Origin of the sequence: Pantoea sp. S62, from assembly GCF_016658625.1 — a bacterium.
Lineage (GTDB): Bacteria > Pseudomonadota > Gammaproteobacteria > Enterobacterales > Enterobacteriaceae > Pantoea > Pantoea vagans.
In genome coordinates this window covers 1-51,451 of sequence record NZ_JACVVI010000024.1, presented here as the reverse complement: position 1 = coordinate 51,451, position 51,451 = coordinate 1, and the positions used below count along the sequence as shown (strand labels likewise).

48 protein-coding genes, 1 pseudogene and 1 riboswitch are annotated in these 51,451 nt (G+C 56.6%); of the genes and pseudogenes, 37 read left to right on the top strand and 12 right to left on the bottom strand.

What is annotated here, in order from left to right:
- From traN to IBT54_RS23185, 26 genes and pseudogenes are all read left to right on the top strand, one after another.
- The coding region (traN, locus tag IBT54_RS23310; protein ID WP_201253196.1) for a type-F conjugative transfer system mating-pair stabilization protein TraN at positions 1-1,654 on the top strand (1,654 nt) is incomplete at its 5' end.
- Positions 1,654-2,451 carry a type-F conjugative transfer system pilin assembly protein TraF gene (gene traF / locus IBT54_RS23305; protein WP_201253195.1) on the top strand — a complete coding sequence of 266 codons (798 nt, stop codon included), beginning with the start codon at positions 1,654-1,656 and terminating at the stop codon, positions 2,449-2,451. The genes traN and traF, both read left to right, overlap by 1 nt.
- A gap of 10 nt (positions 2,452-2,461) precedes the next feature.
- Complete coding sequence (locus IBT54_RS23300; RefSeq protein WP_201253194.1) at positions 2,462-2,932, top strand: hypothetical protein; 471 nt, start codon at positions 2,462-2,464, stop codon at positions 2,930-2,932.
- Entirely contained in the window at positions 2,929-3,141 is a 213-nt protein-coding gene (locus IBT54_RS23295; RefSeq protein WP_201253193.1) for a hypothetical protein, read from the top strand. Before IBT54_RS23300 ends, IBT54_RS23295 begins: the two co-directional genes overlap by 4 nt.
- Positions 3,131-3,754 carry an F-type conjugal transfer protein TrbB gene (trbB, locus tag IBT54_RS23290; protein WP_201253192.1) on the top strand — a complete coding sequence of 208 codons (624 nt, stop codon included), beginning with the start codon at positions 3,131-3,133 and terminating at the stop codon, positions 3,752-3,754. Before IBT54_RS23295 ends, trbB begins: the two co-directional genes overlap by 11 nt.
- A 31-nt stretch (positions 3,755-3,785) precedes the next feature.
- Positions 3,786-4,064 (top strand): hypothetical protein, encoded by a 279-nt coding sequence (locus IBT54_RS23285; protein ID WP_201253191.1) that lies wholly within the window; start codon positions 3,786-3,788, stop codon positions 4,062-4,064.
- Positions 4,065-4,098: 34 nt separating this feature from the next.
- The gene (traH, locus tag IBT54_RS23280) at positions 4,099-5,466 is read left to right on the top strand and encodes a conjugal transfer pilus assembly protein TraH (RefSeq protein WP_201253190.1); all 1,368 of its coding nucleotides are present in this window, start codon (positions 4,099-4,101) and stop codon (positions 5,464-5,466) included.
- Positions 5,459-8,518, top strand: a complete 3,060-nt coding sequence (traG, locus tag IBT54_RS23275) for a conjugal transfer mating-pair stabilization protein TraG (RefSeq protein ID WP_201253189.1) — start codon at positions 5,459-5,461, stop codon at positions 8,516-8,518. Before traH ends, traG begins: the two co-directional genes overlap by 8 nt.
- A gap of 21 nt (positions 8,519-8,539) precedes the next feature.
- Positions 8,540-9,115, top strand: coding sequence for a hypothetical protein (locus IBT54_RS23270; protein ID WP_201253188.1), 576 nt, complete (start codon positions 8,540-8,542; stop codon positions 9,113-9,115).
- 129 nt (positions 9,116-9,244) lie between these two features.
- A complete protein-coding gene (traT, locus tag IBT54_RS23265) occupies positions 9,245-9,976 on the top strand; it encodes a complement resistance protein TraT (RefSeq protein ID WP_167432462.1) in 732 nt (243 codons plus the stop codon).
- Between the two features lie 28 nt (positions 9,977-10,004).
- Positions 10,005-10,304: a hypothetical protein gene (locus IBT54_RS23260; protein WP_201253187.1), complete on the top strand. Its 300-nt coding sequence runs from the start codon at positions 10,005-10,007 to the stop codon at positions 10,302-10,304.
- A 343-nt stretch (positions 10,305-10,647) separates the two neighbouring features.
- Positions 10,648-11,007, top strand: a complete 360-nt coding sequence (locus IBT54_RS23255; RefSeq protein ID WP_201253186.1) for a hypothetical protein — start codon at positions 10,648-10,650, stop codon at positions 11,005-11,007.
- A 101-nt stretch (positions 11,008-11,108) separates the two neighbouring features.
- Positions 11,109-13,730 carry a type IV conjugative transfer system coupling protein TraD gene (traD, locus tag IBT54_RS23250; protein ID WP_201253185.1) on the top strand — a complete coding sequence of 874 codons (2,622 nt, stop codon included), beginning with the start codon at positions 11,109-11,111 and terminating at the stop codon, positions 13,728-13,730.
- On the top strand, positions 13,727-19,495 hold the full coding sequence (gene mobF, locus IBT54_RS23245; protein WP_201253184.1) for a MobF family relaxase: 5,769 nt from the start codon (positions 13,727-13,729) through the stop codon (positions 19,493-19,495). The genes traD and mobF overlap by 4 nt, the downstream gene beginning before the upstream one ends.
- A 71-nt stretch (positions 19,496-19,566) precedes the next feature.
- The gene (locus tag IBT54_RS23240; protein WP_201253183.1) at positions 19,567-20,364 is read left to right on the top strand and encodes a DsbA family protein; all 798 of its coding nucleotides are present in this window, start codon (positions 19,567-19,569) and stop codon (positions 20,362-20,364) included.
- An 874-nt stretch (positions 20,365-21,238) separates the two neighbouring features.
- A complete protein-coding gene (repA, locus tag IBT54_RS23235; RefSeq protein ID WP_201253182.1) occupies positions 21,239-22,177 on the top strand; it encodes a plasmid replication initiator RepA in 939 nt (312 codons plus the stop codon).
- Positions 22,178-22,999: 822 nt separating this feature from the next.
- Positions 23,000-23,236 carry a DUF2767 family protein gene (locus tag IBT54_RS23230; RefSeq protein WP_201253181.1) on the top strand — a complete coding sequence of 79 codons (237 nt, stop codon included), beginning with the start codon at positions 23,000-23,002 and terminating at the stop codon, positions 23,234-23,236.
- A 173-nt stretch (positions 23,237-23,409) separates the two neighbouring features.
- Positions 23,410-24,243 carry an RNase A-like domain-containing protein gene (locus IBT54_RS23225; protein WP_201253180.1) on the top strand — a complete coding sequence of 278 codons (834 nt, stop codon included), beginning with the start codon at positions 23,410-23,412 and terminating at the stop codon, positions 24,241-24,243.
- Positions 24,243-24,557 carry a contact-dependent growth inhibition system immunity protein gene (locus IBT54_RS23220; protein ID WP_129063545.1) on the top strand — a complete coding sequence of 105 codons (315 nt, stop codon included), beginning with the start codon at positions 24,243-24,245 and terminating at the stop codon, positions 24,555-24,557. The genes IBT54_RS23225 and IBT54_RS23220 overlap by 1 nt, the downstream gene beginning before the upstream one ends.
- Before the next feature lie 245 nt (positions 24,558-24,802).
- The gene (locus IBT54_RS23215) at positions 24,803-25,036 is read left to right on the top strand and encodes a KTSC domain-containing protein (protein ID WP_033783562.1); all 234 of its coding nucleotides are present in this window, start codon (positions 24,803-24,805) and stop codon (positions 25,034-25,036) included.
- Between the two features lie 456 nt (positions 25,037-25,492).
- A complete protein-coding gene (locus IBT54_RS23210; RefSeq protein ID WP_201253179.1) occupies positions 25,493-26,023 on the top strand; it encodes a phospholipase D family protein in 531 nt (176 codons plus the stop codon).
- Between the two features lie 186 nt (positions 26,024-26,209).
- Complete coding sequence (locus tag IBT54_RS23205; RefSeq protein ID WP_201253178.1) at positions 26,210-26,587, top strand: S24 family peptidase; 378 nt, start codon at positions 26,210-26,212, stop codon at positions 26,585-26,587.
- A 2-nt stretch (positions 26,588-26,589) separates the two neighbouring features.
- Positions 26,590-26,817 (top strand): annotated as a pseudogene (locus tag IBT54_RS23200) (DNA polymerase V subunit UmuC); the annotation flags it as partial.
- A gap of 73 nt (positions 26,818-26,890) precedes the next feature.
- Positions 26,891-27,877 (top strand): tyrosine-type recombinase/integrase, encoded by a 987-nt coding sequence (locus IBT54_RS23195; RefSeq protein WP_201253177.1) that lies wholly within the window; start codon positions 26,891-26,893, stop codon positions 27,875-27,877.
- Positions 27,878-28,860: 983 nt separating this feature from the next.
- Positions 28,861-29,994 carry a tyrosine-type recombinase/integrase gene (locus IBT54_RS25295; RefSeq protein WP_236263653.1) on the top strand — a complete coding sequence of 378 codons (1,134 nt, stop codon included), beginning with the start codon at positions 28,861-28,863 and terminating at the stop codon, positions 29,992-29,994.
- A gap of 125 nt (positions 29,995-30,119) precedes the next feature.
- Complete coding sequence (locus tag IBT54_RS23185; RefSeq protein ID WP_201253175.1) at positions 30,120-30,521, top strand: VOC family protein; 402 nt, start codon at positions 30,120-30,122, stop codon at positions 30,519-30,521.
- A gap of 166 nt (positions 30,522-30,687) precedes the next feature.
- On the opposite strand, the gene crcB is transcribed toward IBT54_RS23185, so the two are convergent.
- The 8 genes from crcB to IBT54_RS23145 form a co-directional block, all read right to left on the bottom strand.
- The gene (gene crcB, locus IBT54_RS23180; RefSeq protein ID WP_010260804.1) at positions 30,688-31,062 is read right to left on the bottom strand and encodes a fluoride efflux transporter CrcB; all 375 of its coding nucleotides are present in this window, start codon (positions 31,060-31,062) and stop codon (positions 30,688-30,690) included.
- Between the two features lie 11 nt (positions 31,063-31,073).
- Positions 31,074-31,775: a 2,3-bisphosphoglycerate-dependent phosphoglycerate mutase gene (locus tag IBT54_RS23175; RefSeq protein WP_201253199.1), complete on the bottom strand. Its 702-nt coding sequence runs from the start codon at positions 31,773-31,775 to the stop codon at positions 31,074-31,076.
- A gap of 43 nt (positions 31,776-31,818) precedes the next feature.
- Positions 31,819-33,108: a phosphopyruvate hydratase gene (eno, locus tag IBT54_RS23170; RefSeq protein WP_201253174.1), complete on the bottom strand. Its 1,290-nt coding sequence runs from the start codon at positions 33,106-33,108 to the stop codon at positions 31,819-31,821.
- Positions 33,109-33,123: 15 nt separating this feature from the next.
- Entirely contained in the window at positions 33,124-33,549 is a 426-nt protein-coding gene (locus tag IBT54_RS23165; RefSeq protein WP_201253173.1) for a universal stress protein, read from the bottom strand.
- The gene (locus IBT54_RS23160) at positions 33,546-34,454 is read right to left on the bottom strand and encodes a DHHA2 domain-containing protein (RefSeq protein WP_201253172.1); all 909 of its coding nucleotides are present in this window, start codon (positions 34,452-34,454) and stop codon (positions 33,546-33,548) included. Before IBT54_RS23160 ends, IBT54_RS23165 begins: the two co-directional genes overlap by 4 nt.
- A 78-nt stretch (positions 34,455-34,532) precedes the next feature.
- Positions 34,533-34,602, bottom strand: a riboswitch (Fluoride riboswitch).
- Positions 34,603-34,651: 49 nt separating this feature from the next.
- Positions 34,652-35,251, bottom strand: a complete 600-nt coding sequence (locus tag IBT54_RS23155; RefSeq protein ID WP_201253171.1) for a uracil-DNA glycosylase family protein — start codon at positions 35,249-35,251, stop codon at positions 34,652-34,654.
- The gene (locus tag IBT54_RS23150) at positions 35,248-36,408 is read right to left on the bottom strand and encodes a TDT family transporter (protein WP_201253170.1); all 1,161 of its coding nucleotides are present in this window, start codon (positions 36,406-36,408) and stop codon (positions 35,248-35,250) included. The genes IBT54_RS23155 and IBT54_RS23150 overlap by 4 nt, the downstream gene beginning before the upstream one ends.
- 152 nt (positions 36,409-36,560) lie before the next feature.
- A complete protein-coding gene (locus IBT54_RS23145) occupies positions 36,561-37,559 on the bottom strand; it encodes a YncE family protein (RefSeq protein ID WP_201253198.1) in 999 nt (332 codons plus the stop codon).
- A gap of 226 nt (positions 37,560-37,785) precedes the next feature.
- Here IBT54_RS23145 and umuC (IBT54_RS23140) point away from each other — a divergent pair, with 226 nt between their 5' ends.
- Positions 37,786-38,835 (top strand): translesion error-prone DNA polymerase V subunit UmuC, encoded by a 1,050-nt coding sequence (gene umuC, locus IBT54_RS23140; RefSeq protein ID WP_370585219.1) that lies wholly within the window; start codon positions 37,786-37,788, stop codon positions 38,833-38,835.
- Between the two features lie 809 nt (positions 38,836-39,644).
- On the opposite strand, the gene IBT54_RS23135 is transcribed toward umuC (IBT54_RS23140), so the two are convergent.
- On the bottom strand, positions 39,645-40,034 hold the full coding sequence (locus IBT54_RS23135; RefSeq protein WP_201253169.1) for a hypothetical protein: 390 nt from the start codon (positions 40,032-40,034) through the stop codon (positions 39,645-39,647).
- Positions 40,035-40,423: 389 nt separating this feature from the next.
- Here IBT54_RS23135 and IBT54_RS23130 point away from each other — a divergent pair, with 389 nt between their 5' ends.
- The 6 genes from IBT54_RS23130 to IBT54_RS23105 all read left to right on the top strand — a co-directional run bounded on the left by IBT54_RS23130 (position 40,424) and on the right by IBT54_RS23105 (position 44,936).
- Positions 40,424-40,894 carry a hypothetical protein gene (locus IBT54_RS23130; protein WP_201253168.1) on the top strand — a complete coding sequence of 157 codons (471 nt, stop codon included), beginning with the start codon at positions 40,424-40,426 and terminating at the stop codon, positions 40,892-40,894.
- Between the two features lie 77 nt (positions 40,895-40,971).
- Positions 40,972-41,511 (top strand): hypothetical protein, encoded by a 540-nt coding sequence (locus tag IBT54_RS23125; RefSeq protein WP_201253167.1) that lies wholly within the window; start codon positions 40,972-40,974, stop codon positions 41,509-41,511.
- Between the two features lie 161 nt (positions 41,512-41,672).
- Complete coding sequence (locus tag IBT54_RS23120; RefSeq protein ID WP_201253166.1) at positions 41,673-42,599, top strand: hypothetical protein; 927 nt, start codon at positions 41,673-41,675, stop codon at positions 42,597-42,599.
- A gap of 194 nt (positions 42,600-42,793) precedes the next feature.
- Complete coding sequence (locus tag IBT54_RS23115) at positions 42,794-43,579, top strand: hypothetical protein (RefSeq protein WP_201253165.1); 786 nt, start codon at positions 42,794-42,796, stop codon at positions 43,577-43,579.
- A 209-nt stretch (positions 43,580-43,788) separates the two neighbouring features.
- Positions 43,789-44,376, top strand: a complete 588-nt coding sequence (locus IBT54_RS23110) for a ComF family protein (protein WP_201253164.1) — start codon at positions 43,789-43,791, stop codon at positions 44,374-44,376.
- A 2-nt stretch (positions 44,377-44,378) separates the two neighbouring features.
- Positions 44,379-44,936, top strand: a complete 558-nt coding sequence (locus IBT54_RS23105; protein ID WP_201253163.1) for a hypothetical protein — start codon at positions 44,379-44,381, stop codon at positions 44,934-44,936.
- 143 nt (positions 44,937-45,079) lie between these two features.
- Here IBT54_RS23105 and IBT54_RS23100 read toward each other — a convergent pair whose 3' ends face one another.
- Complete coding sequence (locus IBT54_RS23100; RefSeq protein WP_201253162.1) at positions 45,080-45,517, bottom strand: GNAT family N-acetyltransferase; 438 nt, start codon at positions 45,515-45,517, stop codon at positions 45,080-45,082.
- 944 nt (positions 45,518-46,461) lie between these two features.
- Here IBT54_RS23100 and IBT54_RS23095 point away from each other — a divergent pair.
- The gene (locus IBT54_RS23095) at positions 46,462-47,190 is read left to right on the top strand and encodes a tyrosine-type recombinase/integrase (protein ID WP_236263645.1); all 729 of its coding nucleotides are present in this window, start codon (positions 46,462-46,464) and stop codon (positions 47,188-47,190) included.
- A gap of 111 nt (positions 47,191-47,301) precedes the next feature.
- Here IBT54_RS23095 and IBT54_RS23090 read toward each other — a convergent pair whose 3' ends face one another.
- The gene (locus IBT54_RS23090) at positions 47,302-48,594 is read right to left on the bottom strand and encodes a DUF1173 family protein (protein WP_201253161.1); all 1,293 of its coding nucleotides are present in this window, start codon (positions 48,592-48,594) and stop codon (positions 47,302-47,304) included.
- Between the two features lie 129 nt (positions 48,595-48,723).
- On the opposite strand from IBT54_RS23090, the gene IBT54_RS23085 reads away from it, so the two are divergent.
- From IBT54_RS23085 to IBT54_RS23075, 3 genes are read left to right on the top strand one after another with little or no spacing between them, the layout of a single operon-like run.
- A complete protein-coding gene (locus IBT54_RS23085; protein ID WP_187501747.1) occupies positions 48,724-49,347 on the top strand; it encodes a ParA family protein in 624 nt (207 codons plus the stop codon).
- Positions 49,348-49,383: 36 nt separating this feature from the next.
- Entirely contained in the window at positions 49,384-49,614 is a 231-nt protein-coding gene (locus IBT54_RS23080; RefSeq protein WP_095708341.1) for a hypothetical protein, read from the top strand.
- 42 nt (positions 49,615-49,656) lie between these two features.
- A complete protein-coding gene (locus tag IBT54_RS23075; RefSeq protein WP_201253160.1) occupies positions 49,657-49,902 on the top strand; it encodes a hypothetical protein in 246 nt (81 codons plus the stop codon).
- A 309-nt stretch (positions 49,903-50,211) separates the two neighbouring features.
- On the opposite strand, the gene umuC (IBT54_RS23070) is transcribed toward IBT54_RS23075, so the two are convergent.
- Positions 50,212-51,451: translesion error-prone DNA polymerase V subunit UmuC (gene umuC / locus IBT54_RS23070; protein WP_201253159.1), on the bottom strand; the 1,240-nt coding region annotated here is incomplete at its 5' end.

Below are 51,451 nucleotides of genomic sequence, written 5' to 3'. Positions count from 1 at the left end.
TTACGGCGGCGTGCAGGGCGGGGACGGCGGGATAAAGGATAAGGGACAGACTCAGATTGGAAGTAACGAAGCGGGGCAGGCGGTCACGGACTCTTCAACCAAGAATCCGGCCGTGACCATTGATCCTAACGCCGACTTTATCCAGAACGGCAAGAATGCGGAGGCGAACAGCGGCTCCATCGTGGACGGTACCAACAGCCAGTGCACCGCGAAAGTCGTGTCGAAGTCAGTATTTGAAAACTTCACCTGCGACAGGGACGTGGCGCAGGTCCAGACCTGTGCCCGCACCGGCAGCGTAATTGTTACGGGCTCAAGCCACACGGAAACCCGGACGATGAATATGCTGCTCAAAAACGCACGGCGCTCGGGCAATCAGATACTGGTAGATTTCACGTTTCCTGAAACGGCTACGCTCGTCAGCGGCACCACGCAGCTGGTTTATACCCCGGCCCCGTCTTATAACTCCGGGGCAGATTATGTCACCTCGATACTGAACAACAATGTAACCCTCCGGTACGGCAAGGGGGCTGACAGCCTGGGTGTCGCAGGACAGCAGGTTAATGCGGGTCAGATTTACTCTGCCGTGATTACCCCTAAAGGGGCCCGACTCGATGCCATCATTAACACGCTCATTAAATACATTAATAACGGCACCACGCTGTTCCACCTCGACGTGACGTTTAACGTGACCGTGTCCGACAAAAAGGCCGACACGACCTGGTCCGAAAGCTGCAGCTTTGACAAATCCCAGGCCACCGCCAGTACCGGCAGCGTCTGCACCGACCCGGGAGGCTCCCGATCTGTTACCTCCGACGGCCAGACCTATACCCAGACGCAGGGCTGCTGGCAGTACCAGGACAGCTACATCGTGCCGGTGAACTCCACCGGTAACTGCGCTCAGCTGATGTCTGACCGGAACTGCACCATTGCCGGCCGCGGCTGTACCGAGGCGGAAGGCGGAACGTGCATGCATGAGCAGGATACCTACCAGTGCCAGACCACCTACAGCTCGCAGGGCCTGCTGTGCGGCGGACAGTATCTCTGTCAGAGCGGCGACTGTGACGGCACTGACGGTGCCGGCGACAGTGGCTTTGATACCGCCGTGGCCAAGCTTGCCGGTCTGGCCTCCGCCGGTGATGACGTCAAAAACGGCGATCAGATAGATATCAAGGCCTTTACCGGACAGGCGCTCTACTGCCGCAAGGCGATGGCCGGCTTCTCAAACTGCTGCGTTGATACCGGCTGGGGGAACAGTTCGGGGCTGGCCAACTGCAACAGTGACGAAATGGCCATCGGTAAAGCGAAGGCTAAAAAGGTTACCGTTCTGGTCGGCGAAGCCTGCAATAAGGCCGTGCTGGGGGTGTGCGTGCAGAAGAAGCAGGCCTACTGCGTGTTCGGCGGCAAGCTTGCCCGCATCATCCAGGAGCAGGGGCGCCGCGATCAGCTGCACGTCAGCTTTGGCAGCGGTGACTCACCGAACTGTCGCGGCATTACGGTTCCTGAACTGCAGGCCATTAACTTTGATCTGATTAACTTCCAGGACTTCTACAGCGACCTCATGGCCAATCAGAAAATCCCTGACTCAGCGACGATGATCAAACAGGCAAAGGACCGCATAGCTGCACAGGTTAACGCGCAGACAGGAGGTAAATAATGAAGCGACTGCTGATTAGCCTTGTGATGGTTATGTTTGCCGGACAGGCGGTGGCGGACGATGCGCCGGCTGCTGACGCGGTGGTGACGCCGGCCGACCCGTTTACCGGCTGGCACTGGTACAACGAGCCGAAGAAAAAGCCGGACCCGCCGGCACCTAAAGCGCAGCCCGCGCCGCAGGTGCCGGACTTCAGCAGGCTGTCACCGTCAGAGCAGGCGGACGTACTTAAGGAGTACACAAAGGAGGCACTGAACAACGCCATCCTCCACCCGTCTGCAGAGCATACCGCCACGTTCCTGCGCTGGCAGAAGTTCTGGACCGACCGGGCCTCGATGTTCAGCCAGTCCTTTGCCGTGGCGCAGCTTGACCATCCGGATCTCGACTACAACCTTGACCATCCGCACTACAACAGCACCGCGCCGCTGCAGCAGGCACGGGACCAGCAGGAGCAGACGCAGGCCATCAGCCAGCTTGCCGGCCAGTACGGGCTGTTCTACTTCTACCGCGGCGGTGACCCGATTGATGCACAGATGGCCGGCGTGGTGGCGGACTTTGCCCGCCTGCGGCACATATCACTGATACCGGTCAGCGTGGACGGCACGGTGTCGCCGCAGGTGCCCGACAGCCGGCCGGACGCCGGCCAGAGCGCGCGCATGGGAATTACGCACTATCCGGCGCTGTTTCTGGTTGACCCCAGGTCAAAAAGCTTCCGTCCGCTCGCCTACGGCTTTATGACGCAGGACGACCTTGCGAAGCGCTTTCTCAATGTGGTCACCGGTTTCAAACCTAACTTCTGAGGACATGATCATGCTGACTCTTTCTCCGGTCTGGCACGGGCGGCTGCGTGCTACGAATCGGGCAGGTAACTTTCTGCTGCAGACGCTGGTTATCCATCCGGCGCTGCTGTTTTTTCTGCTGTTCCTGCTCAGAGCACACAGTTCGGGAGGCGCCGGACAGTGGCTGCTGGATGAGGCCGACGCGCTGGTGCGCGACGCCCCGGCGGGACAGGTGTGGGGCTGCGTATCGCAGGCCATGCCCGTGGAGACCTGGCCGCCGGTTCCTGACACATCACGGGATAAAGCCGTATCGGTCAGCAGTGATATCAGGCCTGCTCCCCCGCCTGTCAAGTGTGTGAAGGCGGCAGAGAGCCGTGATGCATGGGCAACAGAGACTGACATTACGCTGCGCAGCCTCTACCTCACCGGCGTACTGTTTTCCATTATTGCCGGCGTGGCAGTGCGAACCCTGCGCCGCCACGCTCAGGGAGTCCATAAATGAAACGCTTACCTCTTATCATCTTACTGTTTATGTCAGGCATCATTTTTAACTGCCTGCGCCAGCTGCTGGCGTGGTCAGTCAGCTTCACGTACGACGTGCTTGCCGGCGTCTCGGTAGCCTGTCTGGTTCTGGTCGCGCTGGGCCTCATCGCGGAGCTGATTGCCTGGCGAAGGTCGCGCGGCGGCAGGGGAGGCCATCATGAGGCTTAACGTGCTGCTGATGGTACTGCTGACGCTGCCGGTATTCGCACAGGCGTCGGTGGCCTCGGACATTGCTGCGCTTGAGCAGGCGAAGGGGCAGCGCGGTGCGCAGCTGCCGGATTTCGGATTGCCCGGGACCCGCCCGGTGCGTTCGGCACCCGTAAAGCCCCCCAGAATAATGTCCCTCACCGACGGGCGGCAGGTAAACCTGAACGATTATGCGGTGGTGGTCTTTATGCAGCGCGGCTGTCAGTACAGCGCGAAGTTTGACCCGCTGCTGAAGTCCTGGGCTGATTCGGAAGGGATAAAGGTGTACCCCTATACGCTTGATGGCTACGGCGATGCAGCTTTTCCCATTGCGCTTATCCCGCGTAAGGCGGGACCGAATGAGCCGATTGCCGGTGAGATCCTGACATTCTTCGGCAACGGGCTGCCCATCGCAACGCCGACCACCTTTATGGTCAACGTGAACACCAACGTGGCCTACCCGCTGTTTCAGGGTGAGACGGACATGGGAACCATGAGCCAGCGACTGGCGCAGATGATCGAAGCCGATATCGATAACCTTCCACCGGACACGCTGGGTCCGGTTCCGAGCAGTGCCTCACTGACCCCGCAGTAATACGGGCGGCTGTGCCGCCGACGGAATACCCATGACTGAAAAAACGTTAACGCTCTCCCGACTGGAGACTGCGCTGCTGCTTGTCTGCGCCTCACTGCTGGCCGCCGCCGCCCTGTATGCCTGGCTCGCCTGTGAAATTGCCGGCCGTATGGATGGCATGACTTACGGTTCTGACGCGCTGGTGCTCAGCGGTCTGCAGCTTTATCCGCTGCTGTTCCTGTTCTCCCTTGCCGGTGGCTTCGGCTGCGGCGTGCTGACCAGCATCACCCTGCGCCGGCACGGATTTATGAATGAACGGAGTTTTCAATGAAAGAACGTACACACTTGCAGGCGGGGAAAACATCATGAATCTGCGTCAGTTCCTAACAGGCGCTCTGGCTGCGCTTACCCTGAGTGCGCCGGCCTTTGCCGACGTGCAGGGTGACCTGAACGGCTACTTTGGCAGCCTCGGCTTTGACGGCAACGTCTCAAAGGCGCAGGCATGGCAGGGTCAGGCCGCAGGCTACGTTACCGGCGGCTCCATCTATCTGCGTAACCCGGTCAAACAGGTGCAGCTCATCTCAATGCAGGTACCGTCACTCAACGCCGGCTGCGGTGGCATTGACTCCTATCTGGGCGCCTTTTCCTACATCAACGGGGCCGAACTGCAGCGATTCGTTAAGCAGATCATGAGTAATGCGGCTGGCTACGCCTTTGACCTGGCACTGCAGACGATGGTGCCGGAGCTCAAGCAGGCCAAAGACTTTCTGCAGAAACTCGCCTCGGACGTGAACTCCGCCAACATGAGCTCCTGTCAGGCCGCGCAGGGCATCATCGGCGGCCTGTGGCCGGTGTCTCAGGTATCGAACCAGAAAATCTGTCAGGACATTGCAGGTGAGAGCAACATTTTCTCCGACTGGGCGGCGTCGCGTCAGGGCTGCACCGTGGGCGGTCAGGGTGACAGCGTCACCGGCCGGGCGTCCGCCAACATGAAGGATCAGGTGCTGAAAAACAAAAATCTCATCTGGGACGCGCTGGGCCGCAATCACCTGTTCGACGGTAACCGCCAGCTGAAGGAACTGGTGATGAGCGTAGTGGGCTCCATCATCTTCAATAAAGCCGGACAGGTCACCGTCCTGACGCCGCTGGTTGATAACCGCGACATCATTACCGTGCTGATGCGCGGCGGCACCGCGAAGATGTACGGCTGTGATGAGCAGGACCTGTGCCTCGGGCCGACGGTGGCCAGCGTCACGGTCAGCAGCGATGTGGCGCTGGTGACGCAGGTAAGAAACCTGATGATTTCTATCGACAGCAAGCTCACGGCCGATACCGGCCTGTCGGACAGAGAGAAAGGCTTCATCAACACCACCTCGGTGCCGGTGCTGAAATACCTGACCAACTCCCGCAGCATGGGCATGAGCCCGACCTACCTGATACAGGTCGCCGACTTTATCGCGCAGGACATGATGATCCAGTACCTGCAGGAGCTGGTAAAACAGGCGAGCCAGTCACTGGCCGGTAAAAACTTCCCCGAGCAGGCAGCCGGCGAGCTGCGTAACAACGTGCTGGCTGCAACCTCGCTGCTGGCACAGATGAAGCTGCAGAGTACCGCCGACCAGAACGCGCTGGACGGTATCGATCGCAACATGCAGTACCTGCAGCAGCAGGTATCCACCATTATCTCGACGTCCTATCAGGGCAACTATCAGTGGGGAACGGGCAATGACTGAGGTCTGGACCATTTACGGCGGTGACATGTGGCGTCAGGTGTTTAACGGCGTCGTCACCGTTATCGGCAGCGACACCTATGACACGTTAAAACGTATCGCCGGGCTTTTTGGCGTGCTGGGCGTGATCGTCAGCTTCATCAAATCGCGCAACCCGATGGTCTTTGCCAGCTGGCTGGCCATCTTTTTTGTCATCACGTCGGTGCTGCTCGTTCCGAAGCGCAGCGTGCAGATACTTGATGTCACCGATCCGGCGGCAGTTTATCAGGTCGATAACGTGCCGGCCGGCCTGGCCTTCATCGCCGGGCTGACCACGTCAGTGCAGTTCGGCGTGGCGCGGCTTTATGAGTACAGCTTCTCGCGCCCGGACTCGCTGACCTATACGAAGTCCGGCATGCTGTTCGGTTCGCAGATTGTGGCACAGACCACGGACTTCCGGTCACAGAATCCGCAGCTGGCCGGCATGCTTACCGACTATGTGGAAAACTGCGTGGTGGGGGATATCCTGCTGAATAACAAGTACACCGTGTCACAGCTGCTGAACAGCACCGATCCGCTGACGCTGATTACGAATAACCCGAGCCCGCTGCGCGGTCTTTATCAGGATACGGGCAGTGGGCGGCAGTTTATCACCTGCCAGCAGGCGGCTGCGGTCGTCAAAAATCTGATCGGGGCGGACGTGCGCATCGGCGGCACGACCTGGCATGTACTGGCCACGCGCGTGTTCGGCAGCCGCGTCAGCGGGGACACGCTGCTCGGCAACGCGATGGATGAGAGCTACAACTTCTTCTATGCAGGCGGCCTGAGCGCAGCGCAGATTATGCGTAATAATATTACCAATGCGGCCATCCGTGACGGCTGGAAAGGTTTTGCGGCGCGCTCTTCCGACACGGCCAACCTGCTGAATCTGGCCACCGAGTCCAGTATGACCAAGCAGCGCATCAGCTGGGGCGCGGGCGGCGTGATAGCGTCGCGTACGCTGCCGATGTTCCAGTCGCTGATGATACTGGTACTGATTGCGCTGTTCCCGCTGGTCATCGCGCTTGCGCTGGTAAATCACGACATCTTCGGGCTTAAAACGCTGAAGCTGTACGCCGGCGGTTTTGTTTACTTCACGATGTGGCCGGTGATGTTCGCCATCCTTAACTCGCTGGCCAACTTTTATCTGCAGACGAAGACCGGAGCCACGCCGCTGGTGCTGGCCAGTCAGGATCAGGTCGCGCTGCAGCACTCAGACGCGGCCAACATCGCGGGCTACCTGAGCATGTCGATACCGGTGCTCGCCTTTTTCCTGACCAAAGGCGCGGCGTCTGTGGCCTCACAGGCCGTTGGGGGAGTGATGAGCTCGGCGGCGTTTGCGACCGGCGGACAGGCTTCCACGACGGCGGACGGCAACTGGTCGTTTAACAACATGTCGATGGATAACGTCAGCGCCAACAAGTTTGACACCAATATGCTGCGCCGCTCGGGGTCTCAGGGCTTCCAGACCGGTAATAACGCGATGATGACGCAGACGGCGGACGGACACACCGTAGTGGATACCAGCCAGGCGATATCAAACCTGCCTGTCAGCATGCGCTTAAGTTCACTCGCCAGTAGCGGATTCTCCGAGCAGGCACGGCAGGCACAGCAGCAGGCGCAGAGTTCGCTTGATGGCTATAACCACAGCGTGACCAGCGGCTTCCAGCAGATGAACCAGCTGACGCAGCAGAGCGGTAACAGCGACAGCATGACGCAGGGCAGCGACAACAGTGTGGCAACGAATGTCTCTAAAGGCGCGAGCAAAATGCAGTCTGCCGTTGAGAACTATGCGAAGTCGCACAATGTTTCTGAACAGCAGGCCTACAACCAGCTGATGGACATCACCAACCAGGGCAGTGCAGGTGCAGGTGCCAGAGGCTATGTTAAATTTGACTCCGGTGACCAGCTGGCGGGCAAACTCGGCAAGTGGGCAACCGGCCTCAGCGCCGGCGGAGAAGCGAACGTCAATACAGACTGGCGACACACGTCCGGCAGCTCGCACGGTACGCAGGACAGCCACGCTGAGGGCCGTGACAACCGTCAGGACCAGAGCAGTCAGGAGGCGCGTGATTTCCGCGAGGGCGTGGACATGGTGACATCGACCCGTCTGAGCGATTCAGGGAGTCATACTGATAATCAGTCCAGCTCTAACGCTCAGCAGTTCGCAGCGACGCTTAATGATGCGAAGAGTCAGTACCATCAGTACACCGAGAGCAGCACGCGCAGTCAGGAATTCAGCCGCATGGCCACGCTGTCGCAGACGCAGAGCGCCAGCCTGGACGCCAACTACAATCAGGAATTTGTGGACTGGACAACTGCTAAATATGGCAGTGACGCCCAGAACATCCTGACAAACGTCAGAAGCGCGCAGGGCGCGGCTACTGAATTTATGCATGAGCGGCTTGAACCTGAAATCATGCGTAACTATGGCGCACGGACTGACCAGGTTAACAGTGAGCCGCTCCAGCCGGCACGTTCGCTGGATGCAGCAGGGACATCTGCGGACCGTGGAACTACGCTGCCCGCCGGCGCACAGGCTTCCGGACAGGCTCTGTCGGGTACCTCACCGGCTGACAGCTATGGACCCGCTGAAAGTTCGTCGCAGAATGCTGTCGTCAGGAAAGGACAGACAGCTGAAGTCAGCACGCGGCAGGGAGAGCGGAATCTCAGCGGTCCGGCGGGTGTCCCTTCTCAGGAAATGCGAGAAGATTTCCGCAGCGGGTCAAAACGTGTGAGCGAGCAGGCCGCAGGCGCCGGCATTCAGAACAATGTCGCTAATCAGGTCGCAGCACAAAGATCTGGCCTTATGGAAACTGTCAGGGAAAATGATGGCAAAATCGCCGAAAATAAAACCACTGTTCAGACGTCCAGTGATATACTCAGAAATGAGCATCAGGGCGCGGTCAGAAGTCAGCAGATTGGCCGTACTGAAGAGGATTTAAGGCAAACAAAACCTTTGGTTGATGGCAGCGAAACGGATAATTTTACAGAAAAACTTGAACGGCTTAGAGAGCAGCAGAAAAAGGCTTCATAAGCGTATATTGGGAGAGGGAATATGAGTCAATTCACTAAAGCTGAAATTGATGCAGATATGGCAATGCTAACTGAGAAACTTGCTTCTGGGCATACGGTCATAGCCTGTGCATCAGATTTACTCAAAAAGAGTTTTTTCATACCAGCCCTATCGATCTTACTAAGCTTGGTTAATACATGGACGTTTTATTATATTAACTCTCTAAAGTACAAATATGCTTACTCAGAAGGCTATATTGATTTCCTGACTACAGATGGCCTGCTAGTAGTCATTCCTACAGTTATAGTCGGAGTGATTTTTTCAATTATGGCTTACAATAACTTATTGTTATATCTGGCTATTCCTGATGATGTGCGTAAGAAGTCATTATTGTTTAGTCACTTAAGGAAAATCGTTTTTCGTACAATCGCTTTTTTCTTGGCGTTTATGTTTCTTTCAGTGATTTTATCAAGTTTTATCTCATGGTTTGCTTTCGGCGTACCTGTATTAGAGTTTGCTCTTTTATTTGTAGTTAACTTGGTTGTTGGAATGGAAATCAACAGACTCGGTGCAGGTCTTGCCCTCGAAAAAATCAGCAGCCTCATTAAAAAGATTTAAGTTCCCCCCGGCTTCTGCCGATACCCCTTCCGGCACTCTGACGAAGGGGGTTATTTTCAAACTCCCATTTAAAACAGCGTGCCCCGGGGCGCGCCTGTCCCGTTTTTTCCGTTTAACAAGGATACGTCAATGAAAAACCGCAACGCCTTCGTGGCAGCAATCGCTGCTGCCTCTCTGATGCTTTCCGGATGCAGTGCCATGAGCACCGCCATCAAAAAACGCAATCTCGATGTCAAAACGCAGATGAGTCAGACCGTCTGGCTGGAGCCATCCAGTCAGAAAACGGTTTACCTGCAGGTGCGTAATACCTCCGATAAAGACATGAGCGATCTGGAGCCGATGCTGGCGCAGGACCTGCGCGCAAAAGGCTATACCGTGACCTCCAGTCCTGATGCCGCCTACTACTGGATTCAGGCTAACGTGCTGAAGGCAGAAAAGATGGACTTGCGTCAGACGCAGGGATTCCTGTCAACCGGATATGAAGGTGCCGCTACCGGTGCCGCGCTGGGCGCAGGTATTACCGCCTACAACAGCACGTCCGGCGGTGCCATTCTGGGCGTAGGCCTTGCGGCAGGCCTGGCGGGTATGGCAGCGGACGCAATGGTGGAAGACGTTAATTACACAATGGTGACCGATCTGCAGATTTCCGAACGCAGCAAGGCCGCCGTGACCACGGATAACGTGGCGGCGCTGCGCCAGGGTTCATCGGGCATCAAGCTGCAGACCAGCAGCGAAGAAGGCAACCGCATGAAATATCAGACCCGCGTCGTTTCAAATGCTAATAAGGTGAACCTGAAGTTTGAAGAGGCTAAGCCTGTGCTTGAAGCGCAGCTGGCCAAATCTGTCGCAGGTATTATGTAAAGCCAGACGCCTGTTCCGGGAGGCCTGAGTGCGTAATTCTGGCGAGACATCAGCGACGTCATTGACTGTCATCATTACCGTCTCGTTCCTGGCGCTTTTGTGCTCGCTGACGCTTATCGCGCTGACAGACGACTGGCTGCTGGACAATCTGAGTGCGGCATTACGGGTTTATGATGCTGTCCGCGGGGCACCCGGGGCCGGGTCGCTTCGTCACTTTATGATCGGAGCCATGTTTCTGTACGTGCTGACCGTAAGTGTTTGTGGCATAGCTTTCGCTGCGGCGCTCCGGATAACCGTTATAAAGATATGGCGGCTTGCAGGGCGCTGAAATTCCTGGTATTACTTAACGACCGGTTGTAAAGCCGGCGGCATGCGCCTTAAGGGGAAATAAGAAAATCTCTCCTGACAACGGGGCGCCTGCCGACCCCCGTCTGCGCCCCCCGGGCAGCGGACACCGGGGCAGCATCAACACCACGGGTGCTGCCCTCCTCCCTTACGGGACCTCATATTTCCACGTTTCTCCCTGATATACGGGGTAGCGGAAGCGTGGCTCAGATTTAACCGACCTATATCCCTCATGCTCAGCGGGGTGCCTTCCCCGCAGCGTGCCGGAGTCTGCGTTGTAACGGCTGTACTTCATCCCCGACCTTAACTTTTTGAAGGAAATACCTATGCTCACTCTCAACGGTGCGGCACGCACATTTGTTATCTGGTTAACCCTGTGTTTCGCCTGGAGCGCCATCGTGCTGTGGCAGTCCGGGCCGGATATCGTAAAAACCATCATGTCACACAGCCATCTGTATGCCTGGGACCTTGCCACCCGAATGGCACAGGGCGACATGATGCCGCCGGGGGTTATCACGCTGCTGCTGGTTCTGCTGGTCATGACTGCCGGCTGCGTGCTTTCCGCGCTCACGCTGGCCTGCTGGAATCTGTTTATCTTCGCCTGTGCTATCCCCGTCATGGCCGGCATCTGGCTGCTGCGCCGGGCGGGGCTTATCAGCACCCCTGCGTCCGTCACGCTGGAATAATCTCCGGGGCCTGAGCGGCCCTCTCTGCCACTTTTCTTTGTGCCGTCAGCCTGCCCGGTTTTTCCGGGCGGGCTGCGCCTGCGTGCTATCCGGAGTTCCCCATGAGTTTTACACCCAAATACCTGACGCAGGGCGGCCAGATGACGGCCTACCGGCTGCGCATGTTTGTGCAGGTCAGCAACTGGATTTTTCACTGGATGCTGCTGCTGTTCGTAGTGGCCACTGGCGTGCTGTTCTGGCTTACGACGCCGGATGACGTGCTCCGTAATGGCTTCTGGTACTGGGCAGCGTGGCCCAGCCACTCTCTGCTGGGCCTGTCACCGCGTGCGGCTGAAGCCACGTGGGACATCTTCTGGCACTGCGATGAAAGTGCGCAGCTGTGCACGATAAAGCTGACGCCGGCGCAGCTGCTGGCCAATCCGTGGATGCAGGACATGGGCCGCCAGTTTCTGACGAACCTGCGCTTTATCGCCAGCGCCTGCGGTATCACCGCCAGCCTGCTCTGGTGCCTCATCGCCTGGTATGTGGGGCGCATCGGTAAGCGGGAGAGTGAGGACGAGTTTATCTCGGGCATGACCCTTACTGACCAGCCTAAAGAGGTCAACCGGCTGCTGAAAAAAGCCGGTCAGAAGTCCGATCTGCAGATTGGCGGCCTGAACATGGTGAAGAACGCCGAGATTATGAACTTTCTCATTCACGGCACAGTTAATGTAGGCAAGTCCACGCTCATCCGCTGGCTGCTGGACTATATCCGCCGGCGCGGCGACCGCGCGATTGTTTACGATTCCGGCGGCACCTTCATCGAGACCCACTACGACGAGCGCCTGGATAAAATTCTCTGCGCTCACGACAGGCGCTGTGAGAACTGGGTGCTGTGGCGCGAAGCGCAGGACGTGGTGGACTACGAGAACATGACGGCCGCGCTGATGCCGGTTGAGGGCGACTCCGACCCGTTCTGGGTGTCCTCATCGCGCACCATCTTCAGCGACACGGCCATGCAGTTCGCGTCCCGTCCTGACCGCAGCATTGAGGCGTTCCTGAAAACCTGTCTCTCCATCGACCTGAAAAGCCTGCGCGAGTTTCTGAAGAACACCCCGTCGGCCAACCTGGTTGAGGAAAAAATCGAGAAAACCGCCATTTCCATCCGCTCGGTGCTGACCAACTACGCCAAGTCGCTGCGCTATCTGCAGGGGCTGGACAAGGAGGGTAAGCCGGAGTTCAGCATCCGCGAGTGGATGACCGATGCGCAGTACGACAGTAGCTGGCTGTTTATCTCCACCACGGCACGCCACCGCAAGGCGGTACGCCCGCTGATAACCATGTGGCTGTCGATGGCCACACTGCTGCTGCAGAGCATGGGTGAGGACAGCGACAGGCGCGTGTGGATCATCGGCGATGAAATTGCCGGCCTGCAGAAGATACCCGAGTTAAACGAGACGCTGGCCGAGGGGCGCAAGTTCGGTGCCTGCTTCGTGATTGGCATTCAGAACATGCCACAGCTGATCCACATCTACGGCCGCGAGATGGCCAAAGCCATTTTTGACCTGCTGAACACCCGCGCCTACGGCCGCTCACCCAGCGCTGAGGTGGCCAAAATCGTGGAGGAGGAACTGGGACATCAGCGCCGGCGCGAGGCGCGCGAGCAGAACAGCTACGGTCTTGATCAGGTGCGCGATGGTATCTCCATCAGTAAGGACAAGGTCAACGAGCCCATCGTGGACTACGACCAGATCATGAGGATGCCAAACCTGCAGTTCTATGTGCGCCTGCCGGGCGAATACCCGGTGGTGAAGCTGAACCTGAAGTATCGCAAACAGAAAAAATATCACCCCGCGCTGATTGAGCGTGACTTTCATGACCGGCTGAGTCCGGAGCTCGAACAAATCATCAAGAGCAACGAACGCAGCTCCCGCGCGGCGAACATTTCGTTTCCGACCGGCGAAGAAATACTGGAAAACGGTGACCGCACCACCGCCACATCCGGGCCGGAGACCGTGCCTGCTTCACCGGCTGCCGCACCGTTAAAAGCTGAGCCGCCCGTGAGCCGTCCGATTTCACCTGCTGAGCGGGAGGTTGTGACGCCAGTACCTGCTGCGACGCCGGCTCAGGCACGACCCGCATCAGAAGCTGTGAGTGATACGCCGCCGCCCTCAAACGTGCGCCCGTTCCCGCTACGTACTGTACCCGCGCCGGTCATCGCGGCTGAGGCTGAGCCGATACCGGCAAAGCAGGCTGCGGCAGAGGCACCGCCTGAAACGAAAATGACGCCGCCGGCACCTGTCCGGCCGGTCACGCCGTCAGACACCGGGGGAGAAGCGTCGCCATCGGAAACGCCGCAGCCCGCAGTACGACCCGTTATCAGACCAAAACCGTCCGGACCCAGCGCACTCGATATGCTGGCGCGCCGTAAAAGCCGGGCTACAGCAGCAGAAAGCAGTGAAAGCAACGCTGAGGAGGCGGTGCCGCAGGACGGCGCGGCGCAGGGTGAAGCGCCTGAGCTCAGCATGCAGATGGAAAAAGACGACGGCGGCCGCCTCATCGTCCGGCACATCAGCCCGCGAAAAACCGACCAGGAAAAGCGCGAAGAGGCTGATGCCCGGCAGTACAGCGACGCCAACGCACGCATGGCCGATGACGAAAAAAACATCCTGCGACATCGCGACGACTACGACGCGTATCAGGAGATGAGTGACATCCTGGACCCGGGAGGGTATGAACGATGATGACCGTTGCTCCGGTGGCTTCGGCCGCCGACGCTGCCGGCTACTACAGCAGCAAGGATAACTATTACTTTCTGGATGACATGCCCACGCAGTGGATGGGTGAGGGTGCGCGTGAACTCGGGCTTGAGGGGCCGGTTGATTTGGATACGTTCACGGACATTCTGCACGGCAATCTGCCCAACGGCGTGATGCTGGGTAAGGAGGTGCAGGGTGCCCACGTGCATCGTCCGGGGCACGACTTTACCTTTTCAGCACCCAAAAGCGTCTCGATGCTTATCCTTGCCGGCGGCGATAAACGCCTGCTGGAGGCACACCATGACGCAGTAAAAGAGACGCTGGCCATCATGGAGCAGACGGTAAGCGCCCGGGACACGAAGGAGGGCGTCACGCGCATCGTGACCAGCGGAAAAATGGTCGCCGCCCTGTTCACGCACGACACCTCCCGCAACCTCGATCCGCAGATCCACACGCACGCGGTGATGGCCAACGTCACGGAGCTGGACGGCAAATGGAAGGCGCTGGCCACCGACACCATTCACGGTGCCGGCTTTATCGAAACGGCATACCGCAACCAGATAACGTACGGCAAAATTTACCGTAATGTCCTTAAAGGTAAGGCTGAGGCTATCGGCTATGAAACCGTGCCGACCGGCGGCCGTCATGATTTGTGGGAGATAAAGGGCTTTACGGAAGCGGTGCTGGATGAGTTTTCCTCGCGCCACCGGGAAATCCACGCACGCGCCGGCGAGGATGCCTCGCTGAAGAGCCGCGACGTGGCCGCACTCGATACGCGCCAGCGTAAGCAGGACATCAGCCGCTATGGTGAGGACGAGGCGGCACCGGGGCGCACCCGGCCTAAATCTTCCTCCATACCCGTGCAGGCTGAGCCTGCGCCGGAGCGGGCTGCGGCAGTAACAGATAAAACCCCTGCAACAGCGGATAAAGAAACGTCAGCACCGTCAGCAGAGGATAAAGACTTGCCGGCAGAACGCGGACCGGAGAGCACGTTGTCAGCTGCAGAAGAAGTCTCTGAAACAGCAGGTAAAGAATTTTTAACGCCGTCAGTACAGAATAAAGACGGGCCTGCAGAGCCTGCGCCGGAAAGTACGCTGTCAGCCGCTGAAACAGCGGATAAGGACATATCATCGCCGTCAGCACAGGTTAAAGATGACCCGATCGCTAAACCCGAAACTGCTGACGGTCGTGCCCGGCTGCAGGCGCGCTGGCAGCGTCAGATGGAAGATACCGGCTTTGACATTCAGGGCGTCATGAATGAAGCGCGTGAACGTGAAATGTCCCGTCCTGAAGCGGGTGAGGTGCAGGACGCCCCTGTGCCGGCGATGGACGCGGTCCGCACCGCCATTTCCGTGCTGAGCGACAGCCGGACCCGCTTTACCTATGGTGATCTGTTGCTGACCGCCCACGATGCGGGTGAAACGCAGCAGAAGCTGCCAGACCTGCGCAGGGCCATCGATCAGGCAATCAGTGAAGACCTGCTGACACCGCTCGACGGCGAAAAGGGCGTGTTCACCTCACAGATCCACCTGCTTGATGAGCTCTCCGTACAGTCGCTGACGGCCGAAATCCTTAGAGAGAATAAAGTGGCGAATATGCGCATCTTTTCAAAAGCGCCGCCGGCACATCTTGAAAAAGCGGCGCGAGCACCGGTGGCCATTCTGAATGCGCCAGCTTCCGTGCAGCGCCTGCGCGAAACTACCGAGGAGCTGGTGACAATGTCACGGGAGCAGGGGCGGGACGTGAAAGTGCTGTCCAGCTCCGCAGAGCGTGCGCTGAGCTTTGGGAAATCCCCGCTGCTGAAGAACGATTTGCTGTCGCGCAGCCGCGTGCTGGACAGCACGTTCAGCCTCGGCGTGCAGAGCACGCTGATTATTGAGGGCGCGGAAAAACTCGGGCTGAAGGAAGTGCTGGTTCTGACCGCCGAGGCGCGGGAAAAGAACGCGCAGCTGCTGTTCCTTGACAGCGCCGGCCGTCAGTCTAATGCCAGTGCGCTTTCCGTACTGGCTTCAGCCGGGGCGGAGCGCCTCACGCTGAGCACCCCGGCACCTGAAATGGACGTCCGGGTGCTGAGTATTCAGGACAAGCGCGAGCGGTATCAGGTTCTGGCCGATCGCTATGCCGAACTCAGCGGCGGAGACGCGCCTGTAACCGCTGTCGTGACGGGTGCCCGTGAACAGCAGCAGCTCACCAGCGTCATCCGCGACGCGCTGCAGAACGCCGGCAAACTCGGGCGTGATACAGCAGAAGTCGAGGCTCGCAGCCCTGTTTTTGCCTCTGCCAAAGAACGCCGGCTTCCGTCTACCTACCGGGCAGGTATGGTACTTGAAGATCGCACGGAAAAAGAGGAAACGCGTCACTATGTCATCGATCGTGTGCATGAGGATACGCGCATGCTGACCCTGATTGACGGTGACGGCGTGCTGAGCCGGGTGAAGATGACAGCCCTGACCGGCGACTGGCGCCTGTTCACGCGCGTCACCCTCAGCGTGGCGCCAGGTGAGCAACTTTTTGCGCTCGCGGCCGATAAAGAAGCCGGCGTCAGGGCCCGCGATCGGCTCAGGGTAACGTCGGTGGAAAATGGCATGCTGACGGTTCAGCGGGACGGGCAGAAGCGTCAGCTTCGCCTCAGTACGGATGGCCCTCTATACGTTACCCACGGTTACGTCAGCGCGCCAGGTAGCCGGGACAGCGAGACGGGTACGGTGCTTGCATCACTTGGCGCCCGCGACCTGTCCGCCAACATGATGAATTCGCTGGCGCAGTCCGGAAACAAGGCTGAAATTTTTACCGGCGAAGCGCTGGGTCGTGCGGAAGAAAAACTCGGGCGCCTGCGGGATAACCGTACACCGCTGGAGCTGGTCCGCCAGCTGAGCGGCCGCGAGGAGGCCGGTGAAGCGATGGACGCGTTGAAAGCCGGCATTCAGACCGATGCGCAGAAAGCGGTCTCCCGGGCAGTATCTAATATGCGAGATGTCGCTTTTCCGTTTGCGCAGCTGATAGAAAAAGCGGCCGAATTTCTTGGCAGCACAGGCGGGGTCGGCGGAGAGATAGTCCGATTAGAGCAGGCCGGGGAGCTCATTAAGGTGCCGTATGACGGCGAAATCCGCTATGTAGCCCGCGCCACATGGGAGATGGAGAAAGCGATCGTCAGGGAAATTGAGGCCGGAAAGAACGCCCTGACACCGCTGATGACCAGTGCCGCAGCCGTGCTGCCCGCCAGCCTGACAGCCGGACAGCGCGACGCGTCCGCACTTATCCTTGAGAGTGCTGACCGCTTTACGGCGGTACAGGGTTACGCAGGCGTAGGTAAAACCACGCAGTTTGACGCTGTCAAAACGGCCATTGATACACTGCCCGAAACCGTGCGGCCAGTCGTTATCGGCCTCGGGCCGACGCACCGTGCTGTGAAAGAAATGCGCAGCATCGGTATTGAAGGTCAGACCATGAAGTCATTTCTGCTTGACTGGCAGCAGCGCACCGCCGCCGGCGAAAAGGTCAGTTATGACAATACACTCTTTCTCATCGACGAGGCCTCCATGCTGGGTAATCAGGACACGGCTGAGGCCCTGCGCGCCATCGCGGCGGGCAATGGCCGAGCGGTCATGGTGGGCGACGTCGCTCAGCTCGAATCACCGGAGAGCGGTGCCCCCTTCCGCCTCCTGCAGGAGCGCAGCCCGATTGATGTTGCGGTGATGAAGGAAATCAAGCGCCAGCTCAGCGACGATCTGCGCGGCGCGGTTTACAGCGTCATTGAGAACAAGGCCGCGGCGGCGCTGGAGAAAATTGACCGCGTATCCCCTGCCGTGGTGTCGCGTCAGGCGGGCGGCCAGGCGCCGCAACGTTCCGTTATTGAAGTTCCGCCGCCGCCAAAGGATGAAAATGGCAATGAACTGCCCGGCCCCGACGGAAAAAGGGCGCCCCTTGTCCATGACGTAATCGTGGCCGACTACATGAGCCGCACGCCGTCTGCACGTGAAGATACGCTTATCGTGACCTCACTGAATGACGACAGGCGCGCACTGAACGCGGGTATTCACAGGGCGATGACGGAGGCAAATGAGCTGGGCGGAAAGGCGGTCCTGGTGCCGGTGCTTGAGCGGGTTACCAGCGGACGCCATGACTTTAACAGGTTTGATGCCTGGAAGGTCGGCCATATTGTACTGAGCGGCGATCGTTACCTGAAGGTCACAGGCCTGGACCGCGGCACGAAGAACGTGCTGCTGCGGGACGAGGATGGCCGGATGCGCTATTACTCGCCTGCCGAGCTTAACGCGACTGAAATCGAGGTTTTCTGGCAACAGACCCTTGAACTGCGTACTGGTGACAGCGTCCGTATGACCAAAACTCAGCGGCAGGCAGGCCATGCGGCGCATGAACAGTACCGGGTGACGGCGCTGCATGACAATGGAAATGTCGTACTGAAAGGTGCGTCAGGTGAGAAGGTGATTTCTCCGGGCAATACTCTGGCTGACCAGCATATCGACTATGCGTGGGCGGTGACCGGTCATGGTGCTCAGGGCGCAAGCAGTCGCTTTGTTATCGCGCTGGAGAGCGCCACCGGCCGCCGTGGCATGATGAGCGGAATGCGGGCATTTTATATCAGCCTGTCGAGGGCTAAAGAGCACGTGCAGGTTTACTCCGATAACGTGGAGCTCTGGAAAAAAGCATTAATCCGGGAAGAAAAGGGCTTTAAAACCGCCCACGATGCGCTGTCGCCGGAAACTGAGCGTAAGCTGGCCCGCGCCATCTGGACGATGGGCCAGCCGCTGACGAAAACCGCCATCGGGCGGGCGTTTCTGAACGGTAACGGACTCGGCGGCGCACCGGTTACGGCCCGCATTATTCCACCCACACGCAAGTATCCTGAGCCGCATCTAGCCTTGCCGGCTTATGACGGTAACGGCAAAGCAGCCGGCCTGACGCTGGTTCCGCTGCGCCATGAAAAGGGCGTCATTAATCCCGGCCAGCCCCGCCAGCTGGCAACGGAGGGGGCACAGGCCGCCATGCTGCAGAAAAGCCGCAGCGGCGAGGTCCTGCTCGTCAGCGATCTCACACAGGGATTTGCCGCAGTGCGCGAAAAGCCGGAGGCGGGAGTCCTGATCGTGCATGACCGGCAGCTGCCGTCTGCACAGCTGCTGAAGGTGGCGGGTGGCAACATGGAAGAGCTGCGCCGTCCGGACGCCACGCTTCTGAGCCTGGTGAAAGCAGAACTGGGAAATATGCTGGGTGACCTGCCAGTAAAAATGAGAGATGCAATTCAGGTGGCCGGCCAGACTGATGTGAAATTTGAGCTTCCGTCGCATATTGCCCTGCAACTGGCCGAAAATATCCGGGAAAAACTGCCGCCACTCCCGGGCGAAAGTGCTCAGGATTATGAGGCTTTGATCAGGCGTGCCTCTCAGGACCTCATAAACAGTGGCGCAGGGGTAAATGATGCATCTGTAAACCTTGTACTGCGTGCGTTATCTGTCCGGGAGCTGCCCGCTGGTTTAATGGTGCCTGCCAATGCAGTCAGAGATGTGAGTATCCCCGATTCCGTTATGCGCGACATCAGGGAAGAAATGGCAAGGTCACAGCCCGGGGACAAAGACGCCCGGTATGGTATTCCGGTCCGGGAGGTGGCAAACGCCGCCCGCGAGCTCGACCGGCAGGCGCAGGTCAGCCTGCCACCTGAAGCGCGGGGGCGGGAGCCAGAGAGGGAGTTACCTGCACCGGAAATCACCCGTCACATACAGAAAGAACGTTAATATCCTTTATGGCCGTCCTCAGTGCGGCCTCGTCACCTTCGGCCTGCCTCCGCAGGCATATGAGATAAATCATGAAAAAGACCCTTAAGATGGCCAGCATTGCTCTGGCCATGAGCACAGCTTTGTTTACAGTCCAGGCCGGTGCCGCCGGTGCTGACGCGTTTACCCCGGAGCAGCAGGCCCGCATCGGTGAGATTGCTGCGGACTATCTGGTCGCGCACCCGGACGTGCTCATTGAGGTGAGCAAAAAGCTGCAGGCACGACAGCAGGCCATGCAGCAGCAGGCTTACGTGCAGTCAGCGCTGAAAACACACCGGCTGCTGATGCAGCTGGATGGCGTGCCCGTTAAAGGGCCGGCGGACTCAAAAGTCATTGTGACCGAGTTTTTCGACTACGAATGCAGTGCCTGCAGCATGATGGCGCCGGTGATGGAAAAGGTGATGGCTGCAAACGCCGGCGTGCGCTTTGCGTTCCGGGACTGGACAATCTTTGCCGCCCGCTATCCGGAGTCATCGCAGGCATCGCACCGCGGACTGGGCGTTTACCGGAAGCAGGGGGCAGATGCGTACATGGCATTTCACAACAGTATTTACCGCACCGGGCATAACGAAGGAAAACTGACGGCAGAAGACATTGAGAAGGTCGCCGCCGCGGCCGGTGCAGGTGCGGCTTCAGACGAGGATAAAGCTGTGTCTGACCACGTTACGGAGAACAATGCAGTCCTGGCTGAGATGATGGGGCTGAGGGGAACGCCGGGCATTATCGTGATGCCGGCCGAAAACGCCACGCCGGACAACATCACGGTTATCCCGGGTGTGGTCAGCGAACAGGTCATGCAGCAGGCCATAGCGCGTGCAGAAAAGGGATAAAAAAACCCGGCCTGCGTGGCAGAGGGCCGGGCACACTATCCCAAAACGGAATAACACCACCAAACAAAGGAAATCCCGTCGGGAGCATGAGCCAGCATACGACATGCTGTCAAACCATTTACCGCATGTGGCCATAAAAAATCCCGGCCCGGGGCCGGGAAGGTGAAACCTGTCAGTCTGCCCTTTAGCGCCAACCAATAGGCATTGTCCGGGGTATCGGCTATTCCGCCAGAACCTTTACCCCATGACGGGCACGCCGCTCAGGCTGTTCGTTCCTCGCGGTGCTGCGGTACGCCTCAGCCTGACCGCCCTGCCCGTCGTAAGTTAAAAGCGATTGTCCGCGACCCGCCACAGCCGGCTGCCTGAATATCAGTGAATACCTCTCCCGGACATCGCCCGGGTATCACCGTCCCGCCAGACGCGTGATTTGGATTAAGTCTGCCCGCAGATGTGAACCCGGTCACGGTAAAGTTTATCGGTGAACTTTTTTTATCCATACGATTCGTGCTATGTGCAAACTGTGCTGGATTTAAACGGGTGAGATGGGTATTCTTTTCAGAATTCGCCGGGCGGCGATCCTTTTCAGATCCCTGTCGATTACTGTGGTGGTTAACGACGGGGTGTGCAGTAAACCTGTGGCCGGACATGCGCGGCGCGGGAAAGAACTAACCGGATGGGACGTATCCGCAAAAACGTCCAGGGTATGGAGCCCACGTTTCACCGGGCTCTGAATGCAAAAACCCCCCGAAATCTGTCATCAACTTGGCGGAAGAAGCAGAAATCAGGGGGTCCAAAAGCAGGCGGTGCGCCTGTGAAGGATTATAACGCATGCTATTCATAAGACAACCCCTGTCCGCCATAAGTACGGGACAGGGTGAATGACCAGATTTTAATCGGGTTAAACCGCCCGAACCTCAAGAATGACGGACGCCACCGCGGCGATCACTCCGTCGCCTGCAAGTGCTCAGACCCTGAATGGTTTGCACCCGGTAACTTCCGGCGCCTGCCGGGACAGATGGGGCACGCTATGAGCCGGCTCGTTATGAAAGACAGACGCACCGGCAAAATGATGCTGCGCCAGCGCATGTCCCGTCACCCGTATTTTGTGCAGCTGCGCGAAGCCGCTGGCCGCAAACGCGATTTCCGGCCGGAAAAGCAGGCGCTGTACGATTCGACCTGGCCGCTGGTTATTCAGCGTGCCGATCTGGCCACCTCTGTTGTCACCTTCAACGGCAGTAAGCTGGCCGACGAGCTCAGCCCGAAAGACGAAAACGGCAACGTTATACCGGAAACGCGCGTTGAGCCATCCCGGCTTTCGCGCCTGTTTGAGGAATGGGAGCGTTTTGGCCTGATTGAGCGTCCGGACCTGGAAACGGACCCGGCCACCGGCTACTGTATGCCACGCCACATCGTCCTGACGGACCGCTTCTGGCAGCTGTGCGGCATCGACATGGATAAGTTCCTGGCTGAACGTAACGCCCGCCTGGCGGCAGAAGCCGACGGCATTATTGAGCCCGGGACGCACGCCTCCGTGCGCGCCGCGCGCCGGCGCTGGTATGAAAACATGCGCATGGCCACGCTGGTGAGCCGCCGTGAAAAGGCGTCCCGGAACAAGCGCCGGAACAGGCTGGGTAAACTTTCTCTCGATGACAGGCGCAATGCGATGGCCAAACTGCTGCGCATGCGACCGGCGCACGAGTGGATGAAACTCTCCCCGGATGAGTTTGACCGCCTGGTCTGGAAGAGTCTCCGCCAGCTCGATCTCGGGGTGGACTACGAGCCCGCCCTCCCGGTACCTGACCGGGTACACTAGCGCCTCTTCCTCTGTTTACCGCCTTGACTGGCGGTAAGGCCGTTTGTGCCGGGGACAGAACGCCGGTTCTGAGCGTGCGTCCCGCCGTTAATTCCGCCTCAAAAAAGCAGATATTCCGCCCGACGGCTACGGCCGTTATTTTTATCCACAGTTACCCGCAATTAATATGCGCGGTTTACCTGCAACTACTGTCGCTGTTACCTGCAAGATATATCAATTAAAAAATCTTCATAAAGATAAGGTGTTTTTCATGCAGGCATTCTGCGGGGATAAGTAAATGCCTTCGCTCACAGCGGCCGCAGGCGTCCGCGCCGCTCAGAGTCTGAAAGAGCTCCCGCTGACGCGGGCCCCGGACCGTGTAGTTAGTTACAACAGTCAAAGATGCACTGTAGTCAGGCACCGCGCAGGCCTGAGACCACAGCGCCCCTCTCGGGCCGGACCCGCGCCGGACCTGAAGCCCGGTTGCCCCCACTGACCAGCCGCCGCCGCCCGGCCCAAAGGGCCGGAACTGCAGTGGCTGATTAATGGGTGTTGTAACTAGTATGTTCTGAACTGCGGTGGGAGGAGCCGCGGTTTCTTTCTTTCGTCTTCGACCGTCAGGCTGATAAGCTGCTGACAGGCCGCTGCGTAAACGGCGTCTGGCAGGAAGGGGTTGGGGTTTTGCCACCATCAGCCCTGTAACCGGCTCTGCCGGGCTTACGGCGCCCGATGGCATCTGAGCCGTCCTTAACAGTTTCTGGCGCCTCCATGCCGCTGACGCGGCATTCAAGGGACAGGCTGCGCACTGCTCACCTGTCCGGCTACGTCTGAGAGGTACACGCTATGCAGGTAACTGAAGAAGAACGACGGTATTCTGAAGAGGCACACCGTCTGCTGGGTGAAGCCGTCCTCATGCTGGCCGATGCGGGACTTGAAACCACCCGGATACGGCTTGCGGGGATATTCCGCGCGGAGCTCGATATACCCGGAAAATGGACACCGGGTATGGCGGACGTCCTGCAGATCGTTATTGATAAGCTGGAAATTCTTCCGGATGTGAACAACGCGGAGCCGCTCTGAAAGCCTGGCCCGATATCACTCCGGTTATCACTGGTATTGAAACCGATGGCCGTACCTCTGTTATTCACTGTGCCCTCTGAAGATAAGCGGAGAAACGCCACCGGTTTGCAACCTGATGCCGTGCCGGTTATAAATTGAGTAAATGACGTGCCGGTTACGAAAAGGAGGATGCTGTGGAAGAAGAACAGGGACTAAGGATAGCGCTTTCGCCGGTGCAGCTGGCAGCCGTACTCTCTGATCGCAGCGTCAGTGAAGGTGAATCAGCCAGTAACCGTATATCCGGCGGGCTGGGGCTGGCGGGTGGCGTGGTGGAAATGTTCGGTGCAGGCGCCCTGTGCGTGGTGCCGGAGCCCACCATGCTGACCAAAGCCGGATGCGTCTTTGTCGGAACGCACGGACTTGATACCCTTCAGGCCAGTCTCCGGCAGGTCTGGACCGGCAGGCAGGTCAGTACCGATACCTTTAATTCCGCTGTGGGGCTCGCGGAATCCCTCGGTGCTGACCGCCAGACCGCCATGAAGGTCGCCCTGACGGTCGATGTCGCCATACCGATGGCGTTTGCACTGGCGGCCGGGGCAGAGCGGGTCATTGCCGTACGCCGCGGGCGGTTCAGAATCGCTGAACACGAGTCGCTTTCGGGACGTGCGCCCGGTGGCCACACCATCGGGCGACACATCGGTAAGTCGCCGGATGAGCTGCGCGAAAGGCTTGTCAGGGAGCCCAGGCTTGAAGAATCCAGCAGCTTTAAATCACTCCGTGAGGCAGAGGTAATCATCAGCCGGGTGCTGGCGGACAATAAAAATCAGATAGCGATGTGGGTGAAGAACGTTCCACCTGGCATGCGGGCCCGCATGCGCCTGAGCCGGCGGTTTGCGCACCCCACGGGGATTATGGTACGCAAAGGAAATCAGGAGACCGTTACCTGTTATGCCGTCCGCGTGGTGATTGATTTCAGGTCGTTTAACGGTAAACCCTGTTTTATTCTGACTGCGTTTCCGGAGGTATAGTGGACCGTATCAGCATCAGCGAACTGGATAATTTTATCGGCGTCTATTTCGGTCAGGATTACGTTATGGCCGAACCCGGGCATGAGATAGAGCCCAAAATTCAGGCCTACATTCACGACATGCCCGACGCGAATCTTCACGCCCTGCTGGCAGACATTGAACTGTTTCTGGACGGGTGCGACGATACCGAGCTGGATTTCCGGGCGCATTATAAGGGGGAGTTTGTGCCGGCGAACTGGGACACCACGGCGCAGGCGTTTCTGGCGCGGGTACAGGCCAGGGTGTCTGCCGCGCTTAAAAACCGTGAACGCTGATATCCCGCCGTCGATCCCCGCGAAGCAGTCAGCATTGCCGGGCCCCTGTTCCTCCGGGTTTCCTTTTTACAGGCTACAGTGAACGCCCCGGGCGGCTCAGAATAACGGACATGCAGCGGACGGGCCGCCAGTGAACAGCCGGATACAAACCACTGTATTTTACCCTGCACGGGCATTCTATACGTGCGACCCGCACTTTTACGATCAACGATTTCATTCATCCGGGACCTGCCAGGAATAACGCCATGAACAGACATGAAGTGACGTCTGCGCTTTTCAGCAGCGCGGGATACGATGCGACCACCGGCGTGCTGGAGTTGGAGTACCGGAACGGCGCGTGCCGGCGCTGGCTGGCCGTGCCGGCAAAGGTGTATCAGGCCTTCTGTGCGGCCGCAGACAGCGACACTTTCTTCAGGACCAGCATTGATGGACGCTATCTCTCCGTGCGGGGCAGCCTCAGCCTGCGGCGCGACGTCTGAGGCCATCATCTGCGCGTACGCATCATAGTTCTCCCGCGCCTGCTGGCGGCAGTATCGGACGGGTGCCCTGCGCTCAGCCCGTACCCGGTAGCCACAGCGGCGCTGCCGGGCTGAATCCGTCAGCGTGGCCTGCACCCATGACCAGAACGCGCGTCCAGCCTGCGGCGTCACACTGTAGCCGGCCTTTTTCATGATTTTACGGGCAATGCTCTCACTCCATTTGCAGATGAGTGAAAGTGCCCCGTTAATATCACCGCGTGATGTGAGCATGTTTATTTCGTGAAATTCGTTCATGGTTCCCCCGCTCCCTGTGTGAATTATATTATCGGCAGGGATTAATAATGACTTAACCCGCATTTGTTATATTTTGTTGCGACAGTAACAGGGCGTTATTTAATTAAATAAATGCGCTACGTGATAGAATGGTGACTTATTTCTCCTGCAGGGCGACTATCGATGATTAAATATAAACCCGGAGTAATAGCGCTATGCGCGATTGCATTTGTGCCCTGTTCGTTCTCTGCGGTGACGGCAGGGTTCTCTCCCGGCGGCACGGCGCTGAACCTGATACTGCAGTTCGCCGGCAGCGCGCGCCAGAGCGTGGACGTGGCGGCCTATGACTTCACCAGCCAGCCCGTGGCGCAGGCGCTGGCTGCTTCCGTGGCGCGGGGCGTGACGGTACGGCTGGTTGCCGATGAAAAGAAAAGCCGGGACCGGTGGTCACTCGTCAGCGCGCTGGCCTGCGCGGGTGTTCAGGTGCGCGTCAACGGCATGTACAGCATTATGCACAATAAATTTATTGTCACTGACGGAAGCGCGGTGGAAACCGGATCGTTTAATTACACGTCATCGGCTGAAAAAAGAAATGCTGAAAACGCGCTGGTTATTAGGGATGAGCCGGAAACCGCTCAACAGTATCAGACGGAATTTAACCGTCTGTGGAATGAATCTTCGCCTGTAATGTGCTCTAAAACAGAAAATAATTAAGTTTGTATCGTAATCTTATTTTTTTCTGCCGGACATTAGCATGAATTCTGAGTACGCGCGGATGTAATTGACATGGCGTAAGGATGGCATCGACGTATACTGACATTATGAGTAGTGAATTCACCCTGCTTACGGTAACACAGGTTTATTTCCAAAAGCTGAAACTGGTCAGAAAGGAATATTTGAATGGCTTTCCAGAGTCCGGCCCAGAACTACACAGAAGCACGCCTGAGTCTGGGCGACCTCGTTCATCTTTCACCTTATTCAACCTATCTGATGCGCAGCGACAGCAGCTTTCCCGATGCCGGCATCGTGAAAGGGTCTGTGCTGGCCATTGATCGTGCACTGGTACCGGCGCATGGCCAGCTCATCGTGGCCGAGTTCGACGGGGAGCTGACGCTGCGGCGCCTGCTGCTCGATCCGGTTCCCGCCCTGCAGGCGCCGGATGCGGATGAAACCATTACCCTGCTGGACGTGAGTCAGGGACTTCCCGTGTGGGGTGTGGTGGCCTATGCCCTCACCGACGTAGCCGGGCTGGGATTCAGCGGACCCGCCGGAGAGTGACCATGTTTGCGCTGGCCGATGCCAATAATTTCTATGCCTCCTGTGAAACCGTTTTCAGGCCGGATTTGCGCGGCAAACCCATTGTTGTCGTGTCGAACAATGATGGCTGTGTAATCGCACGATCGGCGGAGGCTAAACGCTTAGGGATTAAAATGGCGGCTCCGCTGTTTCAGAACGAGCGTTTTTTCAGTCAAAACGGCGTTCAGGTGTTCAGCTCTAATTACGAGCTTTAGTAAGTTAAGTGGAATGCAACATTGAGTGAGTAAACTTTGAACAGCGATATTGCGGTCAGAGGAGAACACGATGCTGATCCCACCGAATGAACAAAGCCTATTGCTGGCAGAGCGCTGGCTGAAACTGTTATCCGATCTCGGGCGGGCTCAGGGCACACTCACCGCCTACCGTAGCGCCCTTCATCATTACTTTTCGTTCTGCAGCGAGAATGGAATTGAACCTGAAAAGGCCCGGTTTGAAGACCTCGCCACCTACATCCGCCCTCAGCTGCCTGGCATGCCTTACCCTGCGGCCAGTGCCACGCTCCAGCTGCGCCTGTCTGCTATCCGTCTCTGGTATGACTTTCTGGTTTATCAGGATATATGCAGTCTCAATCCGCTACCCCGCGCGGGTTTACCGGGTGCCATTTATACCGGGCGGGGGCTTGTCCCGCGTATCACCCGCTTACCTGTAATACCTGACAATGAACAATGGCTGAGATTTCTTAAACATGTTTCAGCTGCTTCCCTGCGGGACCGGCTGATGCTCGCACTGGCCTATTTTGGTGCACTCCGCCGTGCAGAGGTGACAGCCCTGACGCTTGAGGATATCGACCCTGCTCATCGCCTGATCCGTATCCGCCCGGAAACAACGAAAAGCCGGCGTGAAAGGGTTGTGTGCTATGGTCCGGACATTACGCCGGTACTGGCAAACCTTTTCCGGCAGCTGAAGCAGGCTGGCCGGACACAGGGGGCGTTGTTCCGTTCATTTTCTGATCGTAATTACGGCACTCCTCTTTCTGTGTGGAGCTGGAGTAAAACCGTGCGCAGATGGGCTCTGGATACGGGGCTTCCACAGATTACAACCCACACCTTTCGCCATCTTCGCCTGACCCATCTGGCTCGGGCCGGCTGGAAGCTGCATGAGCTGGCGACTTATGCTGGACACAGAGATCCGCGCACCACACAGATTTATATCCATCTGTCAGGGTCCGATCTGTCTGGCCGGATAACCGCAGCCGTAGCTGAAACCGACAGGAAAGTCGCTGGCCTTATTTTTCAGGCGGGGGCTTACTGATGAGTGGAAAAAAACACACAGTCACTTATATACCTTTCAAACGCACAGATTATCAGCTGAGCGATGCGCTGAGTCCTGAGGAAAAAGACGCGATACGTACAGGCTACCGGCGGTCTGCTGCGCTCGATCGGCCAGATTCCCTGCCATATTTGCTGCTGCCTCTGCAGGACATTGCCTCACGAAGCAGTATCAGTGTCAGACTTGCCAGAATTACCCTCCTTGCCGTTCTTGCAGAAACGCACCGGTCGGGTCAGCCCTGCTGGCAGTGGACGCAGGAAAGATGGTTAACGCTCTGTGAGCAACACTGTTCCGGCAGGCCCCTGCTTGCTGCTTTTGCCTTTCATCTCGGTCCGTTTTCTTCTCCGCTCAGCCTGCCAGTGCATGGCGCACCGTCGTTGTACGCCAGTGCTATATATGGCCGGAGTATTGTCAGTCATGAAATTAACCGGCTGACAGACGTTCTGATCTCAATGGGATATGCCGGGCAGAATCAGAAGCACAATATGTCCGGTATGCTGGGTGTACTGATGCTGATGAACAACGACCCGCGTCTTGAAACTTTTACGACAGACCTCCTGTGGCGGGGGCAGAACTGCCACGACCGGGGAATCGCAAGAGCTACGGGGAAAATATCCTGTGCGCTTGCTGCTATGGGAATTATAGAGAGCCCCCTGAGAATGCGTAACTATCAGGAATGGCATGAAAAGCCAACACAAGGTATCGCACCTGACTGGGCGCGGTGGTGCCGGATGTGGCGGGAAACGTCGGTACTCCGCCCCCGCTCCAGAGAAACTCAGTACAGTTTTATTCTCCGCTGTGGCCTGTGGCTTGCCCGGGAAAAGCCGGAAATATGCGAGCCCTCTGACTGGACAATGGAAACCTGCGCCAGCTTTATTGCAATGGTCGGCAGACTGAAAGTAGACGAGCTGTCACTGGATACAAAGAAAGGGGGCAGACAATCAAAACGCTCAGGAGAACCCCTGATGCCGCATTCCCGCAGCCGGTTTGTTTATGCCATTCGCCGTTTTATGCTTGATTATGAAAGCTGGGGATGGGGGCGATTAAAATTCAGTCCGGCCCGCCATCTGTCCACGCCTGATACACCGCTGTTTCGTCAGGGCGTGAGCCCCCGCGTTATTGATGATCCGGTCTGGCTCAGACTGGTCTGGGCGAGTCTGAACCTGCGTCAGGAAGATTTGCTGAGCGAAATTCATTATCCCCTGTCTATGCTTCAGGCTATGGCGGTTATCTGGACGCATGCCGGGCTGCGACAGAACGAGCTGTTGCGCCTGACAATGAACTGCGTTACCCCACAGGTGGATGACATTCTGCAGGAAAACAGCAGCCCTGTCCCGGCCGGTACTCTGTGCTATCTCAGCGTGCCAGCCGGCAAAACGTCTAAAGCTTTTGTTAAGCCAGTCTCGTCTGTTGTGAAAAAATATGTCGATATCTGGCTCAGTGAGCGTCCTCAGGAGCAGGCAGCATTTACGGATGAACGCACCGGTGAAAAAGTTCGTTATCTGTTTCAGAACCGGGGTAAACCGGTGGGAAGAAACATAATAAATCTCACTGTCATTCCGCTTCTCTGCGCCAGAGCGGGTATGTCTGTGGAAGATTCACGCGGTCCCATTACCAGCCACCGCGGCCGTGCTTCTGCCGTTACAGCACTGGCCAGTGTTGCCGGGGGGATGTCTTTACATGAGCTGATGCAGTGGTCCGGCCATTCATCCCCACAGTCAACCCTGCATTATATTCGTATACGTCCGACTCAGCTGGCCGCTTCGTTCGTCAAAGCCGACAGGGTCTCTCATATGATAAGCGTGCTGATTGACCACGATCCGGAAGCCGCCAGTCTGACCGGACCCGCGACGTACTATGATCTGGGTGACTCATACTGCACGAACCCTTTCTGGAGCAGCTGTCAGCACCGGATGGCCTGCATCGGCTGCGATTTTAACCTGCTTAAAGACAGCGCGCGCGGGCTGATAATGGAGAGTAAAGCATCCATCCGGCGTTACCTCGAAGAGGTTCCGCTCACTCCCGATGAGAGATCCATACTGGAGCAGGATGCTGAAAAGGTTGAGCAGGCTCTCACAAGACCGGGTCCGCAATCCTGACGGATCAGATGCCTGCAATGTCCGGCCTGAGGGTGTCAGCGCAGAGTCAGTACAGACGACCGAACGTCGTATCTGATATAAATCTGATTATAGCGGGCGTGATGCCGTAACTGATGGAGCAGCAGATGAGAAAACAGAAGCGATGTATGGGGTATGTGGCTGTTGTGGTCGATGACTACGATCGTGCAATTGAGTATTACACCGATAAGCTGGGCTTTACCCTGATTGAGGACACGCCGCAGCCGGGTAAGCGCTGGGTCGTGGTGACGCCGGACCCTGACAGCGACTGTGCTATTCTTCTTGCCCGCGCGTCGAACGATCGGCAGGAAGGCTTTATCGGCAATCAGTGCGGCGGACGGGTTTTTCTGTTCCTGCAGACCGGTGACTTCTGGCATGACTACAATGCTATGAAGGCAAAAGGCGTCCACTTCTGTCAGGAGCCGCGGGAGGAAGAATACGGAATGGTTGTCGTGTTTGAGGACATCTACGGCAATCGCTGGGACCTTTACCAGAACAGGCAGACCTGAAACTCTGTCAAGACAGTGCCCCGGATTTACGGGAAGCATTACAGGCGTAAACCCTGTCGGGTCAGGCCTGCAGAGAGCGCTTATGAACAATATACTGAACTGTCAGACCTCAGTGCAGCGACCGCTACACTGAGGTCTCCCCCGGGTTAAAGGCCGTGGGTCCGGGTTAACCACACAGCGTCATGATATAAAATCCGGCCGCCGTCATGGCCAGCGAACCCAGTACATGTATCAGCACCGAGGCGGCGGCCCAGGCATAGCTGCCGGACTGCAGCAGGGCAAAAACCTCAGCCGAGAACGTGGAGAATGTCGTCATTCCGCCGCACAGCCCGGTGGTAATAAGCAGCCGCCAGGCCGGATCGAGGCCGGGATGGCGCAGAAAATACGCCAGCGCCGCCCCGATGATAAATCCACCCAGCAGGTTGACCAGCAGCGTCCCCGGCGGCAGGTCCGGGAAAAGCGCGTTCAGGCGCGCGCCCAGCTGCCAGCGGATTACACACCCCAAAGCACCGCCGGTGATGACGGCAAAAAGCTGATTCACGTTCACTCCTTTTAATTTTTCACATTCAGAACATCACGGGACACGACCTGTGCGGCCGCATCCATTTCATATACGGCCGGCACGCCGGTCGGGATGTGCAGCTGTGCCACGCTGTCGCAGGGCATGCCGTCCAGAAAGGCGGTCAGGGCGCGCAGCGTGTTGCCGTGCGCCACAATCAGAACGGTACTTCCGCCGCGCAGCTGTGGCACCACAACGTGGCGCCAGTATGGCATGACGCGACGCAGGGTCATTTCCAGGCTTTCCGTTGCAGGCAGGTCGGCCAGCGCAACGCGGCGGTAGCGCAGATCCCGACGCAGCTGCGCCGGCGCCTCCGCGTCCGCGGGCGGAATGCCGCTGAAGCTTTTGCGCCAGAGCCGGACGGTCTCTTCCCCCATTATCCGGGCAGCGTCGTCCTTGTTCAGCCCCTGCAGCGCCCCGTAGTGGCGCTCGTTCAGTCGCCAGCTTTTTTCCACGGGCGCCCAGCTGCGGTCAAGACGGTCCAGCACCCGCCAGACCGTGTGAACGCAGCGCGTCATCACCGAGGTGAAGACCCGGTCGGGCATCAGGCCCGCTGCCCGCAGCGCGTCACCGGCCCGGTCGGCCTCCTGCCGCCCCCTGACCGTCAGCGGCACGTCTGTCCATCCGGTAAAACGGTTTTCCCGGTTCCACTGGCTTTCGCCGTGGCGCAGGAGGATCAGCGTTGCAGCGGCCACAGGCATTCCTTCTTTGCCGGACGGGGACCGTCCGGCGGATGTGCTACGTGCGGCGCACAAACGCATGAAGCCCCGCGTAGTGCGCATCGTCACCCAGCGCCTGCTCAATGCGCATCAGCTGGTTGTACTTCTCCACGCGTTCGCCGCGGCACGGCGCGCCGGTTTTCAGGTGTCCCGCGCGCAGGGCCACCGTCAAATCTGCCAGGAACGTGTCCGTGGTTTCCCCGCTGCGGTGGGACATGAACGCGCCCCAGCCGTGCCGCTGGCAGAGCGCCACGGCGTCCAGCGTTTCGCTGAGCGAGCCTATCTGATTGAGCTTAATCAGCGCGGCGCTGGCAAGGTTTTCGTCAATGCCGCGCTGGATGTACTTCACGTTGGTGACAAACAGGTCGTCGCCAACCAGCTCGGCCCTGCCCGCAAGCTGCCGGTGCAGATGCTTCCAGCCCGCCCAGTCGTCCTCGGCCAGGCCGTCTTCCAGCAGGATGACGGGAAACTGGTCCATCAGCTCGCCGTAGTATGCCGTCATTTCCGCCGCGCTCAGCGCGCTGCCCTCGGTGCGCAGATGATACTGGCCGTCTGCGAAAAACTCACTTGAGGCAGGGTCCATGCAGATGCTGATGTCTTCTCCGGGCCGGTATCCGGCTTTCTCAATGGCCTGTACGATAAACGCCAGCGGGTCACGGTTCGACGATACGGCGGGGGCAAAACCACCTTCGTCACCCACTGCCGCCGAGAGGTTTTTGTCCAGCAGGATCTGGCGCAGCGCCTGATAGACCTCGCTGCCCTGACGCACCGCCTCGCGCAGCGTGGGCGCGCCGTGTGGCGCTATCATGAACTCCTGAAAGTCCGCGCCCTGACCACGGGCGTGCACGCCGCCGTTGATAATGTTCATGCACGGCACGGGCAGCAGGTTCGCCTGCAGGCCCCCCAGGTAGCGCCAGAGCGGCTCGTGCGAGGCCTGAGCCGCCAGCCGGGCCACCGCCAGCGACACGCCCAGAATGGCATTGGCACCCAGCCGACTCTTGTTCTCCGTGCCGTCCAGCGCCAGCATAATGTTGTCCAGCTGACGCTGCTCGCGCACGTCGCTGCCGCGCACGGCCTGGCAGATTTCCGTATTAACCGCCCTGACGGCATCCAGCACGCCTTTGCCACCAAAGCGCCGGGCGTCGCCGTCGCGGCGCTCAGCGGCCTCGCGCGAGCCGGTACTGGCCCCGGAAGGCACCGAGGCGCGCGCCATCATCCCGTCCGCGGTCCGGGCTTCGACTTCAACGGTGGGGTTGCCGCGCGAGTCAAGAATCTCACGGGCGGTCACGTTATCCAGTGTAAAACGCATGGTGTTTCTCCCGGTTCAGTCAGTCAGGTGAGTGATAAGCACATCCACCGTAAGGTGGTTGATATAGTCCGCCGAGCGGGAGGTGAGCATGCCCATAAAGCGGTTGCGGTGCCCGGCAAGCACGAGGTCCACGCCCAGTTCCGCGATACACTTCTCCACGTCCTCAAAGCGGTGCATGGTCACCAGCTCCCGCGTATCGACCGCCTCTGGCACGGAGGCCGCCAGCGCGCTCAGAAACGCCTTGGCCTTCACCACCTCCTCCGACACGGCGTCGTCCATCAGGCTGTCGGACACGTAGTTCATCTCCCGGTAGTCGTCGCTGATGTGCGCCAGGGTGATTTTCATGCCGAGCGGCTGCGCCAGCGCGACCGCGCGTTTCAGCAGGAGAGTGCCGTCGTCTTTATCGTTCACAAGAATCAGTGCATGGGTGTAGCAGGTCATAATGAACCTCCGTTCTGGTTAAGGCGGGACTCAAGCCACGGCAGAAGCTGCTTTTTGCGGCTGAGCATGCCCGGTACGGAGCAGGAGGCGGCGTTAACGCTCTCCCGCCCGGCGAAGTAAAGCGTTGAAAATCCGGCACGAATGTCGGTCAGCATCAGTACCGCCAGGCCGGCCCCCGACTGGTCCGCCAGATACGCCAGGGCTGCGAGCAGGTCGTCCATCACGGGGGCAACCTGTGTCGGTGAGCTGACCTCAATCTGGGCAATGCGCACGTCGGTGCCGGCAATCACGAAGGCCTTGAGGTCCCTGTCCAGCAGCTGCTGTGCGCTGAGGCCGCTGACGTCTGTTTTTGCGGTGAGGAGGTCACGGGCGAAGGCCCTGCGGTTTACGCCGGACAGCACGCCCAGTTCAGTGGCCGAACGGATATCGTCTTCGGTGGTGGTCGGCGAGCGAAGATTCACGGTGTCGCTCAGGAGGGCGCCCAGCAGAAGCACGGCGAGCGTCGGGGGCAGCGTGCGGCGCGCTTCTGCGTCCATCAGCAGCCACTGCAGCGTGGCGCTGCTGCCAGCCGGGCGAATGTGCACCTCCGGCGGCATTTGCGTTATCAGCCCGCCAAGCCGGTGGTGGTCAGTAATGCCCACGATGTTGCTCCGGAGCAGGTCGTCAGGCCCCTGCGCCGGCTCGGTGAAATCGACCAGCCAGACCCGTTCACCCTGCAGCGGGAAAGCGAGCAGCGGCGGCAGCGTAAGGCCGGCGGCGTCAAAGATAAAGCGGGTTTCGCGGTTAGCTTCGCCGAGACGCCATGCGCGGGCGTCCATCCCGCGCCCGGTCAGCCAGTGCGCGGTGACGACGGCCGTGCAGATGGCGTCACTGTCAGGATTGATGTGGCCAAAAACGTGTATCAAGGGTCTCTCCCCGTTGAGGGAAGTACGCAGGCCGGGAGGAAAGTAAGGACGGCCTGACGCACCTCCTGAAAATCAAGAGTCACATCAGGCGTCATCAGCTCCGGAGCGGAGCGGTTGGGAAAGGTGGAACGCCATCACCCTGTTGTCTGAGTATAGAGCCGGACGGAAAACCTGTCAGTATTATTCTGCTGGCGATCTCAGCCTGCCAGAGCAGCCCGTGCCTCGCGGAGCACCCGGCGGATGTTTTCCGGCACCGCCGGGCTCGTGCAGAGCGACAGCGGGCTGGGGTGCGGCATCGTCAGCAACGTGATGGCGGGGCACAGATGACTGACCGTCCCGCGGGCCTGAGCGGCTACGGCACCGGCCAGCACCACCACGCGCAGCGCGGGCAGATGCGCCAGCACGTCCTGAAGCCAGGCGCAGCCGGTGCGGATGTCCGCCGCTGAGGGCCGTTTCTGCGGCCCGCCACTGACCCAGGGCACCGTATTCCACAGCACGCTGTCCCGGCGCGCAATACCGGCTTCCGCCAGAAACCGCCCCAGATTCTGCTGGGCCGGCCCCGGGTTATCCCGCGAGACGAACCGGGGTGACGGGCTGCTGCGCGCCGGCGACTGCAGCAGGACGAGCAGTCCGGCCCCGCTCCCGCCGTCGGCCGGATCAAACCACGGCAGTTCCACGCCGGCCTGACGCCGCCCGCTGACCCAGCTATTCAGCGCGGCCACGTGCGGCGCGGTGACCGCCGCGAGGCGTTCCTCGCGTAAAAACGGGTCCAGCAGCGACGTGCAGGTTTCACTCACGGCTTCCGGTCCAGGCCAGCCAGGCAGGGGGAAACAAAGAGCTTCCCGCTCCATGCCCCGCGCACCGTCTTCACCGCGACCAGCAGCCACATGGCGGCCAGCATGACGACAAGAAGCGCACCGAAGCCTTTAAAGAACGCCAGGTCAATCAGGGTGGACAGCTTCAGCGTGGCCACGGTGTACACACCCAGCGGGAAGGTAAAGCCCCACCATCCCAGGTTGAACGGGATGCCTTCACGGAAGTATCGTACGGTTATCAGCGTGGCCAGCAGCATCCACCACAGGCCGCAGCCCCAGAACAGAATGCCGGCCACAAACCCCACGCCCTGGGCGATATGACCCATTTCCGGCATGCCCGCCGCAGCAAATACTCCTGGCGCATCGCCGCCGATGACCAGCATACCCAGCGACCCGGTGCCAATCGGCCCCAGAGCCAGCCAGCTTGAGGCCGCCATGCTTTCGTGCGGCAGCTTGTGCAGCGCCATACGCAACAGCAGGATGGCGAGGATGCTCAGGGCCACCGGCACGGAGTACGCCCACAGCACGTAGCTGGTAATAATGATACCGAGCTGCGCGTGGGTGTCGGCAATGTGCGGCGCCAGCAGGCCGCCGCTGACCGCCGCGACCTCGGCGGCCACGACCGGCAGTAACCAGACGGCGGTCATCTGGTCAATGCTGTGCTGCTGCCGGGTAAACATCATGTACGGAATACACACGCCGCACAGCAGCGACATCGCCACGTCCAGCCACCACAGGGTGTGTGCCACCGGAATGACGTCTGCGCCCCAGCGGGGAAGACCGAACGCCAGCAGGCCATTGATGATGGTCGCCATGCCCATCGGGATGGTGCCGAAGAACATGGACACGGTTGAATGGCCGAAGATGCGCTTTGCCTCACCGAAGTACATGACCCAGCGGGCCAGATACATCACGGCAAAAACGCTGAACAGCAGGATGTTAAACATCCAGAGCCCCTCGGCAACGAGGCGCAATCCCGGAACCTGCCAGGGGAACTGCGCCAGAGACAGCGACAGGATACCGGTTCCCATGGTGGCGGCGAACCAGTTTGGCGTGAACTGACGTATGGCCTCTTTCGGGCTGCTCAGCGCGCTCAGCGGGCGTGCTCCGTTATGCAGGGTAAATATTTTATCGTTCATGCCGGGATCTCCTGTGTAAACAGAAACAGTATAGGCATGCAGACATAAATCTTTAAAACAGGTTATTCAGCTAAAATAAATCTGTAAAAGTGGTTTATCCTCCCTCACCCTGCGAAAGACTGTTACTGCACCGGAGTGAGGGAGGGACTGAATCATGCCTTCGGCGGGCTTTTAATCGTGGCCGTGACGCGGTTCTGTTTCAGGTCAACCACCGCGATGCTGAGGTCTTTATTGAGCACCCACGCGCGGGCACCGTCTTTGCTGAAAACGATGGCCTGACGGGGCGCATCCAGTCCGGTAACGGTGGCGACCACCTTACCGGCGGCGGTATCAATAACGGAGAGGCTGTTGTCACCCAGGTTGCCGCTGTAAACATAGCGGTTATCCGGCGTCAGGGCGGCACCGTAAGGGTCCTGCCCCACGGGAATGGTTGCCGTAATGGCGCGCTTCTGCGTGTCAACCACGGCGATGGTGTTGCTCCCGCTGTTAGCCGCGTAAAGCGTGCGGCCGTCGGCGCTGACAGAAATGGCGCGCAGCTTGCTGAAGCCGGTTATCTCGCCGCGAATCTCACCCGTTACGGCGTCAACGAGGGTGATTTTATCGCCCTTAAAGTTGGTGACGTAGACGGTTTTGCCGTCCGGGCTGATTTTGATGCCCTGACGGGGCTGAGCAAAACCCGTCACAACCGAAACGGGCCGGTTGTGGGTCAGGTCATACACCGAGAGTGTGCTGGCGGCTTCGTTATTCACATACAGGCGCTGACCGTCACGGCTGATGGCCGTGCCGAATGCCCCGGCCCCCAGCGGCAGCGTGGTCTCCACGTCAAGCGTCCCGGTGCTGATTTTTCTGACCACGCCGAGGCTGCTGTCTGAAAGATATACAGCCTTCCCGTCGGGGGAGAAAAGCGCATTGCGGGGCGTGACGTAGCCCTTCAGCACCTTTCTGACTTTGCCGTTAACCAGGTCGTAAACCACCACGTCAGGGCGCTCACTGTAGGAGGCCACCGCCGTTTTTTCATCGGGACTGACAGCAAGAGAATTGTTGTGGATATCGCCGTCAAACGTCCAGCGCGCCTCTGTGGCACCGGCGAGGGTGCTGATGAGAAGAAACGCCACCGCGGTCAGTCCCGGAATTCCGTATTTTTTTATCATCATTTTTCCTGCATAGGGGGTGGTAAGGGATAAGACTCATTGCCCGCTTAAGGGCTTCAGAAGAAGCGTGGCAGATAACCCCCTGTCAGGGAAATCGATTTTCCGGCTATGTCTTACCAGTTCACTTCTTTATGCTCTGAGCGGAGGTAAACTGCAGCAATTTAAGGCTGAATAAGTACGGACTGGATTTCAACCCAGGAGGTATAGTTGCTCATTTTTTGTTTAAATTGCATTCCACATAAATGGCGACCTGTCTGCACGCATGATGGCCATCCTGGGCGAAATGGCCGCCGGGCAGGAAGTTTACTCGATCGACGAGAGCTTTCTCGACGTCACCGGGATTGGCAGCCTTATCCCGCTTGAGACGTTCGGACAGCAGATGCGCGAGCGCATAAGACGGGAGATCGGACTGGTTATTGGTGTGGGATTCGGGCCGACCAAAACGCTGGCCAAATTGGCCAACCACGCCGCCAAGAAATGGACTCAGACCCGGGGCGTCGTTGATCTGTCAGACCGGAGCCGGCAGCGAAAACTTCTGCACCTGACCGACGTCAGTGACGTCTGGGGCATTGGCCGACGCATCAGCCTGCGCCTGAACCAGCTGGGCATCACGACCGCCCTGCAGCTGGCAGACAGTAACATCAGCATGATCAGAAAAAATTTTGACGTTATCACTGAGCGCACCGTGCGTGAGCTCAACGGCGAGTCCTGCCTGGCGCTCGAGGATGCGCCGCCGCCGAAACAGCAGATCGTAAACTCACGCTCTTTTGGCCAGCGCATTACGCGGCTGGAGGAGATGCAGCAGGCAGTGGTGCTGTATGCCACGCGTGCGGCGGAAAAACTCAGGGAGCAGAAATCGCGCTGCCGCCATATCAGCGTGTCCATCGCCACCGGCCGGCACGGCGATGAGCTGCAGTATTCAAACACTGCCTCCCGCATTTGTGACTATCCGACCAGTGATACGCGGGACATTATAGAGTTGGCACTTCGCGGCCTGCGCACGATCTGGCGGGATGGATACAGATACGCCAAGGCCGGCGTCATGCTGGGAGATTTTTATCAGTCCGATGTGACGCAGTTTGACATGTTCAGCGAACAACAGCCGCGTGCACACGCTGATGCGCTGATGGCTGCGCTGGACACCATTAACCGCTCAGGCAAGGGAAAAGTGTGGTTTGCGGGTCAGGGAGAACGTGACAGTACCTGGCAGATGAAGCGGGAAATGCTGTCACCACGCTATACAACGAGGTTAAAAGATATACCGCTAATAAAATGATATTGCAGCGCAGAGAACTGTCAGGCAGGTTTCACTGTGCTTCTGCCGCCGTTCGGTAAAACGCCCATAACACCGAATCGCCGCGCAGAAACGAAAAAAGGCGGGGTGGAAAACCCCCGCCTTTATTCAAGTTCCTTCAGCCATTAGCGGCGTCCGGTCAGTTGCTGAATCGCAACGATAAGCTTTACTCCGGTTAGCATTATCTGCATCACCAGGAGGACAGTTCCTAAAGTTATCACTTCGGCATCTCCCTATTCAGGAGAGCGCCACACGCCGCTTATGCCCTTGGACTTCCCTCACGGCGCGTATCAATTACTAGTCGATACATGCAGCACCCTATAAGTGGGGGCAGACCGGACGGCTCCACCCGTTTCCGATCGGGAGAATTCGTTACTTTCACCCGTTAGTGCTGCACTCAAACCGACAAGCTCAGACATTATAAGCCAACAATGGGGTTGACGTATATTGACGGGGCCGTCAATAGTGCTAAAATTGCATCACTAGTCGATACATGCAGCACCCTGTTCCTGAGCACGACTTCCAACCGTACCCGGAACTGAAAATAAACCTGGTCTTCCAAACCGGGTTTTTTTTCGTCCTCATTAAGCACCTATATCAGCATTGCTCAACTTGAGTCCATAATACACGAAATAGCACGAATAGCTAAAGAGATTTCAGAAAACTGTGATCCTATTTTTTTGTATATCTGCTTTTTTCTACTGTTCGGTAAAACGCCTATCTTACCGAAACAAAAATGCCGCTTCAGTGAGCGGCATCTTGCAGGCCTGCAAGCCCGACTTACGTCTGTTTCAGTCGTCAAAAAAGCGGTGAATCAGGTAGCTGGCGACGAGGATCAGCACCACGGCCAGAAACTGATAGCCGCCTGATCCGTACCACGGTCTTTCGTCGAAAAGCCCCATTTCCCTTGCGCTTCCTACCACGCTGCCGAACTGCTCTTTATCTGCCATGTAATCAAGAAACGGGAACGTCCCGGCGACAAACCATGCCGCCAGTACGCCGTTAACCAGCCACGGAGGAAAGAAATCAATAAAGTCTGACAGGCCGCCGCCGTGAAATGAATCACGCCGCGCATCGCTGAAAAAGATGTACCAGACCGCTGCGCAGAGCGTCCCCCATATAAAGATTGCAATAATCCACGCTTTAAAATAATTCACTCCGTCATTTAACACATCAAACATGTAACTGCCTCCTTCAGGCCCTATTGTTCAGCAGGGCTTATTTAATCATCTTTTCTATGACAATTCTTGTCCCGGACCTTTTCTCCATTACGCTTAGCCGGCACTGGCAAGCCCCGGATAAGGCCGAACCTGAAAATCCCGGTTAGCATTGAGAAATTAAATATTAATTTTCATTATTAGTTGAAAGATTTCTGAGCGCTGCCGATACTGATTACAGTGGACGTGGGGGAGCAGGTTAAGCGAACATCAGGGCAGAACGCGCGTTTTCTCAGCGGTACTTCAACTTTGATGAACAGGCCGCCGCCAGGCGGTTTTTTTCGACCTAATCCGGGCATTCAGACATTACAGATATGACGAATACCGGAATCCATTCATTAAAAGGAACCATAATGACTGACCGAGTGATATTGCAGCGTGAATATTCGGAGCTAAGCGGGCTGCACACAAGCATCGTAAAATATGCGACTGAGCGGGCCGAATTTCATCAGTGTGATGTTTATCTGTGCGTGAACAACAAATCTCACGGCGATCAGATACTGAAACGCATATTTGAAGAACGTGCGCTGAACAGACTTAAGTCAAATGAGATTATCGATATAAACGGGCGGAAAGTGAGTCTTCACTCGTCCCGGACACTGAAAAGGAACTATCTGACCGAAGGCGTGTATTTATTATTCTTCCCCAGCCCTGACCTGCTGAAAGCCGTTGAATATCAGGCCAGCCTTAATCCCGTTTATGAAATCATCGTGTTTACAGAATCTGACGGGCATACGGAGGCTAGTGATCAGTGGATGTTAGAACATGATGTTCGCCCGCTTCAAACCGGAAAAACGGCTCCGGACCCGGATGAAGGCAGTTGATTAGACTGATAAAAATCCTGCGCCAGACTCCAGCCCTGCTGATGAACTGAAATCCAGCCATAAGGAAATACCATACAATGACATTCAACTTAAAAGACCTCACCACGCCAGAAAGCATTGACCAGCATGTCGCCTCATTCTGCAGATCGTTAAGCACGGAATACCCGGTATATTTAGATGTTAAACCAGAGTTATGGTGTAAGCAGTCCAACTGTGAGATGAACGTAGATAAATACATTGAGCAGAACGGCGGTGAAAAAGTTATCGGCTATAAAATATGGTACATAAAAAGAAAGTATATTGAAGCTGAGCGTCATGTTGTATACAGGAAGCATGGCGATTACAGAGATCTTACTTTTAATACTGATGGTGAAACTCTAATATTGTTTGTCCCCGATAGTAATAAAATCGCATATGATGAAAGACCCTTAAAAACCCGAATGGGCCTGACGCAGAAAACAAGACTTCTGGTAAAACAGTTCGATTTTCAGGAAACCGGCATCCGGCAGATGAGCCAGGAGGATTCGTGGAACACGATGCCTTCCTACGAGGACTGGCTTAAGGGGACCAGGATGTCAAATCTGATCCCGGTGGCTGCTAAACCGGATATTCGGTAAAACCCTCAGTTTACCGATTCAGCCCTAGTTAGACTAAACGAAGCTGGTATAATAAACAGGCTAAATCTGATAGATGAATGGAAAAATCTCAGGTCTAAAGCAGGCTCTTAAGGGTTGTTTTTTTGGAAATATAGTTAAAATTTTAAAAAGGATAATATTTTATGACTTCAACCAATCAGCCTTCAAACACAAATGTCGGCGTATTAGACCTTGGCGTTAAACAAGAAGGCATCTTTAACAATATTGAAATGGGTGTTTTAGAAAATGGCATTCCATACCTTACTCAGAATGGACTCGCTAGAATATGTGGCGTAAGTCCTACAAACATTGCTGATATAGCCAATGAATATGCCCAATCTTTTCAAAGTGGCATATTTTCACGTGGGCGAATGGAGTTTATTAGTTCTTATTTACAGCAAGCCCAATATACAGAGCAAGTCCTTTTTATCTCAGTCATGCGAGGGGGAACAATCCATTACGCCTTCCCCGATATCGTATGCATGGCTCTACTCGAATTTTATGCTTTTGAATCTCAGGCTGCTTCGAATGTAACGGCACAACAATACTTTCGAGAATTAGCCAGGGTAGGACTTCGCGACTATATTTACGGCGCACTTCGATACCAGCCGGAAGATCCTTGGGGGCCTTACCATCAACGAGTTTCGATTATTCAAAGCACTGGCACTGTGCCTGATGGTCATTTCATTATATTTAATGAAATTGCAGGTTTGATGGTAGATCTGATATCCGCTGGTCTTGTTGTGAATATGTATACCGTACCCGATATTAGTGTAGGCTCTTGTTGGGGACGCCATTGGACTAGCTCTGTTCTTTCAAGCCGCTTTGGCGAACGCGTACAGTGCGCACATCATTACCCAGATGATTTTAACCAGGCTGCGTCTAACCCACAGATGATCAATGCATATCCAAATGAAGCATTACCCGAATTCCGCCGCTGGTTCCGACATGAGTATCTTCCAACTAAGTTTCCTAAATATATACTTTCAAAAGCAGGATTACTGCCTGGAGGAAAAACCGAGGCATTACGTATTGCTGACAATTTCCGACCCAATCAGATCGGACATTAATTTGTTGTGAAGATGCCGCACTGACCGCCGCCAGGCGGTTTTCTTACGCCCTTCTGCCGCCGTTAGGTAAAATGCCAATTCTGCAGAACCGCACTCTCCCGTTTGGCTTCTTCAGCTATGAGCGAATAGATGGCATTGCAGTAGATCTTAGAACAGTTTAATGTAGTAGTAAAATATCGAGGTAAAATGTGGTAATGCCTGTGCAGCTTGATAAAAACCAATTTAAAATAATTGATGCATTTTCGGACCCATTGGAAATATGGGATGAAAGAGAACCGACAAATGAAGAAGCCGATGACTTGTTATTAAAAGGGGAATGGAAACCATTTATTAAAATAAAAATAGAAATTGATTCAGTGTTGAATTCTGCACACGATGCTGCAAAACTAATTGCTGCTAATAAAGATGAGCCTAGAATCGATCATCATGTTATTAACTATCTTAATAAAAACACTGAATACAAAAAATGGCGAAGCGTTATGCCTCACCCAACACCTGAGCCACTAATTTCTTATCAAGAAGATTATCCTCCAGAAGACTTTGAAACTGTTAACTCATTAATTTCAAAGCATGGGATGTTGATTCCAGAAGGTCAGGTATTATTTCACGGAGGTACATGGCCTTTAGAAAAATCAGGTGGAATGATGGGGTCATTTTTGACAAATCGCGTATTTTCAACATCATTTTGCCCGAGGATTGCTTTAAATAATGGCGATTGGATGGGGAAAGCATTTGATGCTGGCCGAATTGATATTATGGTAATTACTATAAAAAATACGAATAAGAAAGCCTTTGTTTTTTCATTAGACGAGGGGGCTAATAGTCATGAGATGGAAGTGCTTTTTGAACAAGGTGTCCAGCTAAATCTTATTAGTAGTTCAACGGTCAACCTGAATTTTAAAGCCTGCAAATCGACTAGTGCATTAAGTGTTAAATGTAAATTCATTATCGCTAATGTTCTTCAAGTTGAAATGATTTAGCGCTTAAATTTTAGCTAGTTAGGTTGCAAAAACTTCATGTCTGTTTTTCTGCTTTGTGGCACACAGTGGACTGATGCTTATCCGTTCGCTCACATTCGGTAAAACGCCTATAAGACTGAACTGCTCAGGTAATTCACTAAAGATTTCTTTAAGAATTATCCTAACACGCGTATTCTCATTCACATCTTGTAACGAGTGAGGGAAGCGCAGTGAAAGTAAACATCAAGCCAATTGCGGGTAACTGGGATCTGGGTTATGCGATGGATAAGCACTTGATTAAAAGTACTTATTTAGGTGATGACGAGTACGGTAATCCCAGGTTTCAAAACGATCGCACGGAGGTGGGGGAAGCCGTATACCAGTTGAAATATCAAAATGACATGAGCCAGGTCGATGCTCTGGCTCAGTGCTTATTAGTTAATGCCGTACCTCTTTTTCAAAATATACAATTAATCATCCCGATGGCAGCTACAAATGTGCGGGCAGTTCAGCCAGTGACAGCAATCACTAATGCTTTGGCATTGAAGATTGGAAATAATATGCTTAGTTTCAACAGGTTATTAATCAAAGCGCCGGGTGGTACGTCATTAAAAAACCTGAAGACCAGAGAGGAAAAAATTGCTGCTGTTGCTGGCGCTTTTACCTATCAGGACCAAATAGGCAAAAACGGCCCTTTCAATGCCCTCATCGTTGACGATCTCTTCCATACAGGAGCTTCCATGGAAGCTGCGGTTACAGCGTTACGCGGTTATAATAAGATCAATAAAATCTATGTGGCGGCGCTGACCTGGAGATAACCATGACGACGACAGTTTTCGTTGCAGGCTCGATAACCATAAAAAAACTCGATCCGCTTATCGTTGAGCGGTTAAAGAAGATTGTCGGTAAGAACTTTGATGTTGTTGTCGGTGACGCGTCTGGCGTTGATTCTTCCGTACAACTGGAACTTAAACAATTGGGTTACAGTGCAGCAACTGTGTTTACCAGTGATCTTAAACCCCGGCACAATTTCGGTGCGTGGCCCGTGGAGCTTGTTAAGTCAGACCATCGCCCCGGTAGCCGTGAGTTTTACACAGCCAAAGATATTAAGATGGCAGAAGCAGCAGACTGTGGCCTTATGGTCTGGGATACAAAAAGTCCAGGCACTTTAAGCAACGTCATTGAGCTGCTTTCAAAAAAGAAAAACTCAGCTGTTTTCATCAATAAGACAAGAGAGTTTGTTCTTATCAAAGAACCTAAAGACATTGATAAGCTGATCAGCTTCATGTCGCCATCCTCCCTTGAAAAAGTTGAAGAGAAGATAAAACTGTCTGAAAGGCTGGCTCTGCTGAATAATGAGCAGATGGCTCTAATCTGACGTGAAACTCTTCTTTGCTGTAGTCAAAGCCGCCGCCAGGCGGTTTTTTTACATCCTGTTCCGGGCATTCGGTAAAACGCCAATTCTCCCGAATCGCCCCCACTCGCTGGGGCTTTCTCCACTTTGTGTGAAAAGCAGAACGCTCATAAGGATTTTTTCATAAAGATTCGGCTCGTTCCTTGCGGTTTGCAGTCAATACGTCCGAACTCTTCCCAGCCGTGTTTTTTATAGAAATCAGGAGCCTGAAAGCTAATTGTGTACAAGAATGCAGAAGTACAGCCTCTTTTTCTTCCTTCCTCCTCAAAGCGTAAAAGAATTTCTGTACCAACGCCCATTCTCCGCAACTCAGGTGGAAGATAGAAAAGATCTATAAAAAGTAGACCTAACGAAGAGCGCCCCTGCATTCCCCCTAGCACTTCACCGTTTGTATTTGATTTTATCAACACAGCTAATGGCTGGCGGTCGCTCATCCCCGTCATTAAATCATTGAAATCATTGAGGCCTTCTTCAAGGGGAAGTAACTGTGCAGCATCAGAATGTACGCAGACCTCTAAATTAACACCTTCGACAATGCCACCCATCTAAAATATCCTTTTCAATTAAAGCACTGTTTAAACATACATAACTCAAATGCAATCTCAAGAGGTTTATCGTATAAGGCTTACGTTTGAGCTGTATTACCAACTCCCGCCTCTGGCACAAAGTTCCCAGATGCCTTCCCTTTCGCCCTGACTCGGTAAAACCCTGATAACACAGAATCGCCCCGCTGTGCCATTCGGTAAAACTCCGGGAACGGAGGGTTTCCCCTAATGCGATTTACCGCCAGCGGAGTTTTTCTTAATGCTCATGTTCAGGGTTCAGTTTCGAAGTTCAGCCACTACAAAATGTCATTTCCCGCATCAGGCCTGTGTCGGTTTCCTGCTTATACCAGGCAATCAGACTGACGTACCAGCCCGCATACAGTCAATTAATCTGAAGCATTGCTGTCCTGGCCTGCTACGGATGCCGCGGACGTTACATTTGACGAAGCCGCCGGTTTGAACGAATATTTCCCCGGAGACAGGCTCTCTGACTGTGTGAGCGATTCCGGCCATGGCCGGGACGCGAAAATTTCGAAAAAGGCTTCCTCACGGAGGCCTTTTTTGATCCTGCCGTTCTCAGAACCTTTCCTCCTTCCTTCTGTTAGTTTCATGCCGTCCGTCCGGGCCTCGCCTGCCCGATTTTTTACGGTTGGGCATTTCCGTTAGACTCCCCATTCTGCAGCGTCAGCCCGGCCATTCCGTTTTTGTCTTTTTATATCAGCCTATTAGATTGTTTTCTGCGTCACTTTACCGCGTGAGGCGCGCGGAGCGGACTTTTGCTGCCTGGGTTTTTTAAGGCTATTGCGTTTTTTCCCCAGTTTCAGCAATCATGTCCCTGGAGCAATCTGCGATTTATTGATCTGGTTCGTCCGTAACGGTCACGGCACACTATTCAGCGTGCGGTACCGCCGTCCGGGCGGACCCATCCGGACCCTGAGAGATGAATGAACCTGATACCCGTATCCGACACTGACCGACGGCACGCGCCCCTGATGCTGCCGGGCGGCTGGGCCCGCGCCGTGCGGCTGCGCGAAATGGCCGTGGCCGCCGGCCTCGACGTGCCCCGCTACCTGCTGGCACCTGAAGTCGGCCAGCTGCTCAGCTTCCTGCCTGACCTGAAGCAGCGGACGCTTATTGATACGCTGTGGAATACGGGCGCGCGGCTCAACGAGGCGCTGGCGCTCTGCCCGGGCGACTTTTTTTTCGACTCCGAGGTGCCCTTTGTGCGGCTGCGCACCCTGAAGCAGCGCACGCCGCGCAGCCGCGGCCGCCCGACCCGTGAAGCACAGGCAGTAACGCCCTTCCGGGCGATCCCGCTGACGGATACGGCCTACGTCTCCCGCATGCGCGAACTGTTTGCCACCTTCCGCATGATGACGCGCCGGGCGACCCCCGTCTGGGACGTGGCCAGCCAGGAAACGCCGCGAAACTGGATCCGCGCTGCCATAGCACGCGCCGGCGCGCAGGGTATCCGCTTTTCGGTAAATCCGGTGACGCCGCACACCTTCCGTCACAGCTTCGCGGTTCATCTGCTGATGAACGGCATTCATATAAAGCAGGTGCAGGCACTTCTGGGGCATCAGCGGCTGGAGAATACCGAAATCTACACGCGTATTTTTGCGCTGGATCTGCCGGCCGACCTGACGTTTTCCTTTCCGCCGTCCGCAGGCTGATTTCATGAAATCATGCTGTCATTAAATAATGATTTAATGCTTACGGGTCAGGGATGTTCAGTAAACATTAAAATAATGAAAGCATGCAAGCATGCTTTCATTATAAGCCCCTCAGTCCATTCCGGTATGGTGCTGCCGGCCAAGCAGCGCGTCCGCGGCGGGAAGCGGAGGAACGGTGTCAGGAAAGCGGAATGCATCCCATGACCACCAACCCGCCGGCGTGTAGGCCGCATTGTACCAGGCCGTTTTTTCCTGACGGTGCAGCCGGTATGCGTCGCTGTCCATTCCCCAGACTTCGAGCGCAAAAAGGTTGTCTTCGGTTGCGGCCAGATCGGTCAGGCAGAAGTCCGGCAGCCAGTCAGCGAGGCCCGCATCGTAGCGCAGCGGCTTCATGAACTTACGTCCGGATGCGTGCAGTATCCCTTCAAGCTTCATTTCATGACCCGAATCCACCGGAATAAAGCGGGGGCTGACCGTCATCAGTGCCGCCTGCCTGACCAGTTTTCCGCGTGGCGCTTCCGGATCGACGTAAGCAATCACAATGGTTCTGGCCCCGCCTTTCCAGGCGTCGAGCTCGCGGGAAAAGCTGTGGCCCAGCGCGCGCCAGAGCGAGGGCGCAATGGTCAGAAAAGGCATCCCGTGAAAGTCCCTGACAGGAAGGCGGTCCGGGCATGTGTCAAACTCAGGCTTCCACGTCTGCAGCTCGGCCACGGCAATCAGCCGCGTTTTGTTTTCACGTGCAAGACGGACGGCATCTGCGTTGCGCTTCGCGTCCCTGTCCCCCTTAAAGCCGGCCGGTGTCAGCATCAGATCGGCGAGCCGTAAGCCTGCTGCCCGGATGTTTTCTGCTGATTTACGCAGATGCCATCCCATCAGGGGGCCATTGCGGCTGCCTTCCCATGCCGGGTGCCATTCCGTATAGCGGGATGTTTCCCACAGCAGGTGCAGCAGGCCCAGCAGCGTCATCGTATTGCGTTTTACCGTCTTTCCCGCGGAGCGAGGCGCCGGTGTCTCAGCCGGTTCTGCTTCGCCGTCACCGAGTTTTTTCAGCGGAACGTCAAGTGAGATCATAAGCGTGCCGGCCGGGGTCTCCCGCAGGGCTTCCTGATGGTAAGCCTGCTGCCCTCCTTCCCCCGCCAGCCTGCTGTAAAAGCGGCAGTCTTCTTTGTGGTGTGCACCGGTATAACGGTACTTTGCCAGATGGCAGTTTTCTCCGCGCCGGACAATGCTGAGAGGCAGTTCACTCCCGAACCGGCAGCGGCACCCGCCGCTGCCCTTTACGTCACGGGCATCGCTGAGCCATTCCTGAAACTGTGCTCGCTTTTGCTGTTCCGGCGAAAAGATACGGCTCTCAGCGTCATCACTTCTTCCTTTATAGATGCTTACCCAGTATGTCTGTTTCATATCGGCAGGACCCTCCCTGTAAACGGTAAATCATTCTATCATGATTTAATGTTATCATGCTTTCATTCGTGCTTAAACCGTGTCATAGTTGGCTCAGTTTAAAAAATGAAATAATGAAAGGATGAAATCATGACCATAATTTCCTGTATCGGGCAGAAAGGCGGCGGGTCGAAAAGTACGACGGCCAGAACGCTGGCGGCGGGATTTACCGAGGCCGGATGGAAGACGCATCTCGCGGATATTGATGAGAAACAGCAGACGTCAATAAAGTGGTGCCGCAGGCGTGAGGAAGCCGGGCTGCCTGCGATCGAGTGCGGACTTTACCGCCGCGTGGACACCGCCGTAAAGGTCCGGGATCAGTATCACCTGATCATCATTGACGGCCGTCCTGCCGCCGAGACGACCTCAATGGACGTTGCCTCAGAGTCAGACCTGGTCATCGTTTCGACCGGACCGACGATAGACGATCTCGAACCGTCGCTTGAGCTCGGGCGCGAGCTGACGATGAAGGGCATTCCGCGGGAGAAGATTGTGTTTCTTGTCGCGAAAACGCCGTCTGCGGCAGAGGGGAAAAAAGCACAGGCCACTATCGGTGCGTGGGGCTTCAGGGTCCTTAACGCAACAATCCGTTTCCAGCCCGCATACGGGCAGGCTCTTGACGGCGGCAGGGCGCTGTTTGAAACCCCCTTCAAAACGCTCAATGACGAAGCCAGAGCGATGGTTGAGGAAATTCATGATATCATTAATGCATGATATCATTTTTTAATGAATTAATGCTCAGGAGCTCACGTGAAGCAGCCTAAAAATACAATAAAACTCTCACCGCCGCCGGCAAGTGAACCTACGCTGGACGTCACGGGAAAAGGGGCGAGACCCGATTCGGACATCAAGCCCATACAGATCAAAGTGTCCGTTGCCCGTCACAAAGAGATGAAAGCCTATGCGGCTGAGCAGGGTATCTCAATGACAGACATGCTCCTTGAAGGGTACCGGATGCTGCGTGAAACGCGCGGTGGTTAACTATTAGAATGAAATCATTCTATCATGATTTCATGAGGTAAAATGATGCGGGTTACTGAATTCGTTGCAGGTTTTTCAGGCTTAAAGACGCTCAGCGATGCAGACCGGAAAAGCGCTGCCGAATGGGGGTTTCTGCTGAGCACGCTCTTTATCGTGCCGCTTTTTTTCCTGCCTGATGCCAGTGAGCTGGTCAAAATCGGCATGCAGCTGCTCTGGGGCGCCTGCGTTTCGCGCGCAGCCTTCCTGGCCAACGGCGGCTGGAAGAAGAAAAAACACGGCAGTGAATAACATTTAACCCAGAGGAAGCTATGAAAGAAATGCAGGAACTGCTGACGCAGATGCGCAGCCCGGGGATTGTATTCAAAACTGTTACGCAGTCAGCCAGCATGTTTAAGGGACCCGTCCGCAGGCGCCGTCCGGCCTTTGATGACTGGCTTCATCAGCTTTCGCGTAAGGACAGGGTTCCGCGCGGACGATACTTCCGCGGAAAGCGCCCGGGTAAACCCCTGCTCATCATGGATGAGTTCTGGCCGCACTTTTCATGACAGGGCAGGGCAGCAGACCTATGTTATGTCTGCTGTGCCCTGCCGCTACAGGTTACATCACGCGCGCCACCGGGATATCACTCCAGCGCGTGGTCCACGCCGGTGACAGCATGTCCCGCCTCATTTTCCATTCCGTATTCACGCCCTGACCGGCAAACCACACGCGGCCCAGCCCGGACTGATTGATGCCGTCCAGCACCTTCATCAGCTGCGCGCTGTTGGCCCGCGGCTGCGCATCGTCAAAGAGATTCAGCTGACTGACGCCGTGCGGGATAAAGTCATCGAGCATCACGCCGGCCTTCATGTACCTGCGGCCGTCCAGCCAGATACGATCGAGCGATCGCATGGCCGCCCCGATGATATCGCGGGTGTCCCGGGTCGGCAGGCTGAGCTTCTCGCCGGCGCTGTTGCCGTAAAACACCTCGTTTTCTGCATGCGGCGACGTCCGGATAAACACGCTGATGCGCCGGCAGAACTGCCGCTCTCCCCGGAGCTTTTCTGCGGTGCGGGTCGCGTACTGGCACAGGGCCTGCTGCATGGCCACTTTTGAGGTGATGCGCTCGCCAAAGGACCGCGAACAGCAAATCTGCTGTTTGGCCGGCGGGAGTTCCTCCAGCGGAATACAGGACTCCCCGTTGAGCTCACGCACGGTCCGCTCCAGCACCACGCTGAAGTTTTTGCGGATGAGCGCGGGATGCGCGCGCGACAGCTGCAGGGCGTTTTCAATGCCCATCAGGTTCAGTCTTCTGGCAATGCGCCTGCCCACGCCCCAGACTTCCTCCACCGGCTGATTCTGGAGCAGGGTGGCCGTGCGCTTCGGGTTACCGGGCGTCAGGGCCAGCACCCCGCGGAACTGCTTCCACTCCTTGCCGGCCCACTGGGCACTCTTTGCCAGCGTCTTGGTCGGCCCCATGCCGACGCCGACGGTCAGGCCGGTTATGGCCAGCACGTGCGCCCGCAGGCGCCGGCCGAAGTGCTCAAAATCCTCACACCCGTCAATGCCGGTCAGATCCAAAAACATCTCGTCAATCGAATACTGCTCGACCCGGGGCGTAATCTCCTCCAGAGCCGTCATGATCCGCTGGCTGAGACTATGATAAAGCCCGTAATTCGAGCTAAACACATGAATCTTCTCAGGATATTCTTCATTTTTTATCTGAAACCACGGTACCCCCATTTTGATGCCCAGCGCTTTGGCGCCCGCCGATCGGGCGATGACACAGCCGTCATTATTGCTGAGCACCACCACCGGTTTACCGCGCAGGTCAGGGCGGAACAGGGACTCGCAGCTC

Bases quoted from the DNA above. Each gene is read 5' to 3' on its own strand.
- traG (WP_201253189.1), top strand. From the start codon at position 5,459: ATGACTGAGGTCTGGACCATTTACGGCGGTGACATGTGGCGTCAGGTG.
- mobF (WP_201253184.1), top strand. From the start codon at position 13,727: ATGATGACCGTTGCTCCGGTGGCTTCGGCCGCCGACGCTGCCGGCTAC.
- IBT54_RS23120 (WP_201253166.1), top strand. From the start codon at position 41,673: ATGACTTCAACCAATCAGCCTTCAAACACAAATGTCGGCGTATTAGAC.
- traF (WP_201253195.1), top strand. From the start codon at position 1,654: ATGAAGCGACTGCTGATTAGCCTTGTGATGGTTATGTTTGCCGGACAG.
- IBT54_RS23215 (WP_033783562.1), top strand. From the start codon at position 24,803: ATGAACAGACATGAAGTGACGTCTGCGCTTTTCAGCAGCGCGGGATAC.
- IBT54_RS23165 (WP_201253173.1), bottom strand. From the start codon at position 33,549: ATGACCTGCTACACCCATGCACTGATTCTTGTGAACGATAAAGACGAC.
- IBT54_RS23230 (WP_201253181.1), top strand. From the start codon at position 23,000: ATGCAGGTAACTGAAGAAGAACGACGGTATTCTGAAGAGGCACACCGT.
- IBT54_RS23130 (WP_201253168.1), top strand. From the start codon at position 40,424: ATGACTGACCGAGTGATATTGCAGCGTGAATATTCGGAGCTAAGCGGG.
- IBT54_RS23210 (WP_201253179.1), top strand. From the start codon at position 25,493: ATGATTAAATATAAACCCGGAGTAATAGCGCTATGCGCGATTGCATTT.
- IBT54_RS23075 (WP_201253160.1), top strand. From the start codon at position 49,657: ATGATGCGGGTTACTGAATTCGTTGCAGGTTTTTCAGGCTTAAAGACG.
- IBT54_RS23285 (WP_201253191.1), top strand. From the start codon at position 3,786: ATGACTGAAAAAACGTTAACGCTCTCCCGACTGGAGACTGCGCTGCTG.
- IBT54_RS23150 (WP_201253170.1), bottom strand. From the start codon at position 36,408: ATGAACGATAAAATATTTACCCTGCATAACGGAGCACGCCCGCTGAGC.
- IBT54_RS23135 (WP_201253169.1), bottom strand. From the start codon at position 40,034: ATGTTTGATGTGTTAAATGACGGAGTGAATTATTTTAAAGCGTGGATT.
- IBT54_RS23295 (WP_201253193.1), top strand. From the start codon at position 2,929: ATGAAACGCTTACCTCTTATCATCTTACTGTTTATGTCAGGCATCATT.
- IBT54_RS23205 (WP_201253178.1), top strand. From the start codon at position 26,210: ATGGCTTTCCAGAGTCCGGCCCAGAACTACACAGAAGCACGCCTGAGT.
- traT (WP_167432462.1), top strand. From the start codon at position 9,245: ATGAAAAACCGCAACGCCTTCGTGGCAGCAATCGCTGCTGCCTCTCTG.
- IBT54_RS23125 (WP_201253167.1), top strand. From the start codon at position 40,972: ATGACATTCAACTTAAAAGACCTCACCACGCCAGAAAGCATTGACCAG.
- IBT54_RS23085 (WP_187501747.1), top strand. From the start codon at position 48,724: ATGACCATAATTTCCTGTATCGGGCAGAAAGGCGGCGGGTCGAAAAGT.
- IBT54_RS23270 (WP_201253188.1), top strand. From the start codon at position 8,540: ATGAGTCAATTCACTAAAGCTGAAATTGATGCAGATATGGCAATGCTA.
- IBT54_RS23240 (WP_201253183.1), top strand. From the start codon at position 19,567: ATGAAAAAGACCCTTAAGATGGCCAGCATTGCTCTGGCCATGAGCACA.
- IBT54_RS23145 (WP_201253198.1), bottom strand. From the start codon at position 37,559: ATGATAAAAAAATACGGAATTCCGGGACTGACCGCGGTGGCGTTTCTT.
- IBT54_RS25295 (WP_236263653.1), top strand. From the start codon at position 28,861: ATGCCGCATTCCCGCAGCCGGTTTGTTTATGCCATTCGCCGTTTTATG.
- IBT54_RS23100 (WP_201253162.1), bottom strand. From the start codon at position 45,517: ATGGGTGGCATTGTCGAAGGTGTTAATTTAGAGGTCTGCGTACATTCT.
- IBT54_RS23105 (WP_201253163.1), top strand. From the start codon at position 44,379: ATGACGACGACAGTTTTCGTTGCAGGCTCGATAACCATAAAAAAACTC.
- IBT54_RS23115 (WP_201253165.1), top strand. From the start codon at position 42,794: ATGCCTGTGCAGCTTGATAAAAACCAATTTAAAATAATTGATGCATTT.
- IBT54_RS23185 (WP_201253175.1), top strand. From the start codon at position 30,120: ATGAGAAAACAGAAGCGATGTATGGGGTATGTGGCTGTTGTGGTCGAT.
- IBT54_RS23195 (WP_201253177.1), top strand. From the start codon at position 26,891: ATGCTGATCCCACCGAATGAACAAAGCCTATTGCTGGCAGAGCGCTGG.
- traH (WP_201253190.1), top strand. From the start codon at position 4,099: ATGAATCTGCGTCAGTTCCTAACAGGCGCTCTGGCTGCGCTTACCCTG.
- IBT54_RS23090 (WP_201253161.1), bottom strand. From the start codon at position 48,594: ATGAAACAGACATACTGGGTAAGCATCTATAAAGGAAGAAGTGATGAC.
- traD (WP_201253185.1), top strand. From the start codon at position 11,109: ATGAGTTTTACACCCAAATACCTGACGCAGGGCGGCCAGATGACGGCC.
- IBT54_RS23095 (WP_236263645.1), top strand. From the start codon at position 46,462: ATGAACCTGATACCCGTATCCGACACTGACCGACGGCACGCGCCCCTG.
- IBT54_RS23300 (WP_201253194.1), top strand. From the start codon at position 2,462: ATGCTGACTCTTTCTCCGGTCTGGCACGGGCGGCTGCGTGCTACGAAT.
- trbB (WP_201253192.1), top strand. From the start codon at position 3,131: ATGAGGCTTAACGTGCTGCTGATGGTACTGCTGACGCTGCCGGTATTC.
- eno (WP_201253174.1), bottom strand. From the start codon at position 33,108: ATGCGTTTTACACTGGATAACGTGACCGCCCGTGAGATTCTTGACTCG.
- IBT54_RS23255 (WP_201253186.1), top strand. From the start codon at position 10,648: ATGCTCACTCTCAACGGTGCGGCACGCACATTTGTTATCTGGTTAACC.